The organism is Paraburkholderia sp. BGA-UO-ETr-F12, assembly GCF_059567945.1.
Window position 1 is genome coordinate 230686 of the sequence record NZ_JCAQOZ010000051.1, and the last position, 56386, is coordinate 287071.

Below are 56386 nucleotides of genomic sequence, written 5' to 3' on the forward strand. Positions count from 1 at the left end.
CGACGACCGCATTACTGGAAGCCAAAACCGGTACGAAGCGCCAGATCGCCAATCTGCTCTCGGAATGGGTGCCGCAACGGCTTGCCCACGTCTGGCTCGAAACCCACCAGATTCCTGCCGAAGCGCGTGTGGCGGACCTGCCGGACAAGACCCTGCGCCGCGTCGGTGAGGCCTTGTCGCGCTGGACGCTCACCCCGAATGGCACCGAAGGCTATCGCAAGGCCGAAGTCACGCGCGGCGGGATCGACACGCGCGACCTGTCGTCGGCAACGATGATGAGTGCCCGCACGCCGGGTTTGTACTTCATCGGCGAGGCGGTCGACGTGACCGGCTGGCTCGGCGGCTACAACTTCCAATGGGCGTGGGCCTCCGGCGTGGCGGCCGGCCAGGCGGCCGCGGAGTACGTTCTGGGGGCTTGACGGCGCATTAGCTTTGTGAGAAAGCTCTGCTATACTCCTGAACCTTTACAAAGTTCCGTTATTGAAAAATGACGACCATCCGCGTAAAAGACAACGAGCCCTTTGAAGTTGCCATGCGCCGCTTCAAGCGCACGATGGAAAAAAACGGGTTGCTAACGGAACTACGCGCCCGCGAGTTTTACGAAAAGCCTACGGCTGAGCGCAAGCGCAAGAAGGCGGCTGCGGTTAAGCGTCATTTCAAGCGTCTGCGGGGCCAGATGCTGCCAAAGAAGTTCTACTGATTCTGGCGTTGCCGCGGTTCCTGTCGAACGGAGCGGCGACATCCAACGGTGGCGGCACAGCAGGTGCCGTCGCGGAAAACACGGCCCTTCGGGCCAGCCGGCAGGGTCGCATCCACTACGCAAAATCGCGCCAACCCGCTTGAGGAAGCTGTCCCAAGCGGGCGTTTGTGTTGGATACGGCGTGTCGATGCGGGGCAGGTTGGGGCTAGCCGGCGGGTTTTTAAATTTTCAACGCATTCAGGTGAGTGATGAGTCTCAAGGACCAGATCAACGACGATATGAAAGCAGCCATGCGGGCGCGCGAGACCGAGCGTCTCGGCACGATCCGCTTGCTGCTCGCGGCGGTCAAGCAGCGCGAAGTCGACGAACGCGTCACCCTTGACGACGCGGCGATCACCGCCGTCATCGACAAGATGATCAAGCAGCGCAAAGACTCGATCAGCCAGTTCGAAGCCGCCGGCCGCACGGATCTCGCCGACAAGGAAAAGGCCGAGCTGGCCATCCTGTCCGCCTATATGCCGGCGCAGATGTCCGAAGCGGAGATCGTTGCCGAAGTTCAGGCCGCGGTCGCGCAAACCGGCGCTGCCGGCCCGCAGGACATGGGCAAGGTGATGGGCGTGCTCAAGCCGAAGCTGGCCGGCCGCGCCGACATGACCGCTGTCTCGGCGCAAGTCAAAGCCGCGCTCGCGAAGTAATTCCTGTATTTCCGGTCTGCACGCGCCGTTGTTCGACGGCACGCGCAGCCTTGAGCTTTTTAGGTAGCGTCATTCACTGTGATTCCACCGTCATTCCTGCAGGACCTGCTTAACCGCGTCGATATTGTCGACGTGGTCGGCCGGTACGTGCAGTTGAAAAAGGGCGGCGCGAACTTCATGGGGCTATGTCCGTTTCACAACGAGAAAAGCCCCTCGTTTACGGTTAGTCCGACTAAGCAGTTCTATCACTGCTTCGGTTGCGGCGCGCATGGTACGGCGATCGGTTTCCTGATGGAGCACGTCGGTTCCACCTTCCCGGAGGCGGTCAACGAACTCGCGCAATCGGTCGGCTTGACCGTGCCGAACGAACCGTCGCCGGGCTATGGCGGTGGGGGCGCTGGCGGTTCCGGCGGGTATGCGCCCGGCGCATCCAAGGCCGTCACCACGGCGCTGTCCGATGTCATGCAGACCGCCTGCGACTTCTACCGCAAGCAGTTGCGCAGCGCGCCGAACGCGATCCAGTATCTGAAGAAACGTGGCCTGACCGGCGAGATCGCCGCCCGCTTCGGCCTCGGCTATGCACCGGACGGCTGGCAGAACCTCGAACCCGCGTTCCCCAACTATCGGGACGATTCACTGGTCGAATCGGGTCTTGTAATCGTCAGCGAAAAGTCGGATGCACAAGGCCAGAACCGCCGGTATGACCGCTTTCGCGAGCGGATCATGTTCCCGATACGCAACGTGAAAGGGCAGGTAATCGGCTTTGGCGGGCGCGTGCTGGACGGCGGCGAGCCGAAGTATTTGAATTCGCCCGAAACGCCTCTATTTAACAAAGGCAGCGAGTTGTATGGGCTGTTCGAGGCACGTCTGGCGATTCGTGAACAGGGTTACGTGCTGGTGGTCGAAGGCTATATGGACGTGGTCGCGCTGGCCCAATTGGGGTTCCAGAACGCGGTAGCCACGCTCGGCACGGCCTGCACGCCGATTCATGTGCAGAAACTGATGCGCCAGACCGATACGGTCATTTTCAGTTTCGACGGCGATTCGGCCGGGCGCCGCGCTGCGCGCCGGGCGCTGGATGCCTGCCTGCCGCACGCGGCGGACAACCGGACTATCCGGTTCCTGTTTTTGCCGTCCGAGCACGATCCGGACAGCTATGTGCGCGAATTCGGCACCGCAGCGTTCGCCGAGCAGGTCGAGCGCGCCATGCCGCTGTCGCAGTTCATGCTGAACGAAGTGCTGACCGGCAAGGAGCTGGACCAGCCGGAAGGCCGCGCCCGCGCGCTGTTCGACGCGAAACCGTTGCTCCAGCAACTGCCGGCGAATGCGCTGCGCGCGCAGATTATGCATATGTTCGCCGACCGGCTGGACGTGCCGTTCGAGGAAGTGGCCGCCTTATGCGAGGTCGACGCCCGGATCGCGGCGGCCGCCCGATCGGCGCCGGCCCGCAAAGACCGGCGCAGTGTGACCGGGATCGAAGAAAAGACGCTGCGCAATCTGGTGATGTATCCGCGCACGGTCGCGGTACTCGACGAGGAGGCCGAGCAGGCGCTCCTGAGCGTCACGCGGCATGGCGAACTGTTCGAAGAGGTGACGACGCATGCCCGCGCACTGGGCGATTCGGCGGAGTTTCAGTTGCTGTCCGACCTATTGCGAAACGGCGCAAATGCCCCAACTTTCGAGGAAATCTTTCGCAAAATTCTAGACTATGATGAAAACGTCCGGGATTTGCTGCTGAAGGACCCGGAGGATGCGACCGTCATCGAGGAACGGCGCGAGCAGGAACGGATCGTCGGAGAGGAACTGAAAGCGGCGATTCTGAAGATGCGGTACGACGCTTACTGCGATCGCCTCGAGCAGCTTTCGCGGCAATCCCGGCACACGCCGGAGGAGTTTGCGGAGCTGACGGGGTTGAATCAGAAACGGGCTGAGATGAAGCGCCAGCTGGGGCTGTAAGCGAGGTGGCAGAAGGCCGGGTGGTATAATAAAAGGTTTCTAGCGGTTTGTTTTTTCTTCAATGGTTTTCCTGGCAAAGGCGAAAAGGCGATTGCGATGGCAAAGACACCAGGCGGAAAAAAAGCAACAGGCACGGGCTCGAACGAGTCGACCAGAAAGGTCACTGAGGCCAAGTTAGCTTCTTCCCCTAAAAAAACGTCTGCCGCAAGCGTCACACCTGCTGCCGGGAAGAAATCCTCGACCAGTTCCGCTGCGCGCGCGGAACCGGTCAGGGCGGCGAAAGCTGTACCACTACCGGCCGCAAAACGGCCGGGTGTCAGAAGCGCAAGGGAAGCGCCTGCCGCGCAGGACGATGCGGTAGAGCGCGAAATTCCAGTATCCACGGTTCAACCGGCTGTTGTCCAACAGCCGCGAGTCGAGACTACAGCCGGTACGACGAACTCCATGACGAAAAAGCTGAACGAAACACCCGTCGATGACGACGCAACCCAAAGCGAAGAAACTCCTGCGGCCGTTCCCGGCAAGGTGGAGAAGGTCAAGGCTCGCGATCGTCGCGCAAAGGAAAAAGCACTGCTGAAAGACGCGTTCGCGTCATCGCAGCCGGGCACCGTCGAGGAACTCGAAGAGCGCCGCTCCAAACTGCGCGCGCTGATCAAGCTCGGCAAGGAGCGCGGCTTCCTCACGTACGCGGAAATCAACGACCACCTGCCGGACAACTTCACCGAGACCGAGGCGATCGAAGGCATCATCAGCACGTTTAACGACATGGGCGTGGCCGTGTATGAGCAGGCGCCGGATGCTGAAACGCTGCTGTTGAACGACAACGCGCCCGCCGCTTCGTCAGACGACGAAGTGGAAGAGGAAGCGGAAGTCGCGCTCTCCACGGTCGACTCCGAATTCGGCCGTACAACGGACCCGGTCCGCATGTACATGCGCGAAATGGGTACGGTCGAGCTGCTCACGCGCGAAGGCGAAATCGAAATCGCCAAGCGGATCGAAGACGGTCTCAAGCACATGGTGATGGCGATCTCCGCGTGCCCGACCACCATCGCCGACATTCTGGCGATGGCTGAGCGCGTCGCGAACGAGGAAATCCGCATCGACGAACTGGTCGACGGCCTGATCGACGCCAACGCGGAAGATGCGGACGGCTTCTCGGTGCAGGAAGCGGAAGCGATCGAGAACGAAGACGAGGAAGAAGAGGAAGAAGAGTCGGACGACGAGGAAGAAGACGACGGCGCGGCGCAAGCCACCGCCAACGCGGCGCAAATGGAAGCGCTCAAGCGTGCGTCCCTCGAGAAGTTCGCTCTCATCAGCGAATGGTTCGACAAGATGCGTCGCGCGTTCGAGAAGGAAGGCTACAAGTCCAAGTCGTATCTGAAGGCTCAGGAAACGATCCAGAACGAACTGATGACGATCCGCTTTACCGCGCGCACCGTCGAGCGTCTGTGCGACACCTTGCGTGCGCAGGTAGATGAAGTGCGTCAGGTCGAGCGTCAGATTCTGCATACGGTGGTCGACAAGTGCGGCATGCCGCGTGCGGAATTCATCGCGCGTTTCCCGGGCAGCGAAACGGATCTTGAATGGGCTGACAAGATCGTCGGCGAAGGTCACGCGTATAGCGCGATCCTTACGCGTAACATTCCGGCCATTCGCGAACAGCAGCAACGTCTGCTCGATTTGCAGGCGCGTGTCGTGCTGCCGCTGAAGGACCTGAAGGAAACCAACCGTCAGATGGCGGCGGGTGAGCTTAAGGCGCGTCAGGCGAAGCGCGAAATGACCGAGGCGAACTTGCGTCTCGTGATCTCGATCGCGAAGAAGTACACGAACCGTGGTTTGCAGTTCCTCGACCTGATTCAGGAGGGCAACATTGGCCTGATGAAGGCGGTGGACAAGTTCGAATATCGTCGCGGCTACAAGTTCTCCACGTATGCAACGTGGTGGATCCGTCAGGCCATTACGCGTTCGATCGCTGACCAGGCGCGCACGATCCGGATTCCGGTTCACATGATCGAAACGATCAACAAGATGAATCGCATCTCGCGTCAGATCTTGCAGGAAACCGGTCTCGAGCCGGATCCGGCAACGCTGGCTGAAAAGATGGAAATGCCGGAAGACAAGATCCGCAAGATCATGAAGATCGCGAAGGAACCGATCTCCATGGAAACGCCGATCGGCGACGACGACGATTCGCATCTGGGCGACTTCATCGAAGATACGAACACGGTCGCACCGGCCGACGCCGCGTTGCATGCCAGCATGCGCGATGTCGTGAAAGATGTGCTCGACTCGCTGACGCCGCGTGAAGCCAAGGTGTTGCGCATGCGTTTCGGTATTGAGATGAGCACCGATCACACGCTCGAAGAAGTCGGTAAGCAGTTCGACGTGACGCGTGAACGGATCCGTCAGATCGAGGCGAAGGCCCTGCGCAAATTGCGTCACCCGAGCCGCTCGGACAAGCTGAAGTCGTTCCTCGAAGGGAATTGATCGAAGTTGGGGGGAGGTAGGAAATTCAGGGGCTTCCGGGTTGTTTCGCGAGAGCGAAGCGGTCACGGAAGCCCCTTTTTCGTGTAGTATGTCGGCCAATCGGAATGGGCCCGGCCTTCATGACCGGGTCTTTTTCTTTGGTTGCGTCTGGTAGTCGTCGGATACAGTAAAATCGTCGGTTCTCAGGGCCTCTAGCTCATGCTTGGTTAGAGCAGCGGACTTAGCAAAGGCTCACCTAAACCGGGCAGCACGGCATGGTGAGTCATGAATGGGTTGCCTTGGGGTAAGTTAGCTCTGCCCCTTGGTAGAACTGCTCAAATTCGGGGAACCCTCTGTTGCCTTGGCAGCGTGGAAATCCCGAGCGAAGCTCTCTTGTAGAGAACGTGTAGAGACTGAACGGGCAGGTCGTAAAGACAAGAGACAGTCCAGACCACAAACCCGAAAGGGGCGGTGAAAACCGTAGCTGGTAAGCATAATCCGTTGGTGCCGTGTTCGACTCACGGGAGGCCCACCAAATACCTGAAAGCCACTCTTCATGAGTGGCTTTTTCTTTTGGCGCGCTCAGCCTGCTTCGGCTTTCGCTGCTGCTGACGCGAAAGAAATTAATTAGGATTCCATCTTGCAGCTCATCCGCAGTCGGTCGCAGAACCGATTGCCGAGGTGCTGTGAGCGCGTTTGCGTTTTACGTAAGTGTCGGGTTTGCCCGGACTCGCTACGACTCACCCGGGTTGTGAAGGAGAGTTCCGGGGATTAGGGAAACTCCGTGTAAAAAATAGTCCCGGCGACGCCGTTAATTGAATACGGAAGGCTGTTCGATATATGCCGTCCGCTTTCAGCACGGGCCTCTGTCACGCGGCGGTCGGCGCCGCAACTCACCTCCGGGCAACGCCCGTGCTGAAGGCTTTACCTCGGCGCGCTTGCCGCCTCTTTGTCGCCCGCTTTGCAGCCCACTTCGTCAAGCCCGGGACGATCGCCTTTTTTGCAGCTCGCCTTAGGCTCGGCTTAATCACGGCTATTCGACGGCCGTTCCCAAGCGTATTCTGGGTTGCTAAATCGGCGACCGTATTAAATCAATTAAGTTCCCGCTTTTCTAAAATAAATTTATATCGAGCGGAATTGAACCTGTTGCAAATGCCTGATTTTCAGGCAATCAGCCATCTTTCGCTTTTGCAACGTTCCGACCCGATTACGTCGGGCATATTAAACGCTGTTGCATACACACAACTTTAATATTGATATGTTGCGAGCAAATTCTGTCCACAGCAGGCGCGGCGCGGCTCGTATTTTGCGATAAACGTATGAAAAATAAAGACTTAGTGGTCGCGTTGATCGGATTGTTGCCGATTCCGAAAAATCCTGTTGCGTAAATTGCGGACGTCCCTACTAGGGTCTCCCCCTACACTCACGCTTCGTTTAAAGGGTGCCCGGCTGATCCGAAACGGTTCGGCCAACAGGGCGGCAGCGACTGATGTATGCGCTGCTGAGGCTGGTCCCGCTCCCCGCGTAAATTTATCGAACTGGAGTCCCACGCATGAAAAAGAGTCTCATCGTTGTTGCGGTTGCCGCATCGTTCGCATCCGTCGCTCACGCACAAAGCAGCGTGACCCTGTATGGTCTGCTGGACGCAGGTCTGACGTACACCAGCAACGTCGCGCCCGCCAATGGCGTCGGCCACGGCAACGCAAAGTGGGCAGCAGGCAGCGGCGGCATCAACCAAAGCATGTTCGGTCTGCGTGGTTCGGAAGATCTGGGCGGCGGTCTGAAGGCAATCTTCACGTTGGAAAGCGGCTTCAACATCAACAACGGCAAGTTCGCTAACAACAACGGCATGTTCAACCGTCAAGCGTTTGTCGGTCTGTCGAGCGCGCAATTCGGTACGGTCACGCTGGGTCGTCAATACGACGCAGCACAAGACTACCTGGCACCGCTGACCGCAACGGGCAGCTGGGGCGGTACGTACTTCGCTCACCCGTTCAACAACGACAACCTGAGCACGAACGGCGGCTACGCAGTTAACAACTCGATCAAGTACTCGAGCGCTAACTACGCAGGCTTCACGTTCGGCGGCACGTACGGCTTCTCGAACCAGGCTGGCGCATTCGCAAACAACCGCGAATACAGCGTTGGCGCTGCATACCAGTGGCAAGGCCTGCGTTTGGGCGCTGCTTACGCACAGCAGAACAACCCGGGTGCAACGAACGCAGCAGGCACGGCAAGCAACGGCGGTGCTTCGGACGGTTCGATCCTGGGCCTGACCGGCAACTTCCGTCAGCGCGAATTCGGCGCAGCTGCTTCGTACTCGTTCGGCCCGGCAACGGTCGGTGCTGCATGGACGCAGTCGCGTATCGACAACGTCGCTGGCGCGCAACAATCGCTGCGCGCTAACAACTACGAAGTGAACGGCAAGTACAACCTGACCCCGGCTCTGGGCCTGGGCGTTGCTTACACGTTCACGGACGGCAAGGGCTACGGCGTTACTGCAGACGGCGGTTCGGCATCGGTGCGCTACCACCAGATCGGCCTGCAAGCTGACTACTCGCTGTCGCGTCGTACGGACGTCTACGCTCAAGCCGTGTACCAACACGCAATGGGCGACGGCGGTGTCGCTTCGATCTACAGCGGCGACAACACGCAACTGCCTTCGTCCTCGAAGAACCAGACGGCTGCTACGGTCGGTCTGCGTCACCGCTTCTAAGCTTCAGCAGAAGCTGGTTGTTGTAAAAAAGGTGCCGTTCGCGGCACCTTTTTTTATGGGCGCGCCATTTGCATGCATGGTCGGCGCCCGGCGCGATTGCCGGATGCCGTTGTGTGTCCTGCTGGATCTTGCCGCACCGTGCGGTACCCGGGAAACCGTGCGGACCTGGCGCGTATTCAACCAGCGCGACCAGCGTATTGCGCTTTCTGACAATTGCGCACACGAGCCTGACAATAATTGACTTTCTTGAGGGAGTGCTTGGGGTAGTCTGAAAAATGATCAATTAATAGACACCATTTTCGCGGCGGCGCTGGCATTTGCGCTGCGGGTGCGCGTTCTTACTGCATGGATACTCCCCCTTCAAACCTGCCGGCCCGCTCACCGGCCGTTCAGGATCTCACCGACGAGCAATGGCATCGCATCGTGCCGCTCCTGCCTGAAATGAAAGACCTCGGGCCTCGGCGTGGCCGTCCCAGCATCGACATCCGTTGCGTGGTGAATAGCGTGCTGTGGGTGTTGCGCACGGGCAAGCCGTGGCACGCGATGCCCGACCGATATGCGCCGTATCAGACCGCGCATCGCTACTATCTGCGCTGGAAGAATTCAGGTGTGCTGTCGAACATCGCGTTTGCGCTATTCGACGATGATGCGATGCTGGCGCGCCCGGTCACGCGCCGGAGCGACCCGCGCGCTGCGTAGCAGTGTCTACGCGGGTACCGTCTGCAAAATAGAAAAAGCCGTTATCCGCCTGGTGGGTAACGGCTTTTTTATCGGCAGCATTGACGAGCTATGCCGTGCGACTACATCGCAAGCCGCTCAATCACGCCTGCTGTTCGACCTTGAACACAGCAACCGCATTTCGCAGACGTTCGGTCTGCTCATCGAGCGAACCCGCCGCGGCCGCCGCTTGCTCGACTAGCGCGGCATTGCGCTGCGTGACGTCGTCCATCTGACGGATCGCGAGATTGACTTCACCGATACCCGAGCTTTGCGCTTTCGAGGCCGCCGAAATCTCATTCATGATCGCGGTGACGCGGCGCACGGCGTCGACGACTTCACCGATCGTGCTGCCGGCCTTGCCTGCCAGCGTCGAACCCTCTCCGACCTGCGCGACGGACTGATGGATCAGCACCTTGATCTCCTTGGCCGCGGTGGCGCTGCGCTGGGCGAGATTGCGCACTTCGCCCGCGACGACCGCGAAGCCACGGCCTTCTTCGCCGGCGCGCGCCGCTTCCACCGCGGCGTTTAGCGCCAGGATGTTGGTCTGGAACGCGATGCCTTCGATCACGCTGATGATCTCGCCGATCTTGCGCGAGCTATCGGTGATGCCGGCCATTTTCTCGACCACGTCGTTGACGACCTGGCCGCCGCGCGCGGCGATATTCGATGCATCCGTCGCGAGTTCCGACGCGGTTGCTGCATTGTCGGCGTTCTGCGTGACGGTCTTGGTGAGCTCGTCCATGCTTGCGGCGGTTTGCTGTAACGAAGCCGCCTGTTCTTCGGTGCGGCTCGACAGATCCAGATTGCCCGCGGCGATTTCCTTCGAGGCGACCGTGATCGTCTCGGCGGAGGTCTTGATCCGCGCGATGGTGGCAGCCAGTTGATTGCGCATCTCGCGCAGCGAGAACAGCAGGCTCGACGCATCGTCATGGCGCAGGTCGATGTGCGTGGCGAGATCGCCGCGTGCGATCTGCATGGCAAGCGCTGCCGCCATGGAAGGTTCTCCGCCGATCGAACGCGACACGTTGCGCACCACGCGCGACGCCACGAACGACACCACCACGCCGAGCAACACCAGCATGCCGGCCGACCGCGCGAGCGTGGCGTAGAACTGCGCCTGGATGTCGTCCATATAGGCGCCGGCGATAAAATCCCAGTTCCACGGGGTGAAACGCTTCACATAGCCGATCTTTTCGCTCGGCGCCGTTTCACCGGGTTTCGGCCACCAGTAGCGCAGATAGCCTGCGCCGCCCGGCGAGCCGCCTGCCTGCGCGATGTCGTGGTACAGCGCGTTGCCTTTGGCGTCGCGAAAGCCGCTCATATCCTTGCCATTCAGCTTTGGACTCATGGGATGAGCGACCATGACCGAATCGCTGCGCACGATCGTCACGTAACCCGAGGTGCCATAACGCTGTGCATTGATGCGGGCGATGGCCTGCTGTTTGGCTTCTTCGACCGGGAGCTTGCCCGCGTCGGCGAGCTTCGCGTAGTCAGCGACGATCGATACCGCCATGTCCGTGACGTCGGCCAGGTCCGCACGCCGTGCATCCATCTGGGCGTTGCGCGCATCGAGCGCGTTCACGACGGTAACGATCAGGAGCGCCGCCCAGCAAAGCAGTATCGGCACCCACAGTTTCTGTTTCAGTGTCAGACGGTTCATTGTCGGTTTTGACTATGCGTTGAACTCGGAATAGGGAGAGTCTGCAATCTGCGTTGCATAGTCGGCATAACGGCCATTGCTACGGATTCTTTATTGCGGGATCCGAAATTGCGCCATGGAACGCGAGCGTCCGCTCCGATGCGGCCGATGAAAAGCGGGGAAACACCGGGGAAAAGCGGGGAAAGTGAAGTTAAACCCGCGGAAAATGCGAGGAAATCAAGGGCCGGCGCTCGCGCGTGTCCGGACCTAGATCTGTTCCTGACCAAACGCCCCCAGGCGCTCAAGATCAAGCACGTCGATCTGGTTGTACGAGAGGCGCACAATCTGCAGCTTTTCGAGGTTTTGCAGTGCCTGGTTGATCCGTTGCCGCGATACGCCGGCCAGCAGGCCGAGCTCTTCCTGTGAAATGGCGAGCGTGCGCCCGGTGTCGGGATAGAGATCGGGATTGAACAGTTGTGCGAGCGACTGGGCGACACGTGCATCGACGTCGAGTAGACGGCTATTCTGGATCGTCGCGATGAATTCGCCCATGCGGTTGTTCAACTGCCGGATCACGAAGCCCGTAAACGGCAGGCTCGATTCCAGCAGCGCATGGAATGTCTCCGACGGCACGAACATCACGAGCGACGCCTGGATGGTGGCCACGTCGTACTTGCGCAATTCGCGCTTGATCACGCTGCCTTCGCCGAACCAGCCGCCGGGCGGCACGCCGGAGAGCGTGCAACTGCGTCCCGAGGCGTTGTAGATGGCGAGTTTGATGAGGCCGGAATAGACCCCGATCCAGTAGTCCGACGGCTCCTGACGGCGCGCGATCCAGGCGCCTCCCTCGAGGCGCTCCGCGTAGGCGCTGGCAAGAACCATGGCCTGATGCTCGGCGGCGAGCGCCCGGAACCAGGCGCAGGTGCCGAATAATTGCGGCAGGTCGGCGCGCGGGACCCGTTCAGGCCGATGCGAGGGCACGTCTGCGAGAGCGGGGAACGGGGCGTCATCCATGGGCGGCTAGCGGGGCGTAAGCGGGTGAAACCGGTTGGGTAGAGCCAGGGCGCGCCACTCTGTCATTTGAATGACAGACAGTTCACCATGACAGTTGTTAGGCTAGTCCGCGAATCCATCAAGCACAAAAATTGACGGCGCGGCCAGCGTCTCAGGAGACAAAGCGATGAAGCACATGTTTGAAGACGGCCTCCAGCGGCGCGAGGCCAATTATGTCCCGCTCACGCCCATCGATTTCATCGTGCGCGCAGCGGAAGTCTACGGTGAGCGGCTGGCGGTCGTCCATGGGGAGATTCGCCGAAAGTGGCGCGAAACTTACCAGCGTACGCGGCGCCTCGCCAGCGCGTTGCGGCAGGCCGGTATCGAACGCGGCGACACGGTTGCCGCTTTGCTGCCGAATATTCCTCCGATGATAGAAGCGCATTTCGGCGTGCCGATGGCCGGGGCCGTGCTCAATACGCTGAATACGCGGCTCGACGTGTCGTCGCTATTGTTCATGCTGCGCCATGGCGAGGCGAAGGCGCTGATCGTCGATACGGAGTACAGCGAATTCGCGCACCGCGCGGCGCTGGAGTTTCCGGAGTTGCGTGTGATCAGCGTGGCCGATGCGATGCCCGCCGACGCGGACAAGTTCATCCGCGCAACCGACTATGAAGCGTTCCTGCAAAGCGGCGACCCGGAGTTCGCATGGACCCTGCCCGCTGACGAATGGGACGCGATCGCGCTTAACTACACTTCGGGCACGACCGGCGACCCGAAGGGCGTGGTCTACCACCATCGCGGTGCTTATCTGAACGCGCTCAGCAATATCCTCGAATGGGATATGCCCAAGCATGCGGTTTATCTATGGACCTTGCCGCTCTTTCACTGCAACGGCTGGTGTTTTCCGTGGACTGTCGCCGCGCGTGCCGGTGTCAACGTCTGTCTACGCAAATTCGACGCAAAAACGGTGTTCGAACTGATTCGCCGCGAAGGCATCACGCATTATTGCGGCGCGCCGATCGTGCAAAGCGCGCTTGCGAATGCGCCCGCCGAATGGCGTGAAGGCATCGCGCATCGCGTATCGACGATGGTGGCCGGCGCGGCGCCCGCGCCGGCGGTGATCGCCAAGATGAAGGAAATCGGTTTCGATCTGACCCACGTGTACGGACTTACCGAGACCTACGGCCCGGCCGCGGTTTGTGCGAAACAGGAGGAATGGGAAACGCTCGACGACAACGCGCGTGCCGAAATGAACGCGCGTCAAGGCGTGCGCTACCACTTGCAGGCAGCCGTCACGGTGCTCGACCCGGATACACTCGCGCCCGTGCCCGACGACGGCGAAACGCTCGGTGAGATCATGTTCCGCGGCAACATCTGCATGAAGGGATATCTGAAGAACGAGCGCGCCACGGAGGCGGCCTTCCGCGGCGGCTGGTTTCACACCGGGGATCTCGGCGTGCGGATGCCTGACGGCTATATCCGCATCCGCGATCGCAGCAAGGACATCATCATTTCCGGCGGCGAGAACATCTCGAGCATCGAGGTCGAAGACACGCTGTACCGTCACCCTGCGGTCTCCGTTGCCGCCGTGGTGGCGATGGCCGATCCGAAGTGGGGCGAGGTACCCTGCGCCTTCGTCGAACTCAAGGAGGGTGCTCAGGTGAGCGCAGAAGAGATCATCGCGCACTGCCGGCTGTTTCTTGCGGGATACAAGTTGCCCAAAGCGGTGCGCTTCGGCGAATTGCCGAAGACGTCGACGGGAAAAATTCAGAAGTTCGAACTGCGTGCGCGGATCAAGGCGGAACAAACCGAATAGATCGCGCACGCTGGTCTGGTCTAGCGCGCCGAATGGCGCGCTAAGTATTGTGGAACGATGCAAGCGCGGGGTCCCGCGCGCATCGGGTTCGACAAGCGCTTAACCGCGCGTGTCGACCCAGCGGCGTGCCCAGCGTGCCGAGTGCTGCAGTGCCTGTTCTTCGTTCGGGAAGTAATCGAGCGAATAGAACTGGTAGCGCCCTTCGGTACGCGCGCTGTCAGCGCGTTCGAGCAACAGGTTGGATGAAAAGCTACCGTCGGGCAAACGATGCGCCGAGGGTTTGACGGCATAGCCGTTGTAATGATGAATATGTTTGTTTTGCATTTTATATTTTAATAATGTTCGAGTGCGCGCCTGCCGTGCGAGCCGTTGTACGGGTCACGCGGACGAGCCGATTCGAGCCATTGCGAGCCGAATCCAAACGCAGTCGGAAAGCTAAAAAGGGCGTTGAAGCCAGAGGGGAGAATGAGGTGCAACGAGGCGTTTGGCGCTTAGGCTAGCTGCTCGACACACATGCAGCTAAAAGCGATCGCGCCAACTGTGGGAGACAAATCTCCGCGAGGATGTCGCTGCAGCCCGATGTCCGTTGCCGGACACCGAGCCCTTCAAACTTACAGCGGCTTGATGTTAGCCGCTTGCAGACCCTTCGGGCCTTGCTTCGTTTCGAAGCTCACCTTCTGATTCTCAGCCAGCGTCTTGAAGCCGTCGCCGCTGATTTCGGAGAAGTGCGCGAACAGGTCGTCGCCGCCCTTGTCCGGGGTGATGAAGCCAAAGCCTTTGCTGTCGTTGAACCACTTAACGGTACCGGTATCCATGAGGAATCCTTGAGTAAAAATAGAAAAATTTGCTCTGTTGAGGAGCGCGTGAAGCATCAAGGAGGGAGAGGACAACGAATACCGCTGAGGAGCGAGACATTGATGAACAGCAATCGAACTTCTTGAACTTCGGACGTCACAGTAACCGCCGGGCATGCCCGGCGTCAACACTTATCTTGTAACTGTTTTGTTATGAACGTGGCTTGCCTGTGTACGGCTTGGGACGATGCGGCCCCGTTACCGGCTTGCCAGGTCGTACGGACACGGCAAGCCATTCGAGCAGCCTTTCCGTTTCAGATACCCACTTTGTGCGCTGTCAGGATCAGGCGTAATCCCAGTGCGGCGACTGCGCTCGCGGCGACGCGATCGATCCAGGCCTTCCACCGCAAATACATTTCGCGCGGCCGCTTGCTCGAGAAGCACAGCGCGACCACGGTGTACCAGCCGGCCTCAATGGCGAAGATCGCGGGGGGCAACGCGAAGTAGCACCACAGCGGCGGATGTTGCGGAAGCAGGGCCGCGAAGATACTGCCGTAATAGACCGCCGTTTTCGGATTGCTGAGTTGTGTGCTCAAACCAATCCAGAATGATTTGCGCGCATTGGTGTTGGCGCCTTGCGCGGTATCGAATGCGAGCGGTTTGGCGGCGCCGCGCCAGATCTTCGACGCAAGGTAGATCAGATAAAGGCCGCCGGCCACTTTCAAGCCGACATATAGCCACTCTACGGTCGCGAGCAAGGTGTACAGACCGAGCAACGCGATCGCGCTGAAGAAGACGCCGCCGATGCCCATGCCCACCGCTGTCGCGAGGCCGTCGCTGCGCGAGAGACCGATTGAATTGCGGGCAACGATGACAAAGCTCGGTCCAGGGCTCATGGCGCCGAGCAGCAGCGCGGCGAGGATGGTGGCGATGGCGGTCGAGGCGGGCATTTTTATGACTCTCCTGAGATGCGGCAATGTGAGGCCGTCGGATCAATGAAACATAGCATGGGAGAGTGGGATTTTGTTCTTTGGCCAGTGTGAATAGAACTCGTAGGAATTCGCACAGGCCTGTGCGAGGCGTAATAGGAAATCACAAAAAAACCGCTTGTTGCAGGCAAGCAATCAGATACTGCAAGCAGCGGAAATTGGATGCTAGAATCACTTCCCATACGCTAAAGCAGCCTTGGAACACCAAGGCCGACCGGGCGCGATTCGAGCCGCTTGCCAACGAGTTTCTCTAAATCCAGCATTTATTGGGCATGATTCCAGATGCGAATTGTCACGCATCGGGAGAGGCGTCTTGAGTTCGCTTTGCACCCAACCCATCTGATTTACGCATAGGCTTCGCGTTGTTTAGCGAAGTCTTTTGTTTTTCGAACGCGCGCACTATCAGCCGCGAAACCGGTACGTTATGAAAGAGCGAGAAGAACAACGGCTGTTCGACCTCGACGGGAATGCGCGTGAGCGCCTGATCGTGTGGATCCGCCGCCGCATGGACGAATACGGCATAACAATGGAAGCGCTTGCCGAAGCGATTGAGGCCGACAAAGCGGCAGTCCGCGCGGTGATGTATCGCGACGCCTTCGGTAATACTTGGGATGGTCATGGCGATAAACCGGACTGGCTCGCGCGCGCGATCTACGCCGGACAGAACATCGACCATTTCCGCTGCTGAGCGCAAAAAAAAGCCCGCGCGGGGCGGGCTGAACTACTCGGAGTTTCGCGATCCAGTCGCTAGACGGATCATCCTCAGTGTATGTGAAAGCTATATGAAAGTATAGAAAATTCACATCACAGGTCGAAAAACACCGTTTCCTTGTCACCCTGCATATGGATGTCGAACCGGTACACGTTGGCGGCATTCGGTTCGCGCCGTGCGATCAAGGTGCCGCGTCGGTCCGCCGGAACTGCTGTCAGCACGGCATCCCGTTCGTTAGCCTCGGCTTCGTCTTCGAAATAGATACGAGTGAAAGTGTGCAGCAGCATGCCGCGCATCGTCACGACCACGTTCAGATGCGGCGCTTCGTCCGGGCTTGCGCGGCCCGGTTTCACCGTTTCGACGACAAAGCGTTTCTGCGGATCGGTACCCGTGCCGACGCGGGCAAAACCACGGAAGCCCGTTTTCAGCGTTTCCTCGCGTGATTCCGGGTAGTGGCCTTGCGCGTCCACCTGTGAGATTTCCAGCATTGCATCGCCGATCACCTGGCCGTCGCCGTCGAACACCTGGCCGACTATCGTGATGTGCTCGCCGGCCGCTTCGCGGTCGGCCAGAACTGGCGTGAACAGGCTCTTGAAATCGAAATCGTATTGCTGCGGGCACAGACCGTAGGCGAAGTACGGTCCAACCGTTTGCGAAGGCGTTTGCTTGAGAGTCGTCATGGCTTAGCGCTCCATCGGAGTTTCGTTGCGGCCACGCAGCACGATGTCGAAGTCGTAACCGAGCGCATAGGCCTCTTGCGTCGTATCGAGCGAGAAGTTTGCAATCAGGCGCTCGCGGGCGTGCTCAGGCGTGCCCTGGAAAATCGGGTCGAAAGCCAGCAGCGGGTCGCCGGGGAAATACATCTGCGTGACGAGGCGTGAGCCGAAATAGTCGCCGAACAGCGAGAAGTGAATATGGTTGGGACGCCACGCGTTCGGGTGATTGCCCCAGGGGTAAGCGCCCGGTTTGATCGTCAGAAAGCGGTAGCGGCCTTCCTTGTCGGTAATGCAGCGGCCGGCGCCGAGGAAGTTCGGATCGAGCGGCGCGTCGTGCTGATCGTTCTTGTGCACATAACGGCCGGCCGCATTGGCCTGCCAGATTTCAACCAGCGTATTGCGCACCGGCCGGCCGCCTTCGTCGAGCACGCGGCCCGTCACGATGATGCGCTCGCCAAGCGGTTCGCCATTACGCACCGCGTTGCGCGTCAGGTCGTGATCGAGCGCGCCGAGGTCTTCGGTGCCGTAGACCGGCACGCGCTGGTCGCGCAGCTTTTCTTTGAGCGGAATCAGCGGACGCGTCGGGCCGCGTTTGACCGAGGAACCGTAGCCGGGATAAACGTAGGCGGGGTGGGACGCGAAGTCGCGCTTGGTGAGAAAGGACTCGTCCATCAGTGTCTCCTTCGGGGAATTGTGGGATACAGCGTATGGAGCGACTTTATCCAACCTGTGCGGTTATGCAAAATGACGTTTTCGCCCTTTTCGTATAACCTCTCGTTATGCAACGCAGCCTCGCGGATAGCCGCGTCAAATTCCGTCATCTCCAGTGCTTTCTGGCCGTCGCGCAGTTCGGCGGCGTGCAGCGGGCCGCTGCGAGCCTGTCCATTACGCAGCCCGCAGTCTCCAAGACGGTGGCCGAACTCGAGACGATTCTCGGCGTAAAGCTGTTCGAGCGCGGCCGCCACGGCGCCGTGCCGACGCGCGAGGGGCAGCTTTTCATGCCGCATGCGAGCGCGTGTGTCAGTGCGTTGCGGCAGGGCGTCGATTTATTGGCACGAGCGGAAGGCGCGGCCGCTGCCACGGTGGAAATCGGCATTTTGCCGACCGTGGCGGCCGCGCTGATACCACCGGCGTTGAAGCGATTCGCCGCGCTTTGGCCCCGTGTGATCGTGCGTCTCGCCACCGGCGCCAACCCCGAGTTACTCGAACGCCTGAAGGCCGGCACGATCGAATTCGCCATCGGGCGCCTGGCGGACCCGGAAAGAATGGTCGGGCTCAGTTTCGAGCAGCTTTTCAGCGAGCCGTTGATTGCCGTGGTGCGCGCCGGGCATCCGTTGGCGCTCGTGGCAGGTTTGCCGGCCACGTCGCTGGAGGATTTTCCAGTGGTGCTGCCGCCGTTCGGCACCTTGATCCGGCAATCTGCTGAGAGCCTTTTGAGCGCGTGGGGCGTGCCGCCGTTGTCGGGGTTTGTCGATGTGCTGTCGGTGTCCACCGGGCGCGCTTTGACGCTTGAGAACGACGCGGTGTGGTTCGTGCCGCTGAGCGCGGTCGAATATGAACTAGGGCACGGGATGCTGGTGCGTTTGCCTCTGCCGTTCGCGGGCACCGGCGAGCCGGTGGGGTTGATCCGGCGCTCGGATACGCAGCCTTCGCCGGTGGGCCGGGCGCTTATCGATGCCGTGCGTGACGTCGCGCAGCAGCGTATGGCGGCCGCCGCCGTCGGCGAACCTGGAGCCAAACGCGCGTCGAGGTCCAAGTCCAAGTCCGGGTCCGGGCGTGGCCGCGGCGAGACGCCAAAGGTCTGACGCACACCGCGCAGGAGCCGCGAGAAACGCAGGAGATGCACGTTGGCATCACGCTGCGGCCCGATTCGTCGCGTGTGAACCATTTAGTACAAAATGAAGGTTGCGAACCTCCTGCTACCCGGTGTACAAACACGGTGCAAAAGCCGCCGTGCGCTGTATTGCTGCGGTACACCGCGCAAGCGGTGTCACACTGTGCATAGACGACAGCTTGCACCAGAGCACAGAAACACCACAAATACCCGGAACGCTGTACGAAAAACCGTACAAGGAGATTGCCATGCCCAGCGACTTGCCCACTCCAGACGCCGCGCTACGCGCCGTGTCGGCGCCTGAGCACAATCCGCTCGGCACCGCCGGCCTCGAATTCGTGGAGTTCGCTTCGCGCGAGCCGAAAGCACTCGGCGAGACCTTCACGAAACTCGGCTTCAAGGCGATTGCGCGCCATATCAGCAAGGACGTCACGCTGTATCGCCAGGGCGAGATGCATTTCCTGATCAACGCCGAGCCGGATTCATTTGCCGAGCGTTACGCCGAGGAGTACGGCGCAGGCATCTGCGCAATCGGCATTCGCGTGGCCAATGCGCAGCGCGCCTTCGACCGCGCGATCGAACTCGGCGCATGGGCGTTCGAAGGTGAACGGATCGGCACGGGCGAGCTGTTGATCCCGGCGATCCAGGGCATCGGCGATTCACACATCTATTTCGTCGACCGTTGGCGCGGCCGTGGCGGCCAGCGCGGTGGCCTGGGCGATATCTCGATCTTCGATATCGACTTCCGTCCGATCGAGATCGATACCGCAGAAGCCGATCTGAATCACGCGGGCACCGGCCTCGTCGCGGTCGATCATCTGACGCAAACGGTCGGCGAGGGCCGGATGCAGGAGTGGCTCGATTTTTATCGCGACCTGCTCAATTTCCGCGAGATTCACGAGCTGCACGCGAATTGGCATGTGGCGGCGGAGTCGCGCGTCATGGTCTCACCGTGCGGCGCGATCCGCGTGCCCTTGTATGAAGAAGGCACCCGCCGCACGAATCTGATGCACGAATATCTGCCGGATCATCCGGGCGAAGGCGTGCAGCACATCGCGCTCGCCACTGACGATATCTTTGCGTGCGTCGAGCAACTGCTCGCGAACGGTGTCGAATTCGTCGAGCCGCCGCCGCGCTATTACGAGCAACTCGATGCGCGTCTGCCAGGCCATGGGCTCGATGTCGAGCGGCTTAGGCGTACGCATGTTCTGGTGGATGGCGAGATCGGCGCCGACGACGTGCCGTTGCTGTTCTTTCAGACTTTTGTACGGCGCGGTGCTGGAGAGATTTTCTTTGAGATCGTGCAGCGGCAAGGGCACCACGGTTTTGGCGAGGGCAATTTGAGCGCATTGGCGCAGGCGCGCGAGCAAGCCGGGGCGTAGCATTCGCCCCCGCCGCATAGCGCTGAATCAACCGGTATCGGGATTGCCTGCCAGTTCAGGATTCCCCGCGCTGTATGCGGCCGCTTCCCGCAGCAGCCATTCGCGAAAGTTCGTGAGCGGCTTGCCGTGGCTCAACTCGGTTGGATAGACGAGGTAATACGCCGAGTCGGCGACCGCGGGCGCGTCGAGTGGGATCACGAGTCCCAACTGCCCGAGTTGTGTATCGACGAAAAAGCGTGGCACGAGCGCGATGCCGAGACCGGCCGCGGCGGCACTGATCAGCATGGTGTGAAGTTCGTAGCGCACCCCTTGCATCGTCCGGTTATCGTCGACGCCGAGACCGGCGAACCACGATGCCCAGCCGTCCGGCCGGGTGGTGGAATGCAGCAGCGGGTAGTCCAGCAGATCGGCCGCCGTTTCAACCGGCCGCGTCAGCAAACTCGCCGCACAGACCGGCACAACTTCTTCACTGAACAGAAATTCCGCCGACGTGCCGGGCCATGTCGGTTTGCCGTAGTGAATCGCCGCTTCGAAATGCGTCTCGGCGAACGGGAAGGTGCCGGTGCGCACGCCCATATTGACCCGCACATCCGGATGCTGCGCGTTGAACGCCGCCAGTCGCGGAATCAGCCATTGCGAGGCGAAAGTGGGCAGCACCGCCAGTTCCAGATACCCGCCGCCGCTGCCATGCGCAATGATCGACAGCGTGTCCCGGTCCAGTTGTTCCAGTGAGCGCCGCACCTGCGCGCTATAGACCTTGCCCGCCTTGGTCAGGACCACGCGCTGTTTGACGCGCACGAACAGCCGCACGCCGAGATTGCTCTCCAGCGTATTGATCTGCCGGGACACCGCGCTTTCGGTCAGGAAGAGTTCGCGTGCCGCATGCGTGAAGCTCTCATGCCGCGCGGCGGCTTCGAAAGCGAGCAGCGCGCCCATGTTGGGGATCTTGAACTTTCGCATGTTGATTCCAAAAACGCATCAAGTAGCGATTTTATCTCGCTTTACCGCAGCGCCGCGGATTTGAATAATCTCGCATCCAACGATGCCGCGTTTGCGTCCTGAAGCCGTGCCGACCGAGCGTTTTCAGGCACGCGAAAGCGTTTCACCGCACCTTGCCCGGAACCGATATGCGAAACATCAAGAATGCGAATGTCGAACAACTGCTGCTGAAACTGCTCGGCGCCGAGAAAACCGCGAGGCTGTTCGCCACGTTGAATCATCCGCGGATTCTCAATGAATGGGAGGACGGCACTGTCACACGCGCCGAGATGGCGCAGGCGATGAACATGGCGCTGTTTGAGGACCTGCTGGGGCGCTCGGCGAATGGCCGCCAGTACACTGAGGAAACGATTGCCGCCGGCGGCAGCGTCTACTTCGACCACGGCGCATTGCGCACCGTACGCTGGGCCGGAAGTGGCGCGTTGCCGCCTGGCGAGGCGGCTTTCGCACGCATCCTGCGGCCGCTTGGTTTCAGCATCAATGGCCGCTACCCGCTCGACCGTCTCGGTATGACGGGCCGTGCCTGGGCGCATGACGACGCGCCCGATGAAATCGCGCAGTTCTTCGTCAGCGAATTGCATCCCGAGCGATTTTCGACGGCATTCCAGCAGGCCGTGACGAACGTGATCGGCACTTCGCGCGATCCGTTGACGCCGCAAGCGGCCGGCCAGTTGTGGGAGCTCGAACGCGAAGGCGTGCTGCCGCTGGAGGCGGCCCATGCGCTGCTGCCGGTGATCGTCGGCGCGTTCGCCCGTCAGCATGAGATGCCACGCGAAGCCGATTACGCAGTATTGTTGAACGAGTCGGCGGAAATGGCGTGGATCGCGACCGAAGGCAACGCTTTCAATCACGCTACCGATCGCGTCGCGGACGTGTTCAAGCTGTCCGATGAGGAGAAGGCGAAGGGGCGGCCGATGAAGCCGGAAGTCGAGCGTTCGCGCTCGGGCCGCGTGTTTCAGACCGCGTACCGCGCGGATGTCGTGCGGCGCGAATTCCGTGCGGCCGACGGCAGCATCGTGACGCGCGAGGTGCCGGGCTCGTTCTACGAGTTCATCACGCGCAAACGGACTTTCGACCAGGACGCGCGCCGCTGGGAAACGGACCTGCGTTTCGACGCGGGCAACGCGCAGGGCATCTTCAAGATGACCGCGAGCCGGGCTACGTGATGCGCAGTTTGGATCATGGCGCGGGCGTTGGACACGAGACGTGAGGGACGCGGTGGGAACGTCATTGGATGAAGAGCAGGGCGCGGGCGTGAATGTTTCGTTGCGTGCCGCGGCTGACAGCGCGTTGAAAGCGCCGCGCGTTGCAACGCCGTTTCAGGGCACTGCCAGTGTGATGCAGGCGCTCGAAGCCGACCTGCGTCGCAATGTGCGCGGCGAAGTGCGCTTCGATCAGGGCTCGAAAGCGCTGTATGCGTCGGATGCGTCGAACTATCGGCAAGTTCCGCTCGCCGTGGTCGTACCGTCGGATGTCAACGATCTGCTGGAAACGCTGGCTGCCTGCCGTCGCCATGACGTGCCTTTCCTGCCGCGCGGCGGCGGCACGTCGCAGAACGGCCAATGCGTAAACGTCGCGGTGGTGGCCGACGCAAGCAAGTATGTGAACCGCGTCGTGTCGGTCGATCCGGTCGCGGGGATCGCACTCGTCGAACCGGGCGTGGTGTGCGATACCTTGCGCGACGCCGCGGAACAGCATGGCCTGACGTTCGCACCCGATCCAGCAACGCACAGCCGCTGCACGCTAGGCGGCATGATCGCCAACAACTCGTGCGGCGCGCATTCGGTGATGGCCGGCAAGACGGTCGAGAACGTCGAGGCGCTGGAAATCGCGACTTTCGACGGCGCGCGCTTCTGGGTCGGCCCGACGCCGGACGACGAACTCGACCGCATCATTGAGGCGGGCGGTCGCCAAGGTGAAATTTACGCTGCGCTCAAGCAACTGCGCGACACCTACGCCGATCAGATCCGCGCAAAATTCCCGCAGATCAAGCGGCGCGTGTCGGGCTTCAATCTCGATCAACTGCTGCCGGAAAACGGCTTTAACGTCGCGCGTGCGCTAGTCGGCACCGAGGGCACGTGCGCCGTGACCTTGCAGGCGAAAGTGCGGCTCGTGAAGAGTCCGGCGAAACGCGTGATTGTCGTGGTCGGCTTCACCGATATCTATACCGCCGCGGATGCCGTGCCGCATTTCATGCGCTGCGGGCCAATCGCGATCGAGGGGCTCGACCGCGCGATCATCCGCGGCCTGCAGGCGCGGGGTTTGAAGAAGGACGAGATTGCGTTGCTGCCGGACGGCGATGCATGGGTCGTACTCGAATTTGGCGCCGATACGCAAGACGATGCGGTACGCCAGGCGCAAACCGCCGCGGCGTACTTTTCGTCGGGCGAAGCGGGACCGAATGTGTCGGCGATGCTCGTCGAGGATCGCGCGTTGCAGGCAAAGGTGTGGTCGATTCGCGAGACCGGGGCGTCGGCGGTGGCCTTGTCGGTGGACGCCGGCACGCCCGATCCGGTGGTCGGCTGGGAAGATGCGGCGGTCGATCCGTTGCGTCTCGGCGACTATCTGCGCGCGTTTCAGGCACTGGTGGATCGTTACGGCTACGAGACGAGTCTGTACGGCCATTTCGGCGACGGCTGCGTGCACGCACGCATTACCTTCGATCTGCGCAGCGTGGAAGGTGTCGCGACGTGGCGCAAGTTTCTGCGCGAAGCGGCGCAACTGGTAGTCGAATTCGGTGGCTCACTATCGGGCGAGCACGGCGACGGTCAGGCCAAGGCCGAGTTTCTGCCGATCATGTACGGCCCTGAACTGATGCAGGCCATGGAGCAGTTCAAGGCGATCTGGGATCCGGCCAATCGATTGAATCCGGGCAAGGTCGTGCATGCATATCGCGTCGACGAAAATCTGCGCATGGGTCCCGCGTACAAACCGGTGACTTTGCAAACAAAGCTTACGTTCGCCAGTCAGCAAGGCGACGGCTTTCAGCGCGAGATCGAACGATGCATCGGCATGGGCAAGTGCCGTTCGCTCGAAGGTGGCACGATGTGCCCGAGCTATCGAGCAACACGCGAAGAGCAATTCTCGACACGTGGCCGCGCGCATCTTTTCTGGGAAATGCTGCAAGGCGATGTGATCGCCGACGGCTGGCAAAGCCGCGAAGTGAAGGCGGCGCTCGATACCTGCCTCGCGTGCAAGGGCTGCAAATCCGATTGCCCGACGCACACGGATATGGCTTCGTACAAAGCGGAGTTTCTTTCGCATTACTACGAGACGAATCGTCGGCCGCGCGAGGCGTGGTTCATGGGGCGAATCGGCGAATGGGCGCCGTGGGCGGCAAGGTTTCCGAGGCTGACGAACTTCATGACTTCAGCGCCGGGCCTGGCTGCGCTCGGGAAATGGGCTGCCGGGGTCGCGCAAGCGCGGAAATTGCCGAAGTTTGCCGTGCGGAGTTACCGGCAGATTGCGCGGCGATCGCTCCAGACCGTGGGCGACGTTCGTGCTGATCGTGGGGTCAAGAAAGTCATTCTGTGGGTCGATACCTTCAATGACCACTTCACGCCCGAGATCGCGCAGGCCGCTGCCGATGTGCTGACGCAAATGGGCTGGCACGTCGTGCTGCCGAAGAAGCGTTTGTGTTGTGGGCGTCCGCTCTATGACTTCGGTTTGCTCGACCGTGCGCGTGAGTTGCTGACCACGATTCTCGACGACCTCGGCGACGATATTGCCGCGGGCGTGCCGTTGGTCGGCCTTGAGCCCGGTTGTTTATCGGTGTTCAAAGACGAGTTGCTAAAGCAGCTTCCCGGTCATGCATTAGCGAAACAACTGTCGGCGCAAACTTTCCTGTTCTCCGATTTCGTCGCGCGTCAGCCGTTCGAATGGCCGACGCTTGCCGCGGATGTCATCGTGCACGGGCATTGCCATCAGAAGGCGCTGTTCGGTATGCAAGGCGATGCCGCGCTGCTGGACAAGCTCGGCGTGAAATGGAAGTTGCTCGACACCGGATGCTGCGGAATGGCAGGCTCGTTCGGCTTTAACGACAAGCATCACGCGCTATCTGAGAAGATCGGCGAAGACCGGCTGTTTCCTGCCGTGCGTGCCGCGACCGCTGCGAATGCGGAAACGATCGTGCTGACCAACGGCTTCAGTTGCCGAGAGCAGATCGAGCAGGGGACGGGCCAACATGCAATGCATATCGCGCAACTGGCGCAGCGGGCTTTGGCGGCGCGTTGTTGAAGTGCGATAACGCGTGCCAAATGCCTTCGTTATTTTTTCGCCGGTTCTGCCGTAGCCGTGGCCGAAGTCTGCGGAATATCGGCACTGGTTGCCATCCACAACACTTCGGCGTCTTCTTCGCTGGTGGAGACCGCGGCGTGGCCCGTGCGGCTGTCGAAATAAAGGCTGTCTCCGGCGTTCAGATGCGTCGGCGCGTACAGCTCGGAATAGAGGCACACGCTGCCGCTGATCACGTACAGAAATTCTTCGCCTTCGTGACGGCCCCAGTCATCGAACGCGTCCAGCGTGTGTGCCGAAATGCGGATACGGAACGGCAACATCGCTTTGTGCGCCAGATCCGTGGCGAGTAATTCCATCTGATAGCCGCGGTACGCGTGGCGCTGACCTTCGTTCTTGCGGGTCAATGCACGGCGGCCGCTGGCGCTGACCTTGGGTGTTGAGCCAAACAGTTCGCCAATCTCGATCTTCAGACCGAGCACGATTTTCTGCAGGACGTCGAAAGTCGGAGACATCAGGCCGTTTTCGACTTTGGAGAGCGTGGAGCGGGAGACGCCGCACAGGCGGCTCGCGGTTTCCAGCGTCAAGTCCTGGGCCTGGCGGGCGGCGCGGACGCGGCGGCCGAGGTCGGTCGTGGAGGGGTCGGCGGGTTTGGTGAGGTGGGTGTCCATGGGGGGTGGCTCAAATGCGCGCCCTGGTGAGGCGTCAGATGTTTCCGATCATAACATTTGAGTCGATGGCGCAAGCCGAACGCGCTTTCGGCAATGAGTGTTCACGAATCTTTCTCATCGGAAACGAGGGACAGGATAGCCGTGTGGAGCATGATTGCCGCTCTGGACTCGTTGTGCCGCCGGGCGAGATCGCGCTTCCACGTATTGACCCGGCGTTTCGCCCAGCGATCGAAGCGATCCACCGGAATCGTTACAATCGTTCGGATGAATCGCTCCTCTCAACCGAATCGCACGCCGGACACGCTGACCTCTTATTTCTGGAGTGGCGACACTATCCGCAGCCGGCGTGTGAGCGACATCGTGCGAACCGGCATAGTCGAGGTGCCTGCGCTGCCCACACGTCTGCTGGCCGATTGGGACAGGGAGATAGCGTCGCGCATGGTCCTCGAACCTGGCGACGTCGAGGTCATGCCACTGGCGCGCGCGCGGATGCGCTGGCCGGACTACACGCGCTGCGTGCAGTCCATGTCCGACTGGACGGGCGCGCTTGGACTGCCCGGGGTGCTGGCCGCCAGCGATATCGCCCTGATGGCCTGCCGCGGCGCGAGGTACCACCATGACGGTGAGCAATATGGCGGCGCTGTCTTCTGCAATCTTTTCCTGAGCGAGGATAAGGGGCTGGACGTGCATTTCCCCTCTCTGGACTTGCGCATTCCGCTGACTCGCGGCACGGCGGTGATATTCGATACATGCCAGCCTCATGGCGTTATTCAGCGCCACAGTGGTGGCTTCAACGCGGCTGACTTCAGGCCTGATCAGGATTACGTCCAGATGTTTCTGACGTGGGAACTGCCCATAGAAGATGCCCATGTCGGGCAAGTGCTCGATGTTGCCTTCGACGTCGACCCTTCGACCGCATCGCAACTGGATGCCGAGCAAGTCCGGTTGAACGGCGAACCGGTCATGGTGTGCCCGGAATCCGGCCGTTGGCGGCGCACGGATTAATCGCCACGACCACCACGGTGCGGCGTCGCTCGAAACAGGGGCGCCGTTCGATGCAGGACGCTGACCGGCGCCATCGGCCGCCTGTATGATGGCGGGCTGGCGCCGACCCGAAAGCCCGCGCAGACGAATCGATTCGCGCAGATTGCCTGTCGTGCTGTCGTCCGCATGCTGCCATGCGGCGCCAACGCATCCATTCACGAAGATCCAGAGGAAGACCGCCATGACGGCCGCAACGCAATTCGATCAGGTTTCAGTTATCAAACGAGCCAACGTCTACTTCGAGGGCAAGTGTGTCTCGCACACGGTTCTCTTTGCCGACGGCACGCGCAAGACGTTGGGTGTCATCCTGCCCGGCGCGCTCAACTTTGGCACCGACGCACCGGAACTGATGGAAGTGCAGGCCGGCCAGTGCCGCATCCGCCTCGAAGGCAGCGACGAGTGGAAGACGTATGGTGCGGGCGAGTCATTCTCGGTGCCCGGCAAGAGCCGCTTCGATATCGACGTGATCGAAACGCTCGACTACGTCTGCAGCTATCTCCCCGCCTGATCTCGGGAGCCGGGCCGCGGCTACAGCCAGTGCCAGATGCCCGCGGCCCAACCGGTGAGCGGCCGATGCGCCCAGGTGGCGACGAGCCAGACGAAGAGGCCGCCCAGCAGCGCGTGCGAGCCGAATCCACCCAACTGCGCACGGCCGGCGGCGATCGCCGCGAATGGCAGGTAGCTCGTCTTCGATTCCCATACCGGCCAGAGATCGGGCTGGAGCCGTTCCTTCTTCCGGTCCTGCAAAGCAGCGCCAACCAGTGCGAGGAAGACGACAGCCGCCGCGAGGATGAGGCTCTTGGCCACTGGGAACACCGCCGCGTGGCACAGCCCCCAAAGCGCGAACGACCACATCATCGGATGGCGCGTTATCGCGAACACGCCGCGCGGCGTTTCCGGGAACGGACCGGGCTGGCCGCCGGTGGGGATGGCCGGGTTGCGGATCAGCGAGCCCATCAGCAGGATCGACGCGATCAGCATCACTACGGTTGCCACCCCCCAGAGCACATCTCCTGCGAGCCATAACGGCGCGGTGAGGGGCGCGTGCACGTAGGCCACGATCAGCCAGCCGAACGTGGCGAATGCCACCAGCGAATAGACGCCGAGGAACCCCTTTTCGCCGATTGCGCGGACGAGAAGCCCGCGCAGAGGATGAGACAGAAGAAAGTGGCTTCCCACGAAGGCGATTGCCGCCGCTGCAACTGCGCTGGTGCTTCCCATTGGCCTGGCTCCTCAAGTCAAATCGTCGACTGACCGCATTGCCCTCATCCGCGAAGAGGCGTGGCCGGACGGAGTCGCCGCTGCCGGCATGACGTGCACTTCAGCACTGAAGAGGCCTTCCTCTGGACAGGTCGTCAGGACAATTCAGACCGCCATCGCGGGGCGGGTTATGGCCCCGCTTCCCTGTCCAGTACCGAAGATTACTCCTGACGCGGGCGAACCGGTCGATTACGCGGGAACCCGCGCAGGAGCGGGCACTCCAGCGTGCCTTTGGCGCGCAGATCCACGACATCCGGATTCATGGACCCGATTTGCAGCAGGGTGAGCAATCGCACTCTGCGGTACATTTATCACTATGTCCGATGTGGACGCTGCGACTGCACCGCGGTTGCAAAGCGTCTTCGGGGCAGTCGGCAGTGCTTGCCGTGCGGTGAAGCCTGCCTGCATGGTAAATCGGCCCTCCTGTCGGTCTCGTGAGCAAGGAGCAAGAGCTTGGACGATCGCGTTCATAAGGCAGCCAGACCGGCGACGAGAACCGAGCGCACCACGCTTGCGGTAAGAGCGGTATTGGAAGGCCGCCGCGGCGGTGCGCTGATGCTTCTGCCGTTTGCCGGGCCGGCCGTGGTGGTCTCGGTTGCCTATATGGATCCGGGCAACTTTGCGACGAATATTCAAGCCGGCGCCAGATACGGCTACGCGTTGCTCTGGGTCGTGCTGTTGGCCAACCTTGTGGCAATGCAGTTTCAGGCGCTCTCGGCGAAGCTCGGCATCGTCACCGGGCGAAACCTTGCGGAGCTGTGCCGCGAACGGTTTCCGAAACCTGTCGTGCTGGGCATGTGGGGCGTCAGCGAGATTGCCGCGATGGCAACCGATCTGGCTGAATTTCTCGGCGGCGCAATCGGACTGTCGCTGCTGTTTCACATGCCGTTGCTTGGCGGCATGGTGGTCACGGCGATAGTGACCTACGGGCTGCTGTTGTTTGAGAGCGCCGGTTTTCGTCCGCTTGAACTGGCGATCGGAGCACTCGTCGGCATCATCGGCTTGTCCTACCTCGCCGAGCTGTTCATTACGCCGGTTGCGTGGCCGAGTGTCCTCGCCCATACCTTTTCCCCCCGGTTGCCCGACGCGAGCGCGCTGACGATCGCAGTGGGAATCTTCGGCGCGACCGTGATGCCGCACGCGCTTTTCCTGCATTCCGGACTTACGCAAGGGCGAGCACCCGCGAGAACGGAGAGCGAGCGGGCAAAACTGCTGAAATTTTCGAATATCGAAGTCGTCATCGCGCTGACCATTGCGGGTCTTATCAATATGGCGATGGTTATCATGGCCGCCGGTGCATTTCACAGCGGGCACCCGGACGTGGCGGAAATCGAAACGGCCTATCACACACTGGCGCCGCTATTAGGGATTGGCGCGGCAGGAATTTTCCTGCTGTCGCTGATTGCTTCGGGTATTTCGAGTTCCGTCGTTGGTACCATGGCGGGCCAGATGATCATGCAAGGGTTCGTGGGCTTTCGCATTCCGTTATGGCTGCGCCGCGCCGTTACCATGGTGCCGACTTTCGTCGTGGTGTCGCTCGGGGTCAATGCGACTCAGGCGCTCGTTCTCAGCCAGGTTGTATTGAGCCTCGCGTTGCCGCTGCCGATGGCTGTGCTGGTATGGTTCACCTGTAGCAAGGAGGTGATGGGCCCATATAGAAATCGCGCGCTCGTTGCCGTGATCGCTACGCTGGCGGCATTCATCGTCTTATCGTTCAATGTCGTGCTGATCCTGCAAACGTTCGGCGTTGAGATTCCTGGCTTGCCGCGCTGACGCCATTCATAGCCACTCCTACACGTTATTGCCGTATGCCTCGACAGCCGAATCCTTCACCGCTCAAACCGCGCAGGGCGCCCAGTCAGCCCCGCTCCGAGCGCATGGTTGCCACGTTGCTCGAAGCGGCCGCACAGGTGCTTGAAACGAAGGGACTCGAAGGTTTCAATACGAACGCGGTCGCGGAGCGTGCCGGTGTCAGCGTCGGTTCGCTGTATCAGTACTTCCCCGGCAAGGACGCGTTGACGATCGCGTTGATGCAGCGAGAAAAGGAGCGCTTCTATCAGGATGCGCTGAGCGCGCTCGATCACGCGAACGGACCCGCCGCGCTCAATCATCTGATTGGCTGCTCGGTGCGGCAGCAGTTCGCGAGACCCACGCTCGCACGATTACTCGACGTCGAAGAGAGCCGACCGCAATTGCGCGAGGCGCTAACCGGCACCGGCACGATGCACGCATTGCTGGCGCAGATTCTTACGAGTGACGGTTTGCCGCCGCAGGACGACACGGTGCTCGCCGCGCACGATCTGATGGCGATCGTCCGTGGTCTCGTGGACGAGGCCGGTGAGCGGGGGGAGACGGATATGACCGGACTGACTCGCCGCGTGACGGCAGCCGTGCTGGGCTATCTGACGATGATGTCGAACGCCGGTGCCGGATGGAATAGCGATTCGCCCGCCACGGAAACGCCGCAATCCGCGAGCAAACGCGAGCACGCTGTACGCGAGGCGCCGACGCCTAGGCTGAAACGCCCGTAGCACGGGCTTGAGCGGCGATCGGCGCGAGCGCGGCGATGCGAGTATTGAACGCGAGCTTTTACTCGTAACATTCTCCGTATGGAACGCAACGAGCGATCCAGATCAACGGAGATTGACATGACGAGTATCACCACCACCATGAAGCTCAATCACGCGAGCTTCCCCTCTTCCGATGTGAGCGCCACCGCCAGCTTCTTCGAGGCTCATCTGGGCTGTACGGTTGCGATGCGAGGCGCGAGCTGGTTGCTGAAACGTCCGGGATTCGACATCGTGATCGAGGACGCCGCCGACCATCCGGTCGAATGGCCGCATAACTTTCACATTGGCTTCGAACTGCCGACCGTCGACGATGTTCGCGCGCTTCATGGGCAGATGGCTGCCGCGAACGTCGTGATGAAAACCGACGTGTTCGCGCATGAGCGCGGTTCGCGATTCTTCTGCGAAGTGCCGGGCGGCGTGCTTGTCGAAATCAATACCCGTTCAGATGCCGACGAGAAGTATCGTGGCACCTTCGACCGGTAACCTGGTCGCTTTAGGGTGAACGTATTCGCTGCCAGGCGATAACGAGCAGGACGGTGGCCCGTAACAACGGGCCACCGCGCTCATGCGCGTTTGAGATGCGCGCAATGAAAACTTGCTGCCGGTACCGAAAGCAATCGGTTTCTATCCGCTTGCTTAGTGTCCGTTCAGCAGGACATTTGCAATGACGCCGGTCGCGACGGCGGCGAGTACATAGTCCCCGTTCACGCCGACCCACTGATAGCCGCGCGGCGGCGCTTGCAGGCCGTGCTCGTGCCAGTTGTCGACGACGTAATTACGGTCGCGGTACTCCGCCGGAAGCCGCTCACCCTTGTGCCAATCGTTGTGAGGAACCGGACCGCCCGGGCCTCCCACAGACGCTTCGTGAGGCGCGGGTCCGTGACCGTGGCCATGCTGGCCGCCATGACCCGGATTCTGCCGCTCGTGCTGCGGCGGGCCGCCGTGATTGTCGTCGTGTTGTTGCGCGAAGACAGCGGTGGACGCGCCGAGCAACGAAACGATCAAAAGGGGTGCGGCGATTATCAACTTCATGGTTTTTCCCTGAGTGAATGACGCAATAGCAGTCTGGTGCTCGAAGCTATGCTTGCCACGAAGCGCCTGCTACGTGTTGATTGCCTCGCTACGCGACGTGGTTCGCTTATTAACGCTTACATCGTCTGCGTTGGCAAATAATGTCATAAGAACGTCAGTTCGCCAAAGTCGCGCGTGCTTGCTTCGACGAGTCGGGTCACGTGACCTGGCGATATCACAGGACAGCGCTTTGACCGTTATATTGGGGCTAAGGCCAGCAGGCCGGTTTTCTTACTGTTCGACTTGTCCCGCTGCAATGTCTTCGAGCGACCTTCCGCGCGTGGGCACGCCCATGAGCACCACGGCTATCGCACCCGTCAGCAGCACCAGCGTCGTCGCACCGAACACGCCGGCAAATCCCAGTAGCGGATAGACATAACCGACGAGGATAGGCGCGGCGATTGCGCCCAGCCGGCCAATCGACGAAGCGAGCCCGGTGCCCGTGGCGCGCACGTCGGTAGGAAACACCTCGGGCGTGTAAGCGTAAACGCCCGCATAGGTGCCGTTCATGAAGAACGAAAGCAGGATGCCCGACACCATGATGCCCGCGTCCGTGCGCGTCAACGCGAGCCCAAGTGCCGATACGCCGCCCAATATCATGTATGACGCGATCGTTGCCTGGCGGCCGATCTTCTCGTTGAGCCACGCACCCGAAAAGTACCCCGGGATCTGTGCAATGTAAATCACGAGCGAGTACGAAAAGCTGCGCGTGATCGTCATTCCGTTCTGAACCAGCAAGCCGGGAATCCACGTGAAAAAGGCGTAATAGCTGAACGTGATGGATAACCACATCAGCCACGTCATTGCCGTGATGCGCGCGAGTTTTTTTGTCCACAGCGCCTTCACGTTCGCGACGATCGAGGCGCGTCCCGCCGCGAGCGGAACGCTTGCGTCACGCACGGCGGGCAGCGGTTCCAACCGTATGCCTGCCTGGGTCACCTCCGCTTCCATCCGCGACACGATCGCGTCGGCTTCCGCGTGCCGGTCGCGCGCCTCGAGCCAGCGTGGCGACTCGGGCAACGCGCGGCGCCACCAGAGCAGCATCACGATGGGCAGCGCGGTGATGACCATGACCGCGCGCCATGCATTCGGTGCGAGCGGAATCACCAGGTAGCCAAGCAGCGCGGCTGCCACAAAGCCGAAGGAGAAGAACCCGGCAAGACTGCCAGTGAAACTGCCGCGATACCGCCGCGCTACGAACTCCGAAAGAAACGGCGCGACGATCGCGCTTTCCGCGCCCGTGCCCAAACCGGCGACGATGCGCGTCGCAAGAAAAAATCCCCAATCATTTGCGAGCGCGCTGGCAAGAGACGCCACACAGTAAATCACCAGCGCGTACATCATAACTTTGCGCCGGCCGATGATGTCGCCGAGCATGCCCGCGAACATCGCGCCGACGAAATAGCCGATGAACGTGCCGCTTCCCAGCACCCCCGTCTGCACACTCGTCAGCCCCCATTGCGTGCGCAGCACCGGCAGCAGGAAGGCAAGCACGGCGGCGTCCATCGCATCGAAGGTATAGCCGAGCCCGCCCATCAACAGCAGACGGCGGTGAAAACCTGAAAACGGCAGGCGTTCGATGCGGGCGGCGATCGTCGACATGAGCAGGCTCCGATAAGAACTGTGACGTGACAGACGCGGGCTTACGCGGTCAATGCCCTTCGAGTTCGTTGACGAAGAGCCGGCCGTCCTTCATCACGAGCGGAATATGCTCGCCTTGACCCAACAGGCAATCGACAGACTTCAGAGGATTGCCATCGACCACCAGCACATCGGCGTGAGCACCCGGCACGATTCTGCCGAGCTTGTCCTGCATGCCGAGCACTTCCGCGCTGACGATCGTCGCACTCGCGATCACCTCGGCCGGTGACAGGACTTCGGCCAGAATCCGGAACTCGTCGCTTTGCAGACGCTGGGCTTCGCCGAGCAGGTCCGTGCCGAAACCCATTTTGACGCCGGCCCGTTTCATGATCTCGATTGAGTGCAAACCGGCGCCATGCACGTCCGCGATCTTGGCGATGCTTTCCGGTGGCAACCCATATTTTTCACCTTCGCTTGCAAGCGCGTCGTAAGTAACGAGGGTTGGCACGACATAGGCACCGTGTTCGGCGACGAGGCGTGCCGTTTCATCGTCGATCAGGTTGCCGTGTTCGATCGTGCGCACGCCGCAGCGCACCGCACGTGCGATCGCCGCCGGCGTGTAGGCATGCGCGAGTACGTAGGTGCCGCGCCCCTGAGCCTCGGCCACGATCGCGCGGATCTCGTCCTCGGAGTACCCGAATGCGCCGACCGGGTCGGTTGGCGATGCCACGCCGCCCGAAGCCATGATCTTGATCTGATCGGCGCCCATCTGCAGTTCTTCACGCACGGCCCGGCGCACTTCATCGACGCCGTCCGCCACGCGGCCCAGTGCGCCTACGCGCACGCAGCATCCGCAGGGTGAGTCGGGCGGCATGTAGTCGGAGCGGGCGCGCGGATCGGCATGACCGCCGGTCTGGCTCAGGGCCCGGCCGGATACGAACAGGCGTGGCCCCTCGACGAGCCCCGACTCGACGGCCTGCTTGAACGGATATCCGGCGCCGCCGGCGTCGCGCACGGTGGTGAAGCCGCGGCGCAGCATCGCGCGCATGATCGGGACGGCGCGCAGCGTAACCAGCACGTTGGGTAGCGTCGCGACACGCGGCAGGTTGAACTCGATCGCGACTACGTGCACATGCAAATCGATCAGACCCGGCATGATCGTTTTGCCTTTGACGTCAATGACGTGCGCGTTGCTGCTCTTTATCGGCTTGTCGGATACCTCGCGGATGAAGCCATCTTCGATGAGGATCTCGAAGCCTTCCAGCAGGTCAGGATGATCAGGATCGAGCAGCGCGCCGTTACGGAAAAGGAAGGTGGTCAACTATGCTCTCCTTCAGGTTTCGATCGCAGCGCCCGGTATTCGGGCCAATGCCCCGAGTATGCAGGTATGACGCCTGGAAGCGCTGCCAGGATATTCATCAGGATCGGTCAGGTACAGATCATGTCTGTGCGCTGACCAACACGTGGTGCGAAGCGGTCATCTTTCATCGGACGGCCAGTCATGCTGCACCGCGACAGCTTTACTAAGGTACCGTAAATATGCAGTAAAAAGCGCTTCCCACATGTTGATCTATTGGACACCTCAGCATTATGATGGGTGCCTTGGCGCGCGACATGCCACCGAACACACGGTGACATCCCGCAGCAGCCATCCCCGAATTGATCCTGCTCGCGAGGCGAGGCCAACGGATCAGGTTCCCAGCGAAGCAACAGGCTCAGCCAGGAGACGGAGATGCTCAGTCCACATGAATTCGCGACCCTCATGCTACTCAAGGATGCGCCGGATCTGCTGAGTCTGGACAGCGCCGATCTGGAAGCGCTTCTGGATCGCCAACTCGTTACCGTGGAGGATCTGGCTTCCGGGCAGCGACGTCCCCTCATCACTCACGACGGACAGATGTTTCTGAAGGCTTTCGCCCGTCTCCCGAACGACGAATGACACGTAGCGCTTGATCAGTCTGACAGTCAGGGAGTCTTTCGTGGCCGAATCGTGGACTGGAATCGTGGTGGGTCTATGTGGGCTAAGCGCCGCTGTGCTGTTGGTGGCCGTTCACTACTGGCGCGAAATGACGCGACGGCGGAAACTCGAACGAATGGACCATCGCGATTGCTGGGAAGTGATGCGCGACAGACGCTGAACATACGTTTCCTGATTCGTCGATAGTCACGACGTGAAGTGATTCGCGGAGATTTAACGAGCACTCCTGATCTGCAAAAACGCAGCTCGCATGACCCCACTCGCAACATACCCCACTGGAAGACAACGCACCGGTGAGCGACGCATTGCATCTCCAGCCAGCTCGAGTCCGTAATATTCAGCAAGATTGCGCTGAACTATTTGCCAACGGAATTTCGCCAACCGGTCGTTTAACGTCTGACCGTACGAAATGATTTTAAGCGGTTCGTGGTGCCGCTTCCGGCAACTCTTTTTGTTCGGACTGCAACGGTTCTCGTTTGCCACTGGAGATGAGTTTGAAAATTACTCGCAAAGCGTTTCTCGCGCTTGCCATGGCTGATCTGGTGGCGCCCAATCCTGTTGAGGCGAGCAATTGACGGCAAGCGCCGACACGGGACCGACGCCGGAGCGTGCCGGATAACCGCTTACGCTTCGCTTTCTTTGGCAAGGTCCACGAAAATCTTGTTGGTGCCCGCCGCATACATGCGCTTGCCCTTGTGCGGGTAGTCGCAAACATCCTGCTCCAGCCGTTGACCCGCGACGATAAGCACGAGCGGGGCGTGACCGGTATTCAATAATGTATGTGCGGCGCCGCCGCGTGCAAAACCCATGAAGTCACCGGGTCCGACTTCGTGGCTCTCGTCGTCAATAATCGCTTCGCCCGTGCCTGAGAGGATGTAGACACATTCCTCGGCGTAAAGGTGACGATGATATTCGGTGGACTCGTGTCCTGGCTGCACCGTGATGAGGTGAAAACCGAACTGGGTGAGTCCGGTCAGGTCGCCCAACGACCTCTTAAGACGAACCGCACGACGGAGCGGCAGAGACTTCGGCGATCCGCTCCACGAACGCGCGACTCCTGGCCGGCTCACTTTCGCGCAAGCGGCCACGCTTCCGATTGCTGCCACAACTGCATGGAACGCGATAGTGACGGGGCGGCTTCGTCCGGGATCAACGGTGGTGTTGGCTGGCTCGGGCTTGAGCCCGCCGCCGAAGGCTACCGGTTTTTTGGAAAGTGCGGCGCATTCCGGCAAAGTGGTGATCGACATGGATGCCTAAAGATCGATCACCAGCTCGTCGGATTTCGCTCGCGACACGCAGATCATGAGCGATCTGTTAGCCATCTGTTCATCCTCGCTCAATATGTAATCGCGGTGCTCGACCTCGCCCGACAGGACCTCGACCTCACAACTGCGACACAGTCCTTGCCGGCAGGAAAAGGGTGGGCAGACGCCCTGACGCTCGAGGCTTTCGAGAATCGACTCGTTGGCTGAAACCACGCAACGTAGCCCCTGTTTTGCGAGCACGACTGTGAAAGCGCGCCCGCTGTTGTTGGCAATGCGCGGCGGCGATGCGGCGAATCGTTCGAAATGCAGGCTCTCGCGCGGTATGCCGCATTGCCGGCCGTGATGCAGTACGGCATCCATGAGCCCGTCAGGGCCGCAGCAATAGACGTGCTCCCCAGTTTTCACATCGCTTATCAATGCCTGAATGTCCGGTATCCGGCCGGCGATCTCGTCGTTGGCGTGCACGTGAACGTGGTCGCCGAACGCGCGCAATTCGTCGAGGTAGGCGGCGCACGTTCGTGAACGCACACAATAGTGCAGGTGCCAGGGTACTGAATGACGTACGCACCAGCGGATCATGCTGAGAATCGGCGTAATGCCTATTCCACCGGCAATGAAACGATGCGATGCGGCAGCAGGCGACAGACCAAATAAGCTGCGGGGCTCGCTGATCGTCAGCGAGTCGCCCTCGCGAAGCGACGTGTGCAGATAACTCGACCCGCCGCGCGATGTTGTGGACAGACTCACGCCAAGACGATAGCGGTCTGTTTCCACCGCATCGTTGCAGAGCGAATACTGTCGTGCGAGACCGTCGGGCAGATGAACATCGATATGCGCGCCGGGCTCGAACGGGACAAGCATCGCGCCGTCTGCAGCCTGCAACTCGATGCCTAGTATCCCCTCTGCCTCGCGCTTCAGTTGCGTGACTTTCACCTGAATCATCTCAGGCTCCCGGCAGCGCTTCCGGCGTCTTCTGTTTCTCTTCCTCCAGCCGTTGATTGACGGCCCAGCGAAACTGGGACAGTGCGGCGTCGATGCCGAATGGCATCATTCTGAAGCCAGGGTCCAGCGCCAGATTCTTCTGCTGCGCGGTGATGATGTCGCGGTCTTCGTCGAATGCATCGACTACTGCCTGATGGATCGCTCGCGTGACGTCGGGCTGGTCAATCGCAAAGTTGTGCGGATGGCCGAAAAAGTAGTGCGTGGAGTTTTCCGTCTCGGGCGTGAGTGCCTGGCAGCCGCGGAATTCGGCTGCGTCGACCCGCGCACCATCCTGCGCGCCCGTACCCACCGGCGCCATGCCGGAATCCATCCGCAGAATCGCGGGGATCGTGAAGTCGTAAACGTTCCAGCGGTCGACCTTGCCGGGCCAGTTCTTGACGGCGGCGGCGAACGGAGGCGCATCCGTATTCAAGGTCCAGCGCGTGATGCGCACGCCGCCATCGATCCGCTCGACTTTGGGTTGCACCTTGGCATAGTCTTCGGGGCCGCCCAGTGTGGTGGGATGCACGAACGGCAGATGCGAGAAGTCCAGCAGGTTGTCGCAGATCAGCAGGTAGTTCACGTCGTAGTGAATGTAGCCGGGCAAGCTGCGCCACTGCGGATCGTCGATCCAGTGAGTGTCGGGGATCGTCTCCGGGTCAGCCAGCGAAGGGTCGCCGGTCCAGATCCAGATCCAGCGGTGCCGCTCGGCAACCGGGAAAGTTCGAACCTTCGCCTGCGGCGGAATGCGCTGTTGGGCCGGCGCTTCAACACACGTTCCGGTGCTGTCGAACTTAAGGCCGTGGTACATGCAGCGGACGCAATCGCCTTCGCGGCGGCCAACCGACAGCGGCGCGCCGCGATGACAGCAACGATCCTCGAGCGCAACAACGCTGCCGCCTTCCTCGCGATACAGCAGAACCGGGATGCCGGTAATGACACGAGCGAACAGCGCTTCTCCGTCGACCTCGTGCGACCAGGCGGCTACGTACCACGTATTCCTGATAAACATCCTTGTCTCCATCATGTGGGTGCGGCCTATCGTTGGCACGCTTGACCTCAAGATAGATTCGGCACCATCATGCGTCAAGCCAATGGGACTAATGCGAGGAATGCACGCCGTGCATATACGTGATCTCGATCTGAATCTGCTGGTGGTGTTCGACGCGCTGCTTCGCGAACGAAGCGTGACGCGAGCGGCATCCGAAGTGGGGTTGTCGCAGGGCGCAATGAGTCATGCGTTGAACCGGCTGCGGGCGTTTTTTGAAGACCCTCTGTTCGTCAAGACGCCATCGGGTATGGAGCCGACGCCGAAGGCCACCATGCTGGGCGTTTCGATCGTTGCAGTCATGACGACCTTGCGCCAGGACGTCGTCTCGCAGGCGCGCTTCGATCCTTCGACAGCGCGGCGCACCTTTGTTCTTTGCATGACGGACATGGGCGAACTGGTTTTTCTGCCACCGCTTATCCGGCGACTGCGCGAGGAGGCGCCGAACTGCACGCTACGATCCATGCAAGTTCCGATCGAGCAGATCGAAGGACTGCTGGCATCCGGAGAGGTGGATCTCGCGTTGGGGTCGATCCGTGCCGCGCCTGACGATCTGTATCAGCAACAGCTCTTTTTGCACTCTTTCGTGACGATGGTGAGCGTGCGCAACAAGCTGATCGGCGAGTCGATTACGCGTGAACAGTTCGAAACGTTGCCGCAGATTGTCGTGTCCCTGACCGGGCGCGCGGGCGCCGCTTATGACAGTGCGTTCGATGAGTACGGCATCCATCGAAATGTTTATCTGACTACGCCGCACTTCCTGGTCGTGCCGCTGTTGATCGACGAGCATCCCGAATTGATCGCCACGGTGCCACTGGAGCTTGGCAATGTCTTCGCGAAGCTCGGGACGGTCAAGATTGTCCCGCCGCCGGTGCAGCTTCCACCGTTTGCGCTGCGCCAACTCTGGCATCCCCGGTTTCACGACGAGCCGGCGAACATCTGGCTTCGCCAGCTCATCAAGCGCACCTTTGAACACTATCCCGACTTTCCGGAAAGCAGCCTTTAGACACCGAAGCGCGCAGTCTTGCGTTTATTTAACCGATCACATGCCGCGCGCATCGTTCAGTTCGATGCGCTGCTGCCGGGATCATGCGCTGGGGGCCCGCTCGCCGCCCGCGGAACCGGCCGGCGACGAGTGCGGTCGCGGCTGAAATAGGGCCGTGCAAACAGGTAGAGCCCCGTGAACAGCAGGAGCGCCAGCGGCAGCAGCGGCGTGTAGGTGATCCAGGGCGGCGGCAGGCCTTTTCTTAGGGCCATGGCGACGAAGTTGGCGATCACCGTCAGCGTGAAGATGATGGATATCCACCGGTGAAATTGGCGAATCCAGTCGTTGGCGTTCATGTTGCGCTCTTCGGGGCCTGGATCATCTTCCAGCCGTTGCCGGCAGGGTCGCGGAAACCGGCATCGACGCTGCCAAAGCGATCTATCGGCTCCTGGGTGAATTCCACGCCGCGGGCTTGCAACTGGGCATAGCTGGCGCGGCAGTCGGCCACGGAAAGGACGAGAGGCGGCATGGCGCCCTTGGCGACCATCGCGCGCAGGGTTTGCGCGGTGGCCTCGTCGTGGATGGGCGGGCCGGGCGTGAACAGGCCGAGCTGGAACGAAGGCTGCTCGGGATGCTGGACCGTAAGCCAGCGGTAAGGGCCGTTGCGCACGTCCGTATGGACGCGGAATCCGAGTTTGTCGACGTAGAACGCGAGCGCTTCGTCCTGGTTATCGACGTACAAGCCCACCACATTGATACCTTGGGTCATGGTTCCTCCTTGGTTGATGGAGGGAATGTATCTTTGGCCACGCGCCGGCGCTTCTCCAAAACTGCGATGGTGAGGTCGGGGCGCTGCGCGGCTTTCAGGACGCAAGCGGGCACGCGATCGAGTCGAGGCAGGTTGGCTTGCGCCTCAAGCCGCATGGCGCTGGGGCTTTGGCCGGTGATGTCGTGGAAGGTGCGCCCGAACGTGCCTAGGCTCTCCCAGCCGGTGGAGAAGGCAATTTCCGTGATGCTGAGTCCGGTGTCGCGCAGCAGGGTGGTGGCTTGCTCGATGCGCCGGCTCAGCAGGTAGCGGTGGGGCGGGACACCGAAGGCCCGCTTGAAGGAGCGCGCGAAATGGGCTTCGGAGACGCCACTGACTTCGGCCAGCCGTTTGACGGGCCAGGCCTCGTGCGAGGCGGCATCCATGCGGTCTTTGGCGCGCAGCAGGCGGCGCAGCAGGGCCGGGTCCTGCAATGCGTCGGCGCTGTCTGGCGCGGAGGGCGGGGCAGGCGGCTGGGCGTTATGGTTTTCGCGAGCAGGCATGGGTTCCGAGGGGCTGTGGCCGTATGCGCGTAGTTTAGGCGCGGCACGGGTGCCCGCATAGCGGCGCGCGAGTCGTCGGGTTGACCCGCTGGCGGTGGTACACAGCCTGCGCTGAGGTTTGCGTTTCCGCCGGACTCAGCATAGCGTCGGCATAACAAAGGGGTGAATGTTATCGTTCGTTACGTCATTACATTTTGGTAGTGATCCTTACTTTTGAATGTTGAGCAGTCCCGGATCGAACGGTGTCTTCGCACTGGAATCACGAGGCTAAGACAGTTCCCTCTTGAGGTTGAGTGAGTAATACCTGACCTGACCATAGGCAGCCGCGGAACAAGTTGGTCGATCGCTTTGTTATAAAAAGCGCAACTGCGTGTAAATTCGGATCTAGTGGTTTTCGACTCGCCACCGCGTTTTCGATTCGGTCGTCATTGGAGTCGGTCCGACAGTCGTACAGGAGCCGGTATGAGCACAAAGCATAATAAAAAGGGACATCTTGAAGCTGCGGCTTCACATCACGAGCAGGCTTCTCGATATCACCGCGCGGCGTCGCGGTATTTCGAGGCCGGTCAAGACTACGCCCACGCTGCGCACCAGGCAATGATGGCCCATGGCCACACGTTGCACGCAATCGATCAGGCACACGAGGCGGGGACGCACAGCGCCAATACGCCGCCGATCGCGGCTGCATCGAGCGGCTCCGGCTCGGACAGCGCGAACGCGGCAAAACATCACGCAACGGCAGCGGAGCTTCATGACCAGGCCGCGCAACATATGCGCCACGCCGTCAAGCTCTTCGATCAGGACCGCAGCGCCGTCGCTCACGACGCGCAGCTAGCGCTTTCTTTTGCACTGCGTGCTTTGTCCCATGGCAACGAGGCCGCCAAACTGTTTGTCAGGCTCGTTGCCGCCGATGCTTCGTGAATGATGCTGTATGAATTCGACCCGTTGGCATCGCGTCCAGCCGCACGTTATGCAACGACCCGTTTGTCGTGCGGATCTACGGTCGTGGGCCGGCCGTAGATCCGCGCAACGCACACGCGGCAAACCCGCTGTGCCTTCAGGACTATGCTTTCGGGTGCAGCAGGTCCGCCGCAATGGACTTGGCATGCGCGACGGCTGCGTGTGCGTCAGGGAATACACCGAGCTGTTCCCAGCGCTCTTCGACGGCATAAGTTCCTTTCATGCCGAGCGCCCTTTGTACGCGCAATTGCGCCGCGTACTTGCCGTCCTCCAATGGTTGGGCCGTTGCAACCACTTTGTGCGGGAGATCGGAGCGCTCCGGCTGAATCAACTCGACAGCGCCACCCTGCGCGCCGACGTTTTTCAGCTCGTTCCTCGCTTTGCAGTCCGGGCAGTAGAAGCACCACCCCTCGTTCTCCTGAACGGACCTGACTTGTCCGCGGGCCAGCACGGCGCGACATTCAACGTTTTCACAGATGAACGGCATAGCAGTCTCCGGAGTTGTTTGACGGAAATCCTAGCACGCCCGCCGACGGTCAACCATCGGCATTGTTGCCGTGCCTGCTCCGCGTTGCTAAAAGCCGGAAACCATCGTTATCCTGTTCGTCGAAAAACCGTCAGGCACGGGTCGGCGCGATCGCGGTACGCGGGCGCAGCGTTGCCATGATCAGGTAGATGCCGCCGCCAATCGCCACGCCGAAGAACCACCCGTAGGTATTCCACCAGACCGGCAGCAGGCTGGTGAAATTAGGCAGAAAGGTCGAAAACACGCTGCCGACCGCCGCCGCGACCAGCGCATTGACGTTCCAGCCGCCTTCGTAGCGATACTCGCCGTACTCCTGGTAAAGCGCCGCGACGTTGATGTTGCCTTTGGCCACCAGGTAGTAGTCCACCAGAATGATTCCCAGCAGCGGGCCCATCGTCGCGCCGATGGCATTGACGAAGTGCGCGGCGTTTCCTTCCCAGGGCGCGAACGGATAGAGCACCAGCGCGATGAGCGCGGCGATGTAGCCCCCCTTCTTGAAGCCGATCTGCTTGGGGAACGTGTTGGAGATGTCGAACGCGGCCGAAACGAAATTGGCCACCACGTTAATACCCAGCGTGGCGACCGCGAAGGTCAGCGCCGCGATGAGCGCCAGCACCCAACTGTCGAACTTGGCGGAGATCTGTTCTGGGTGGAGCAGCACTTCGCCGTACACCCTGAAGGCGGCGATCGTGGTGATACCCGCAACCAGCGAGAACGCGATCAGGTTGACCGGCAGGCCCCACAGATTGCCTTTCTTGACCGCGTCGCGATTTTTCGCGTAGCGCGAGAAATCGCAGAAGTTGAGGTAGAGCGCTGCGAAATAGGTGATCCAGGTTGCACCTACGGCCATCAGCGCCCAGAACGAACCGGGCTCGCCGCTGACGCCGGCGTCGCTGGTCTTTTCGAGCAGCGCGTTCATTGGAATGCCATGGGAGAACGAGAAACCGCCGGCCTTGACGCACAGGCCGATCGCGAGAATCAGCATTGCGACCCACACTGCGGGACCGGCCCAGTCCTGGAATTTGCGCACCGTCTCCATGCCTTTCTGGATGATGAGCAACTGCAGCGCCCAGATGATCACGTAGCAGATCACCTCCAGCGGCGAGTGGCCGAGCCACTGGGCACTCTTGTGGAATGCCATCAGGCTGTCGCTGCGGATCAGCAGCGCGACCATCGCCCCCGACGCGGCGGCGGTCTGCGCGCCGTACCAGAAGCAGGCCACCACCGCGCGCACGAGTGCCGCGAGGTTGGCGCCCCACACGCCAAAGGAGGCGCGCGCCAGTACCGGATAGGGCACGCCGGTCTTCTCGCCGGCATAACCGATCAGGTTCATCAGCGCGAAGATCACCAGCGAGCTGAGCCCGATTGCCAGCAAGAAGTTGGTAAAGCTGCCGCATAGCAGGAACAGGCTGGCCGCGAGGTAGTAGCCCCAGAGACTGTGCACGTCCGAGGTCCAGACGTTGAAGATGCTGAAGGCGCCCCAGTTGCGTTGCTTCGCGGGCGCCAGATCTTCGTTGTAGAGGCCGGGGGAGGGATCGCCGATTTCCATCTGTTATCTCCTTTGAGTTTGTGGAACCGAGGAAACACCGCTGGGCATTCCTGGTGGAGATGTCCCCGCTTCTGAAATCACTGCGGAGTTAATACTGCCCGAGCAAAAAAAACCCGCCAAGGCCTATGCAGTCGAATTATTTGCGGCGCAATGATTCTGTTTCGCAGACCGTTTCGGCCTTGTCAGCCAATCTTGCAGCGCAGCATCCAGTCCGCAATCGGGTACGTCAATCGGGTGCGTCAATACTCATCACGTACCCGGGGTTTGCCCTGATCCACCGAGCGGCTCTTCACATGATCGATGAAGGCACGCAGCTTCGGCATCATTTGCCGGCGGCTGGGATAGTAGAGAAACACGCCCGGTATCAGCGGCGCGAACGACTCCAGCACCTGCACCAGGCTTCCCGCTTTCAATCCTTCAGCGACCATCGGCGCGGGTAGTTGCGCGAGGCCCATGCCTTCGACTGCCGCGCCGAGCATGGTGGGAAAATCGTGGGCGATGAAGGGACCGGATACGGCGATCTCGATCGCGCGGCCGTTGTCGTCGAATGACCAGAGCGCTAGCGCGCCGCTGGATCGCCGCCATCGCAAGCATGCGTGTTGGCGAAGATCGTCCGTGTGGTTGGGTCGGCTGTGCTGCGCGAAGTAAGCCGGGCTGCCGACCACGCTAAGACGCAGCGGCGGTGTCAACGGTACGGCGACCATGTCCGCGTCGACCAACTGACCGAACCTGATACCGGCGTCGAATCCTTCGGCTGCAAGATCGACCAGTTCCTTGCTCGTGGCGATCTCTACTTCAACCTCGGGATAGGCCTGGCAGAAAGATGCGATCAGGGGTTCGAGCAGGATCGGCACGACCGCGCGCGGCACTGACAGACGCAGCAATCCGGCGGGGCGTTGACCGAGTCCGCGCGCAACCGCACTGGCGGCGACAAGTTCGTCGAAGGCAGGCTTTGCGTGCGAAAGATACCGTTCGCCCGCTTCAGTCAGGCCGACACTGCGCGTGGTGCGAATGAAGAGCGCTGCGCCGATACGCGCTTCAAGTACACGCACTGCCTGGCTGACGGCCGACGGTGTCACGCCGAGTTCCGCGGCTGCCCGGCGAAAACTGCGATGCTGGGCAACGCTCAGAAACACCTCCACGCCGTCGAGCGCGCCCTGCCTGACTGTGAAGTTCTGCTTCATAGCCCGTCAACATTGTGATGAATAGTCGCTCGCGAAAGGCCATGGTACACCTACGCCTGCAGATGACGCGCCGGCTGATCCCCATCTCCCGGCCTCAATGCACCGAACCACATCTGACAGGAGGCAACATGCCAACGGAGCTTCTCTTTCAATTGCATCTCGTTCTGGGGTACGTCGCCTGGCTGCTTTGTTTTCGCGTATATGTCTGGCCGAAGCTCAAGTCGATGGACCCGTTCGATGCGCAACGCGCGATCGCCACTTTGCACAGCTTCCGCTTCTTCGGGCTGGTGTTCATTCTGCCGGGCGTCGTCAGTCCCGACCTGCCCGCCAGCTTTGCCGTGTTCGCCGCATACGGCGATTTCGCCACGGGCGTTCTGGCCATGCTGGCGCTACTCACGACACGAGTGCGCTCGCTTTTCTGGCTGTTCGTCGTAGCGTTCAATCTCATGGGAGTGACCGACCTCATTGTCGACTACTACAACGCTATCCAGGCAGACCTTCCGGCACATGCGGGTGAGTTCGGCGCTACGTACGCGATTCCAATCATCTATGTGCCACTGCTGATGATTACGCATCTTTCAGCGTTTTATCTGCTGCTGCGCCCGCAGCCCAAGGTGGTCCACGGCTATTGATCCGCGAGAGCAGGCGTATTGCGCATCGTCGAGCGCAGGTGTCGCGGTGTTTTACCCGACCGATTTTTTCAATGAACGCTGAAAAATAAGCTGGTAAAACACTGCTTCAGGATTCCTGTAGCCGATGTGTACCGCAATGGCCGATACAAGCTGTGAGCCGTGCGGTTGACATTACGTCAAGCGTCAATCGAAAGGAAGGCATGAAAATGACACGCGTCCGGGTTCAGAGCTTTACCATCTCGCTTGACGGATATGGAGCGGGTCCGAATCAGGACATCAACAATCCGCTCGGCGCGGGCGGGACAGATTTGCACCAGTGGCTAGTCCCGACACGAACGTTCCAACGGACCGTGCTTGGCGCCGACGGCGGCACAACGGGAATCGACGACGACTTCGCGGCGCGGGGCTTCAAGAATGTTGGCGCCTGGATTCTCGGAAGAAACATGTTCGGACCGATTCGCGGTTCCTGGCCCGACATGAACTGGAAAGGCTGGTGGGGCGACAACCCGCCCTATCACGTTCCAACTTTCATCCTGACTCATCACGCACGCGCGCCGATCCAGATGGAAGGCGGAACTACATTTCACTTCGTCACGGGCGGTATTCACGAGGCACTTGAGCGGGCGCGCGAAGCAGCCAACGGAATGGATGTGCGCATTGGCGGCGGCGCTAGCACTATCCAGCAATATCTTCGTGCGGGCCTGATCGATGAATTGCACTTCGCTATCTCACCGGTCCTGCTGGGCGCAGGAGAGCGACTGTTCGAGGGGGTTGACGCGCGCGCTCTGGGATACGAATGCGTTGAGTTCGTTGCGACAGAGAAAGCCACGCATGTCGTACTCCGGCGCCAAGGGCACAACGACGCCTGACAACTGCGTGCAGCGGACGGCGCTGCCGCGCCGCCGCATCCGTCAGGGCAACCTAGCGCTTAAATTCCACCGAAACGAAAATCTTCTTACACGGCTCAACAACTTCCCAAGTCCCTTTGAACCCCGCGGGAATCAGGAATCGGTCCCCGGCGCGCACGGTCTTCGCCGTGCCGTCCGCATCCCGAATCACGGACACGCCCTCAAGAATTTCGCAGTATTCACTCTCGGTGAAGTTCACCGTCCATTGACCGCAAGCACCTTCCCAAACACCCGCCGCAAGCTGCCCGCACGGACTGGCAAAATGCGTGTGAACCGCTTGCGCGGGATTGCCGGCGAGCACTGCTTCCGCCTTCGGCATGTACTCAACGCTTTCCTTGGCGGGCTGTGAAAAATCTACGATGTTCAGAATGCTCATAATGTCTCTAATGCAAACAGAGTTAAAAGATCGAAGCGTCAAAAAGGACGTGACGCACACACCCACTGCATGCGCCACGCTCAAAAGGCGTCACCTGAGCTCGCCCAGGATCGCTACAGCACAAGAACAGCAACCAAGCTTCAACTTCCCGACTTCAATTGCGCCCACAGCCGGTTTTCAAGCCGCATGATCGGCGCAGGCTGCGGCCGCATCAACGTCATCTTGTTCAGCACGGCCTCAGGCGGATACACGTTCGCGTCCTGCTCGATCGCCGGCGTCACAAACTGTCTTGCCGCCCGATTCGCAGTCGGATAGAAAACCTCGTTGGTAATCGCGGCACTCACTTTCGGGTCTTCGATGTAGTTCATCCACTTCATTGCCGCTTCCGGATGCGGAGCATCTTTCGGAATAACCATCACGTCCATCCACAGCAGACCTGCGTCCTTGATGTTCGAGAACCGTACCTCATACGAACGCTTTGCTTCCGACGAGCGCCGCCGCGCAATGCCCACGTCACCGGAATAGCCGAACGCGACACAGATATCGTTGTTAGCCAGATCGTTGATATAGCCGGACGAATTGAACTGCGTGATATACGGCCGCACTTTCTTCAGCACTTCGTACGCGGCCTGGTAGTCGCCTGGATTGGTGCTGTTCGGGTCCTTATGCATGTACTGAAGCACGGCCGGGAAAACGTCTGCTGCCGCGTCGAGGAAAGACACCCCGCAGCTTTTGAGCTTCGAAAGATTCGCCGGGTCGAACAACAGCGACCAGTTATCAACCGGCGCGTCGGCACCGAGTGCTTTTTTCACGGCCTGAACGTTATAGCCGATGCCGTCGGTGCCCCACGCCCACGGCACCCCGTATTGATTGCCGGGATCGGCATCCGCGATCAGCTTCATCAAACCGGGGTCGAGGTTCGCGAGATTCGGCATCTTCGATTTGTCGATCTTCTGATACACGCCTGCTTCGATCTGGCGTGCCATATAACTCGATGTAGGCACAACGATGTCATACCCGGAACTGCCTGCCAGCAGTTTCGCCTGCAACGTGTCGTCGCTGTCGTAACTGTCGTATTTCACGGTGATGCCGGATTCTTTTTCGAAGCCGGAGATCGTGTCTTTGGCGATGTAGTCCGACCAGTTGTAGACATTGATCGTCGTGTCCGCTGCGCGTGCAGCGTTCATGGGGGATAAAGCGGCCATCGAGCACAGCATCGTGCCGGTGAGCGAGACAAGCTTGGCATGACGGATCTTCATTCGACTATCTCCTTGATTGCGATCTTCAGTTTTCGCTGCAGCGCAGGCGCGGATGCGCGAGCGTGACAACCCGCACGTCCGTCTACGCCGCACGAATGCGGGCGAGAACGGGACGTGGCGCCGCCTGCCGCGGCGCAAGCGCACAGCAGAGCTAAGTGGGACGTAGACGGACGAGCGCTATGAACCGGCCAACGCTAGCAAGGCAACTTGCAAAGCGCGGACGGACAAACGCATTGCAGGCGTTCAACCGCTAAATAGACGGCTTGATCGCATGCAACACTTGCTCGCGAAAAGAGAAGGGGACTAAGGCAGAAGCGACGCGATTTCGTCAGTTCGCACCCCGATGGCTGCGGGGGCGGCAATGACGTTGTGCCGACGCACGGAGCGCCGCGACAACACGGTATCGATGGACAGGGGGCGGGATGGCGAAGCGCAGTTGCTCCCCTGATGAGCGATCGAGCAGCCGGACAGGAAGGTTCTTTCCCGACCAGGCTGGTATCTCACCAATGGACCACGGACTTTCACGATGGAACCCGAAGCGACGTTGAATAGAAGTCCTCGCTGATGCAGATCGACCCGTTCTGCGAGAACCACCAGACTGCCGCTCTAGGATATATGAGCCATTATTTTCGTCAAAGGATTTTCTGACACTGCGCCGTCACAGTGATGCGCAGTGGAATGCGTTCATGCGAGCGCATGCTTGAACAGGCAAGGCTCGCGTCGCACGACATGGCGGCAGATAACGTTGGCGTTTTATTGACCGTCCATTGGCGCGGGCTGAGCCGCCGGCGCAGCAGGTGCGGTCGTGCCGGTTTGCGACGATCCGTTTGCCGAAGAACCATAGCCGGTCGTGTCATGTTGTGCGGCTACACGTGCTTCGGCTGCCTGAATGTCCCCGGGGTAGGTTGAATCACCCGAGGCGGCCGGATTGTAGCCGGCCTGTTCAATCTGGATCAATTGCGCTTTGACTTCCGCACGGGTCAGCGGCTGTTCCGTCTGTGCGAACGAAGCCACCGGGGCGGCGATAACAACGACCAGTGCGATTGCCTTGATCAGCGATTTCATGATGCTTCCCTCCGAGAATTGTTTTATCCGGCGCCGCAACGCGGGTTGGGCGGCCTGTGAACGATTCTAGGAAGCGGGGGTTCCAGGGCAAACCCCTAAACGGGTAATTCAGTCTTGCTGCAAATGATAAGTCGGGGTTATGTAATGCTCTTCCTAAGATATGGGGAATTACTTCAGAGTCCAGAACGTACGCCCACTCGATATGCGGTGGTCTGGCGATAGGTGTTGCCGGGCCGCACGATAACCTGCTCCTGTTCAGTCATATTGACTTCGTTCGGAAAGCCGCCGGCTTCGAGACACAGCCCGGCGTGCGGCTGGTAGGCGATGCCGCCGCGTCCTATGTCGCCGTTTAACGAATTGCCGGTATAGAACTGTAAACCGCGCTGATCGGTTGAAACGGTCAGCTCGCGTCCGCTGCCGGGGTCGTATGCGCAGGCTACCTGGCGCACTTGCGGCTCGCGCCCGGCCGTGGCGGCGTCAGATGTGCGGTGCAGGACGTAGCAGTGGTCGAACCCGCCGGCTCTGGCAAGCTGCGCATGCGGCCAATCGAGCCGTGCGCCGATCGGCGCACTCTGCCGGAAGTCAAACGCATTGCCCGCGACTTCTGCCAGGTCGCAAGGGATCATCGATGTATCCACTTCGAGGAACCGCTCGGCGTCGATCGACAGCACGTGGCCGCGTATATCGGCCCCGCGCCGGCCCGTCAGGTTGAAGTAGGGATGACTCGTCAGATTGAGTGGCGTCGCCGCGTCCGTCATGGCTTCGTAGGCGATCGTCAAGGTGCCGTCGTCGTCGAGTGTGTAACGCACCTGCACCGTCACGTTGCCCGGAAAGCCGGCGTCGCCTTCGGGCGATTCAAGCCGCATGAGCAGCGCGCCGTTATCTTCGCTCACGTCCCATAGTGCGCGATGAAAACCCTGTGTACCGCCATGCAGCAGATTCGCGCCTTCATTGCGATCGAGCGTGTACTCGATACCGTCGAGCGTGAAGCGCGCATCGGCAATGCGATTTGCCCAGCGGCCGATCAATCCGCCCATGTAGGTCGTGGCCGCAAGGTACTCAGCGGGCGTGTCGTGGCCTAGCAGAATGTCGCCGAGCCGGCCGGCGCGGTCCGGTGCATGCCATGAGACCAGGGTCGCGCCCAGGTCGCTGATCGCGACTTTCATGCCGTGCGCATTGCGCAGCGTGAAGAGCCGCACGGGATCGCCGCCGGGCAGCGCGCCCCATGGCTCGGAAGAAAGAGGTGCAATGCTGATCATGTGGTCGGTGGAGATAAAGGATGAAAGGCATGCTCAGCCAGGCGCTGCGGTCGAATTCGCACGTTCCTGATATTCGCGCGGCGTACAGCCGAGTTCGCGGCGAAACACCGCGTACATGTATTGCAGCGACGTGAACCCGCAACGGATCGCCACCTCCGCGCTCGAGGCATCGCGCGCGGCAAGCAGCGCTTTGGCGACATCGAGCTTGTGGCGCAGGATTTCCTGATGCACGGTGCACTGCCGCTCGCGCCGGAAGTACTCTTCGAGCGACGATCGCGACACGCCCACGTAATCGGCAACCTGTTCGGTGCGAATGCCCTGGCATGCGTACTGGCGGATGAAGTGCCGCGCGCGCATCACATAGGGACTCGCGAGCGGCTGGTGCCTGGTCGACTCGAGCACGTTGATGCCGACCGGCGGTACGAGAATGCGGCGCCCCGGGAAACGCGCGCCGTGCAGCATCTGATGCAGCAAGTGAGCGGCGGTGCGGCCCATTTCCTCGGTGCCCTGAATCACGGAGGAAAGCGGAATGCGGGTCAAGGTACGCGTGAGCGGATCGTTGTCGATGCCGATGATCGCCACCTGTTCCGGCACGGGAATGCCCGCGATCAAACAGGCCTGCAGCAGATGCCGCGCGCGGGCGTCGGTGACGGCGACGATGCCGACCGGTTTCGGCAACTGATTCAGCCACGCAGTGAGCTGCTCGGTGGCCTGATTCCATGACGGCGCGCTGGTGGACAGGCCGCGATAAATTTCGGTGCCTATCTGCGCGGCGCTGTGGCCGTCCGCGCTGCGCAGGTGAGCGAACGCCAACTCGCGTTGCTGCGCCCAGCGATTTTCCTGCGCTTGCGGAAGGCTGTACAACGCGAAATGTTCGAGGCCCGCGCCGATCAGATGCGTGTAGGCGAGCGAAACGAGCTTGGCGTTATCGGTTGCGATATAGGGTAAGTCCGGAGGGTAGTGCGCCGGATCTTCAAACGATGAACCGACCGCGACCACCGGCAATGGACAGTCACGCAGCGCTTCGCCCACTGCGGGATCGTCGAAATCCGCGATGATGCCGTCGCCGTCGAATTGCTCGATACCTGTTAGCCGGCAGCGGAAATCTTCTTCGAGAAAGAGATCCCAGGCTACGCGCGTCGACAGCAGGTAATTGCCGATGCCGGTGATGATCTCGCGGTCGTAGACCTTGTTCGCGTTGAACAGCAGCGCGATCCGATGGGTCGTCTGTGGTGTTTGCGGACGGGTCATGGCATGGGCGGCGGGCGGATCGGCAGGACTCGCGGCGCCTTCGTCTCCTGTTGGGTGCGCACGGCGTGCGCGCTGAGGGCGGCACTGTTTTTAAGCGTCTGGTTATTCTAGGCCGCGAAGCGCGCGCGGGTGTGAAACAAACGCGTGGGCACTAAGAAACATTAAGCGTGCTGTGCAATTTCGCAATTGCCGATGCATCTGGCAAGCGGCAGCATGGCGTCACCTTGTCAACCGGCGCGGCGATGCCGTACGGGTTGCAGTGCAGCATAAAACAGGAGACGCTGATGTCGTATTTCGAACATATTCCCGCGATTCGCTACGAGGGTCCGCAATCGGATAACCCGCTTGCGTATCGCCATTACGACAAGAGTAAGCGCGTACTCGGCAAGACGCTCGAGGAACATCTGCGTATCGCCGTGTGCTACTGGCATACGTTCGTGTGGCCGGGCGTCGATATCTTCGGGCAAGGAACGTTTCGGCGTCCATGGCAGCAAGCCGGCGACGCGATGGAGCGGGCGCAGCAAAAAGCGGATTCCGCATTTGAGTTTTTCTCGAAGCTCGGCACGCCGTATTACACGTTTCACGACACCGACGTCGCGCCGGAAGGCGATAGCCTGAAAACCTATAGCGAGAACTTCACGCGTATCGCCGACTATCTCGCCCGCAAGCAGCAGGATACCGGCATCAAATTGCTGTGGGGCACGGCGAATCTGTTCTCGCATCCGCGTTATGCGGGCGGGGCCGCGACCAATCCCGATCCGGAGATTTTCGCGTTTGCCGCCACGCAGGTTCGTCACGCGCTCGACGCGACGCAACGACTGGGTGGTGAAAACTATGTGCTGTGGGGTGGCCGCGAGGGCTACGACACGCTGCTCAATACCGACCTTGTTCGCGAGCGCGATCAGCTTGCCCGTTTCCTGCATATGGTGGTCGAGCATAAACACAAGATCGGCTTCAAAGGCGCTTTGCTGATCGAGCCGAAGCCGCAGGAGCCGACCAAGCATCAGTACGACTACGACGTGGCCACCGTACATGGTTTCCTGCTGCAACACGGGTTGGAGAAAGAGATTCGCGTGAACATCGAGGCCAATCATGCGACCCTTGCCGGCCACTCGTTTCATCACGAGATCGCCACCGCTTATGCGCTGGGGATTTTCGGCAGCGTCGACGCGAATCGCGGCGATCCGCAGAACGGCTGGGATACGGACCAGTTTCCGAATAGCGTCGAAGAACTGACGCTGGCCTTCTATGAAATTCTGAAGCACGGCGGCTTCACGAGCGGCGGTATGAATTTCGACGCAAAAGTACGACGGCAGAGCGTCGACCCGGAAGATCTGTTCTTCGGTCACATTGGCGCAATCGATAATCTGGCGCTCGCCGTCGAGCGGGCGGCAACGCTGCTCGAGAACGACCGGCTCGAACAGTTCAAGCGCCAACGCTATGCGGGCTGGGATTCGGAATTCGGCCGCAAAATTCTCAACGGCGAGTATTCGCTCTCCACGCTGGCCACGGACGCATTGACGCGCGGCCTGAATCCGCAGCACACGAGCGGCCGGCAGGAGCAGTTGGAAAACGTCGTGAATCAGGCGATTTATAAGGACCGTTGAATGACAGTCACGAAGTAACGCTTTCAGAAATCACGTAGTACGACATAAAGATCGCGCGGCCACGCTGACCGCGCGAGTAGAGAAGCTTTGGTTTGTCGCTTGTCCGGTTCTGCGGCTCGCAGCGCAGACCGTCCAATCCGGTATTCAGGCTATCAGAACAAGGAGTGAGACATGAAATTCGCAACGCGCCGTACCCTACTGAGTTCGCTTGTGTTTGGAGCCGTGCTCGCCAGCCTGTCGCTTGCCGCGCCGCTCGCGCACGCAAGCAAGGACCACCCCGAAATTGGTTTCTGTATCGACGATCTGCGTGTCGAGCGCTGGTCGCGCGATCGGGACTACTTCGTTGCAGCTGCAGAAAAGCTGGGCGCCAAGGTGTCGGTGCAGTCCGCCGATGCGAGCGAAGAGCGGCAGATCTCGCAGATCGAGAATCTGATCTCGCGCGGCGTCGACGTGATCGTGATCGTACCGTTCAATTCGAAGACGCTCGGCAATGTTGTCGCAGAGGCCAGAAAGGCCGGCATCAAGGTCGTTTCGTATGACCGCCTGATTCTCGACGCGGATGTGGACGCCTATATCTCGTTCGACAACGAGAAGGTCGGCGAGCTGCAAGCCCAAGGTGTTTATAACGCGCAACCGAAGGGCAATTACTTCCTGCTCGGCGGCGCGCCGACCGACAACAACGCGAAGATGCTGCGTGAGGGTCAGCTCAAAGTGTTGAAACCCGCGATAGACAAGGGCGATATCAAGGTCGTCGGTCAGCAGTGGGTGCCGGAGTGGAGCGCGTCGACAGCGCTGCGTATTGTTGAAGATGCGCTCACGGCGAACAACAACAAGATCGACGCGATCGTCGCCTCGAACGACGGTACCGCGGGCGGCGCGATCCAGGCGCTCGCGGCGCAGCACATGGCTGGCAAGGTGCCGGTGTCGGGGCAGGATGCCGATCTTGCGGCCGTTAAGCGCGTGATTGCCGGCACTCAGACCATGACCGTGTACAAGCCGCTGAAACTGATCGCGAGTGAAGCGGCGAAACTCTCAGTCGCGCTGGCGAAGGGCGAGAAGCCCGCCTTCAATGCCCAGTACGACAACGGTAAGAAGAAGGTCGACACGGTGCTTTTGCAACCTACATTGCTCACCAAGAGCAACGTCGATGTGGTCGTCAAGGACGGCTTCTACACCCAGGCCCAGCTCGCGAGCCAATGAGCGTAACGTGCGCGTAGTTCAAGCCGACGTGCCTGGCATGCGCCAGGCACGTCGGCACGAGCGCGCGCCCTGTAGCGAGGCATAGCGAATGAGTGAACCATTACTGACGATGCGCGGCATCGTCAAAGCATTTTCCGGTGTGAAGGCACTCGATGGCATCGACCTGACGGTGGCGCCAGGCGAGTGCGTGGGCTTGTGCGGAGAGAACGGCGCAGGAAAATCGACGCTGATGAAAGTGCTCTCAGGCGTCTATCCCCACGGCACGTGGGATGGCGAAATAATCTGGGAAGGCGAGCCGCTGAAAGCCGCAAGCATAAGGGACACGGAACGTGCGGGCATCATCATCATCCACCAGGAATTGATGCTGGTGCCGGAGCTTTCGGTCGCGGAGAATATCTTTCTCGGCAACGAGATCACGCTGCCGGGCGGCAGAATGAACTACGCCGCCATGTATCAGCGTGCCGATGAGCTGCTGCGCGAACTCGGCATCAGTGGAATCAATTCCGCACAACCGGTGATGAACTACGGCGGTGGTCATCAGCAGCTGATCGAAATCGCGAAGGCATTGAACAAGCGCGCGAAGCTGTTGATTCTCGATGAACCGTCGTCGTCGCTGACGGCTACGGAAATACACATCTTGCTGGATATCGTGCGTGATCTGAAACGGCGCGGTGTCGCCTGCGTGTATATCTCGCACAAGCTCGACGAAGTCGCGGCCGTGTGCGACACGATCAGCGTGATTCGCGACGGGCGCCATGTCGCAACCGAACCGATGCATGCGTTGACTACCGACCGCATCATCTCGCTGATGGTGGGCCGTGAGATCAAGAATCTGTTCCCGCGTGAACCGCATCCCATCGGCGATGTGATCTTCGAAGCCCGCCATGTGACCTGTTTCGACGTCACCAATCCGCGCCGCAAGCGTGTGAACGATGTGTCCTTCGCGCTACGACGCGGTGAGATCCTCGGCGTTGCCGGTCTGGTTGGCGCAGGGCGCACGGAGTTGATGGAGGCGATCTTCGGTGCGTATCCGGGGGTGAGCGAAGCGAGCGTGGTGATGGACGGCAAGCCATTGAAAATTCGCGCGCCGGTCGATGCGATTCGCGCCGGCATCGGCATGGTGCCGGAAGATCGCAAGCGTCATGGCATCGTGCCGGGACTGAGCGTCGGCCACAACATCACGCTTGCGGTGTTGCAACGCTTCGCGAAGGGCGGTCGGATCGATTCCGCCGCCGAACTCGATACGATTCATACGGAGATGAAGCGGCTTTCAGTGCGCGCGGCGCATCCCATGCTTTCGATTGCGAGTCTATCGGGCGGCAATCAGCAGAAGGCCGTGCTGACGCGCATGCTGCTCACGGATCCGAAAGTGCTGATCCTCGACGAACCGACCCGCGGCGTCGACGTCGGCGCGAAATACGAAATCTACAAACTGATCTTTCAACTGGCACAGCGAGGCATGGCGATCGTGATGGTGTCGTCCGA

General features: G+C 60.7%; 53 protein-coding genes and 1 pseudogene (2 of these 54 running past the window's edge). 27 read left to right on the plus strand and 27 right to left on the minus strand.

Translation table 11 applies throughout. The features are described 5' to 3' along the window. The 8 genes from AC57B6_RS23070 to AC57B6_RS23105 form a co-directional block, all read left to right on the plus strand. On the plus strand, positions 1-419 hold the 3' end of the coding sequence (locus AC57B6_RS23070; RefSeq protein WP_496422167.1) for a BaiN/RdsA family NAD(P)/FAD-dependent oxidoreductase. The gene continues 799 nt to the left of window position 1, outside the view; only the last 419 of its 1218 coding nucleotides appear in the window; the start codon falls outside the window, past its left edge; the stop codon is at positions 417-419. 68 nt (positions 420-487) lie between these two features. Next, complete coding sequence (rpsU, locus tag AC57B6_RS23075) at positions 488-700, plus strand: 30S ribosomal protein S21 (protein ID WP_028196180.1); 213 nt, start codon at positions 488-490, stop codon at positions 698-700. 248 nt (positions 701-948) lie between these two features. Then, positions 949-1395: a GatB/YqeY domain-containing protein gene (locus tag AC57B6_RS23080; protein WP_028196181.1), complete on the plus strand. Its 447-nt coding sequence runs from the start codon at positions 949-951 to the stop codon at positions 1393-1395. A gap of 78 nt (positions 1396-1473) precedes the next feature. Further along, a complete protein-coding gene (dnaG, locus tag AC57B6_RS23085) occupies positions 1474-3351 on the plus strand; it encodes a DNA primase (RefSeq protein WP_028196182.1) in 1878 nt (625 codons plus the stop codon). A 96-nt stretch (positions 3352-3447) separates the two neighbouring features. Further along, on the plus strand, positions 3448-5838 hold the full coding sequence (gene rpoD / locus AC57B6_RS23090) for an RNA polymerase sigma factor RpoD (RefSeq protein ID WP_081833035.1): 2391 nt from the start codon (positions 3448-3450) through the stop codon (positions 5836-5838). Positions 5839-6657: 819 nt separating this feature from the next. After that, positions 6658-7068: a hypothetical protein gene (locus AC57B6_RS23095; protein WP_216751792.1), complete on the plus strand. Its 411-nt coding sequence runs from the start codon at positions 6658-6660 to the stop codon at positions 7066-7068. A 301-nt stretch (positions 7069-7369) separates the two neighbouring features. Then, positions 7370-8533 carry a porin gene (locus AC57B6_RS23100; RefSeq protein WP_025495862.1) on the plus strand — a complete coding sequence of 388 codons (1164 nt, stop codon included), beginning with the start codon at positions 7370-7372 and terminating at the stop codon, positions 8531-8533. Positions 8534-8878: 345 nt separating this feature from the next. Further along, the gene (locus AC57B6_RS23105; RefSeq protein WP_025495861.1) at positions 8879-9232 is read left to right on the plus strand and encodes a transposase; all 354 of its coding nucleotides are present in this window, start codon (positions 8879-8881) and stop codon (positions 9230-9232) included. Between the two features lie 121 nt (positions 9233-9353). Here AC57B6_RS23105 and AC57B6_RS23110 read toward each other — a convergent pair whose 3' ends face one another. Next, the gene (locus tag AC57B6_RS23110) at positions 9354-10913 is read right to left on the minus strand and encodes a methyl-accepting chemotaxis protein (RefSeq protein WP_028196183.1); all 1560 of its coding nucleotides are present in this window, start codon (positions 10911-10913) and stop codon (positions 9354-9356) included. 246 nt (positions 10914-11159) lie between these two features. Beyond that, positions 11160-11906 (minus strand): Crp/Fnr family transcriptional regulator, encoded by a 747-nt coding sequence (locus AC57B6_RS23115; RefSeq protein ID WP_028196184.1) that lies wholly within the window; start codon positions 11904-11906, stop codon positions 11160-11162. Positions 11907-12072: 166 nt separating this feature from the next. On the opposite strand from AC57B6_RS23115, the gene AC57B6_RS23120 reads away from it, so the two are divergent. Then, positions 12073-13704 carry an acyl-CoA synthetase gene (locus AC57B6_RS23120; RefSeq protein WP_496422168.1) on the plus strand — a complete coding sequence of 544 codons (1632 nt, stop codon included), beginning with the start codon at positions 12073-12075 and terminating at the stop codon, positions 13702-13704. Between the two features lie 99 nt (positions 13705-13803). Here AC57B6_RS23120 and AC57B6_RS23125 read toward each other — a convergent pair whose 3' ends face one another. The 3 genes from AC57B6_RS23125 to AC57B6_RS23135 all read right to left on the minus strand — a co-directional run bounded on the left by AC57B6_RS23125 (position 13804) and on the right by AC57B6_RS23135 (position 15448). Continuing rightward, entirely contained in the window at positions 13804-14028 is a 225-nt protein-coding gene (locus AC57B6_RS23125) for a hypothetical protein (RefSeq protein WP_025495857.1), read from the minus strand. 287 nt (positions 14029-14315) lie between these two features. Continuing rightward, positions 14316-14519 carry a cold-shock protein gene (locus tag AC57B6_RS23130; RefSeq protein WP_012428559.1) on the minus strand — a complete coding sequence of 68 codons (204 nt, stop codon included), beginning with the start codon at positions 14517-14519 and terminating at the stop codon, positions 14316-14318. Between the two features lie 293 nt (positions 14520-14812). Next, positions 14813-15448 (minus strand): LysE family translocator, encoded by a 636-nt coding sequence (locus AC57B6_RS23135; protein ID WP_496422169.1) that lies wholly within the window; start codon positions 15446-15448, stop codon positions 14813-14815. A 463-nt stretch (positions 15449-15911) separates the two neighbouring features. On the opposite strand from AC57B6_RS23135, the gene AC57B6_RS23140 reads away from it, so the two are divergent. Next, complete coding sequence (locus AC57B6_RS23140; RefSeq protein WP_025495855.1) at positions 15912-16175, plus strand: H-NS family nucleoid-associated regulatory protein; 264 nt, start codon at positions 15912-15914, stop codon at positions 16173-16175. 116 nt (positions 16176-16291) lie between these two features. Here the strand turns inward: AC57B6_RS23140 and pcaG are convergent, their stop codons facing one another. Together pcaG and pcaH are read right to left on the minus strand one after the other, a co-directional pair. Further along, positions 16292-16879 (minus strand): protocatechuate 3,4-dioxygenase subunit alpha, encoded by a 588-nt coding sequence (pcaG, locus tag AC57B6_RS23145; RefSeq protein WP_030102162.1) that lies wholly within the window; start codon positions 16877-16879, stop codon positions 16292-16294. Positions 16880-16882: 3 nt separating this feature from the next. After that, on the minus strand, positions 16883-17587 hold the full coding sequence (gene pcaH, locus AC57B6_RS23150; RefSeq protein ID WP_028196187.1) for a protocatechuate 3,4-dioxygenase subunit beta: 705 nt from the start codon (positions 17585-17587) through the stop codon (positions 16883-16885). Positions 17588-17694: 107 nt separating this feature from the next. Here pcaH and pcaQ point away from each other — a divergent pair, with 107 nt between their 5' ends. Both pcaQ and AC57B6_RS23160 read left to right on the plus strand, forming a co-directional pair. Continuing rightward, positions 17695-18720 carry a pca operon transcription factor PcaQ gene (gene pcaQ / locus AC57B6_RS23155; protein ID WP_496422170.1) on the plus strand — a complete coding sequence of 342 codons (1026 nt, stop codon included), beginning with the start codon at positions 17695-17697 and terminating at the stop codon, positions 18718-18720. 277 nt (positions 18721-18997) lie between these two features. After that, complete coding sequence (locus AC57B6_RS23160; protein WP_025495851.1) at positions 18998-20131, plus strand: 4-hydroxyphenylpyruvate dioxygenase family protein; 1134 nt, start codon at positions 18998-19000, stop codon at positions 20129-20131. Positions 20132-20158: 27 nt separating this feature from the next. Here AC57B6_RS23160 and AC57B6_RS23165 read toward each other — a convergent pair whose 3' ends face one another. Then, complete coding sequence (locus AC57B6_RS23165) at positions 20159-21091, minus strand: LysR substrate-binding domain-containing protein (RefSeq protein ID WP_496422171.1); 933 nt, start codon at positions 21089-21091, stop codon at positions 20159-20161. Positions 21092-21258: 167 nt separating this feature from the next. Here AC57B6_RS23165 and AC57B6_RS23170 point away from each other — a divergent pair, with 167 nt between their 5' ends. Both AC57B6_RS23170 and AC57B6_RS23175 read left to right on the plus strand, forming a co-directional pair. Then, the gene (locus AC57B6_RS23170) at positions 21259-22296 is read left to right on the plus strand and encodes a DUF1338 domain-containing protein (RefSeq protein ID WP_496422172.1); all 1038 of its coding nucleotides are present in this window, start codon (positions 21259-21261) and stop codon (positions 22294-22296) included. Between the two features lie 52 nt (positions 22297-22348). Beyond that, on the plus strand, positions 22349-25366 hold the full coding sequence (locus AC57B6_RS23175) for an FAD-binding and (Fe-S)-binding domain-containing protein (RefSeq protein WP_496422173.1): 3018 nt from the start codon (positions 22349-22351) through the stop codon (positions 25364-25366). Between the two features lie 29 nt (positions 25367-25395). Here AC57B6_RS23175 and AC57B6_RS23180 read toward each other — a convergent pair whose 3' ends face one another. Further along, on the minus strand, positions 25396-26034 hold the full coding sequence (locus AC57B6_RS23180; RefSeq protein ID WP_025495847.1) for a helix-turn-helix domain-containing protein: 639 nt from the start codon (positions 26032-26034) through the stop codon (positions 25396-25398). A 264-nt stretch (positions 26035-26298) separates the two neighbouring features. Here AC57B6_RS23180 and AC57B6_RS23185 point away from each other — a divergent pair, with 264 nt between their 5' ends. After that, entirely contained in the window at positions 26299-27039 is a 741-nt protein-coding gene (locus AC57B6_RS23185) for a hypothetical protein (RefSeq protein WP_046573130.1), read from the plus strand. A 220-nt stretch (positions 27040-27259) separates the two neighbouring features. Continuing rightward, a complete protein-coding gene (gene ppnP, locus AC57B6_RS23190; protein WP_046573129.1) occupies positions 27260-27586 on the plus strand; it encodes a pyrimidine/purine nucleoside phosphorylase in 327 nt (108 codons plus the stop codon). Positions 27587-27606: 20 nt separating this feature from the next. Here ppnP and AC57B6_RS23195 read toward each other — a convergent pair whose 3' ends face one another. Then, on the minus strand, positions 27607-28299 hold the full coding sequence (locus AC57B6_RS23195) for an NnrU family protein (RefSeq protein WP_025495844.1): 693 nt from the start codon (positions 28297-28299) through the stop codon (positions 27607-27609). A gap of 492 nt (positions 28300-28791) precedes the next feature. Here AC57B6_RS23195 and AC57B6_RS23200 point away from each other — a divergent pair, with 492 nt between their 5' ends. From AC57B6_RS23200 to AC57B6_RS23210, 3 genes are all read left to right on the plus strand, one after another. Further along, positions 28792-30111 carry an Nramp family divalent metal transporter gene (locus AC57B6_RS23200; RefSeq protein ID WP_030102154.1) on the plus strand — a complete coding sequence of 440 codons (1320 nt, stop codon included), beginning with the start codon at positions 28792-28794 and terminating at the stop codon, positions 30109-30111. Positions 30112-30215: 104 nt separating this feature from the next. After that, positions 30216-30869 carry a TetR/AcrR family transcriptional regulator gene (locus tag AC57B6_RS23205; protein ID WP_063607683.1) on the plus strand — a complete coding sequence of 218 codons (654 nt, stop codon included), beginning with the start codon at positions 30216-30218 and terminating at the stop codon, positions 30867-30869. Positions 30870-30986: 117 nt separating this feature from the next. Further along, positions 30987-31391 (plus strand): VOC family protein, encoded by a 405-nt coding sequence (locus AC57B6_RS23210; protein ID WP_025495841.1) that lies wholly within the window; start codon positions 30987-30989, stop codon positions 31389-31391. A gap of 153 nt (positions 31392-31544) precedes the next feature. Here the strand turns inward: AC57B6_RS23210 and AC57B6_RS23215 are convergent, their stop codons facing one another. From AC57B6_RS23215 to AC57B6_RS23225, 3 genes are all read right to left on the minus strand, one after another. Then, on the minus strand, positions 31545-31940 hold the full coding sequence (locus tag AC57B6_RS23215) for an RcnB family protein (RefSeq protein WP_025495840.1): 396 nt from the start codon (positions 31938-31940) through the stop codon (positions 31545-31547). Positions 31941-32210: 270 nt separating this feature from the next. Then, complete coding sequence (locus tag AC57B6_RS23220) at positions 32211-33581, minus strand: MFS transporter (RefSeq protein ID WP_252889677.1); 1371 nt, start codon at positions 33579-33581, stop codon at positions 32211-32213. Between the two features lie 49 nt (positions 33582-33630). After that, positions 33631-34881, minus strand: a complete 1251-nt coding sequence (locus AC57B6_RS23225) for a metal-dependent hydrolase family protein (RefSeq protein ID WP_144192956.1) — start codon at positions 34879-34881, stop codon at positions 33631-33633. A 411-nt stretch (positions 34882-35292) separates the two neighbouring features. Between AC57B6_RS23225 and AC57B6_RS23230 the strand changes: the two genes are divergently transcribed. Then, positions 35293-35499, plus strand: a complete 207-nt coding sequence (locus tag AC57B6_RS23230) for a hypothetical protein (RefSeq protein ID WP_025495837.1) — start codon at positions 35293-35295, stop codon at positions 35497-35499. A 662-nt stretch (positions 35500-36161) separates the two neighbouring features. Here AC57B6_RS23230 and AC57B6_RS23235 read toward each other — a convergent pair. From AC57B6_RS23235 to AC57B6_RS23245, 3 genes and pseudogenes are all read right to left on the minus strand, one after another. Further along, positions 36162-36545 (minus strand): annotated as a pseudogene (locus tag AC57B6_RS23235) (cupin domain-containing protein); the annotation flags it as partial. A 246-nt stretch (positions 36546-36791) separates the two neighbouring features. After that, complete coding sequence (locus tag AC57B6_RS23240; RefSeq protein ID WP_496422174.1) at positions 36792-37577, minus strand: PDR/VanB family oxidoreductase; 786 nt, start codon at positions 37575-37577, stop codon at positions 36792-36794. A gap of 169 nt (positions 37578-37746) precedes the next feature. Next, positions 37747-38796 carry an aromatic ring-hydroxylating dioxygenase subunit alpha gene (locus AC57B6_RS23245; protein WP_216751799.1) on the minus strand — a complete coding sequence of 350 codons (1050 nt, stop codon included), beginning with the start codon at positions 38794-38796 and terminating at the stop codon, positions 37747-37749. Positions 38797-38896: 100 nt separating this feature from the next. Between AC57B6_RS23245 and AC57B6_RS23250 the strand changes: the two genes are divergently transcribed. Beyond that, complete coding sequence (locus AC57B6_RS23250; protein ID WP_216751800.1) at positions 38897-39838, plus strand: LysR family transcriptional regulator; 942 nt, start codon at positions 38897-38899, stop codon at positions 39836-39838. Between the two features lie 56 nt (positions 39839-39894). Here the strand turns inward: AC57B6_RS23250 and AC57B6_RS23255 are convergent, their stop codons facing one another. The 3 genes from AC57B6_RS23255 to AC57B6_RS23265 are packed head-to-tail and all read right to left on the minus strand — an operon-like array spanning position 39895 to position 41125. Next, a complete protein-coding gene (locus AC57B6_RS23255) occupies positions 39895-40173 on the minus strand; it encodes a hypothetical protein (protein WP_496422175.1) in 279 nt (92 codons plus the stop codon). Next, positions 40170-40586: a VOC family protein gene (locus AC57B6_RS23260; protein WP_025495832.1), complete on the minus strand. Its 417-nt coding sequence runs from the start codon at positions 40584-40586 to the stop codon at positions 40170-40172. The genes AC57B6_RS23255 and AC57B6_RS23260 overlap by 4 nt, the downstream gene beginning before the upstream one ends. Then, entirely contained in the window at positions 40583-41125 is a 543-nt protein-coding gene (locus AC57B6_RS23265; protein WP_496422176.1) for a helix-turn-helix domain-containing protein, read from the minus strand. The genes AC57B6_RS23260 and AC57B6_RS23265 overlap by 4 nt, the downstream gene beginning before the upstream one ends. A 462-nt stretch (positions 41126-41587) precedes the next feature. On the opposite strand from AC57B6_RS23265, the gene AC57B6_RS23270 reads away from it, so the two are divergent. Beyond that, positions 41588-42046, plus strand: coding sequence for a hypothetical protein (locus AC57B6_RS23270; RefSeq protein WP_030102145.1), 459 nt, complete (start codon positions 41588-41590; stop codon positions 42044-42046). 142 nt (positions 42047-42188) lie between these two features. Here AC57B6_RS23270 and AC57B6_RS23275 read toward each other — a convergent pair whose 3' ends face one another. From AC57B6_RS23275 to AC57B6_RS23285, 3 genes are all read right to left on the minus strand, one after another. After that, the gene (locus AC57B6_RS23275) at positions 42189-42572 is read right to left on the minus strand and encodes a hypothetical protein (RefSeq protein ID WP_496422177.1); all 384 of its coding nucleotides are present in this window, start codon (positions 42570-42572) and stop codon (positions 42189-42191) included. A gap of 130 nt (positions 42573-42702) precedes the next feature. Beyond that, complete coding sequence (locus AC57B6_RS23280) at positions 42703-44160, minus strand: NCS1 family nucleobase:cation symporter-1 (RefSeq protein ID WP_496422178.1); 1458 nt, start codon at positions 44158-44160, stop codon at positions 42703-42705. Between the two features lie 239 nt (positions 44161-44399). Further along, positions 44400-45344 (minus strand): LysR family transcriptional regulator, encoded by a 945-nt coding sequence (locus tag AC57B6_RS23285; RefSeq protein WP_496422179.1) that lies wholly within the window; start codon positions 45342-45344, stop codon positions 44400-44402. Positions 45345-45472: 128 nt separating this feature from the next. Between AC57B6_RS23285 and AC57B6_RS23290 the strand changes: the two genes are divergently transcribed. Together AC57B6_RS23290 and AC57B6_RS23295 are read left to right on the plus strand one after the other, a co-directional pair. Beyond that, positions 45473-45976 (plus strand): DUF8737 domain-containing protein, encoded by a 504-nt coding sequence (locus AC57B6_RS23290; protein WP_025495826.1) that lies wholly within the window; start codon positions 45473-45475, stop codon positions 45974-45976. Positions 45977-46182: 206 nt separating this feature from the next. Further along, a complete protein-coding gene (locus tag AC57B6_RS23295; protein WP_496422200.1) occupies positions 46183-46845 on the plus strand; it encodes a dihydrofolate reductase family protein in 663 nt (220 codons plus the stop codon). A gap of 52 nt (positions 46846-46897) precedes the next feature. Here the strand turns inward: AC57B6_RS23295 and AC57B6_RS23300 are convergent, their stop codons facing one another. From AC57B6_RS23300 to AC57B6_RS23320, 5 genes are all read right to left on the minus strand, one after another. Continuing rightward, entirely contained in the window at positions 46898-47260 is a 363-nt protein-coding gene (locus tag AC57B6_RS23300) for a cupin domain-containing protein (RefSeq protein WP_030102142.1), read from the minus strand. A 140-nt stretch (positions 47261-47400) separates the two neighbouring features. Continuing rightward, positions 47401-48519 carry a polyamine ABC transporter substrate-binding protein gene (locus tag AC57B6_RS23305; protein ID WP_025495823.1) on the minus strand — a complete coding sequence of 373 codons (1119 nt, stop codon included), beginning with the start codon at positions 48517-48519 and terminating at the stop codon, positions 47401-47403. 753 nt (positions 48520-49272) lie between these two features. Further along, positions 49273-49584, minus strand: coding sequence for a DUF4148 domain-containing protein (locus AC57B6_RS23310; RefSeq protein WP_025495822.1), 312 nt, complete (start codon positions 49582-49584; stop codon positions 49273-49275). A gap of 173 nt (positions 49585-49757) precedes the next feature. Then, entirely contained in the window at positions 49758-50843 is a 1086-nt protein-coding gene (locus tag AC57B6_RS23315) for an aldose epimerase family protein (RefSeq protein ID WP_144192963.1), read from the minus strand. A gap of 33 nt (positions 50844-50876) precedes the next feature. After that, positions 50877-52094, minus strand: coding sequence for a XylR family transcriptional regulator (locus AC57B6_RS23320; RefSeq protein ID WP_025495820.1), 1218 nt, complete (start codon positions 52092-52094; stop codon positions 50877-50879). 284 nt (positions 52095-52378) lie between these two features. Between AC57B6_RS23320 and xylA the strand changes: the two genes are divergently transcribed. From xylA to xylG, 3 genes are all read left to right on the plus strand, one after another. Continuing rightward, positions 52379-53701: a xylose isomerase gene (xylA, locus tag AC57B6_RS23325; protein ID WP_252889688.1), complete on the plus strand. Its 1323-nt coding sequence runs from the start codon at positions 52379-52381 to the stop codon at positions 53699-53701. Between the two features lie 171 nt (positions 53702-53872). Next, positions 53873-54901 (plus strand): D-xylose ABC transporter substrate-binding protein, encoded by a 1029-nt coding sequence (xylF, locus tag AC57B6_RS23330; RefSeq protein ID WP_496422180.1) that lies wholly within the window; start codon positions 53873-53875, stop codon positions 54899-54901. Between the two features lie 88 nt (positions 54902-54989). Beyond that, positions 54990-56386, plus strand: the 5' portion of a protein-coding gene (gene xylG, locus AC57B6_RS23335) for a D-xylose ABC transporter ATP-binding protein (protein ID WP_454808204.1). The gene runs 163 nt beyond the window's last position; 1397 of the gene's 1560 nt are visible here — the first part of the coding sequence; its start codon is at positions 54990-54992; its stop codon lies beyond the right edge, outside the window.

What these genes read in the sequence shown, in the direction of transcription:
- rpsU (WP_028196180.1), top strand. Translation starts at nt 488, where the DNA reads ATGACGACCATCCGCGTAAAAGACAACGAGCCCTTTGAAGTTGCCATG.
- AC57B6_RS23080 (WP_028196181.1), top strand. Translation starts at nt 949, where the DNA reads ATGAGTCTCAAGGACCAGATCAACGACGATATGAAAGCAGCCATGCGG.
- rpoD (WP_081833035.1), top strand. Translation starts at nt 3,448, where the DNA reads ATGGCAAAGACACCAGGCGGAAAAAAAGCAACAGGCACGGGCTCGAAC.
- AC57B6_RS23095 (WP_216751792.1), top strand. Translation starts at nt 6,658, where the DNA reads ATGCCGTCCGCTTTCAGCACGGGCCTCTGTCACGCGGCGGTCGGCGCC.
- AC57B6_RS23100 (WP_025495862.1), top strand. Translation starts at nt 7,370, where the DNA reads ATGAAAAAGAGTCTCATCGTTGTTGCGGTTGCCGCATCGTTCGCATCC.
- AC57B6_RS23105 (WP_025495861.1), top strand. Translation starts at nt 8,879, where the DNA reads ATGGATACTCCCCCTTCAAACCTGCCGGCCCGCTCACCGGCCGTTCAG.
- AC57B6_RS23110 (WP_028196183.1), bottom strand. Translation starts at nt 10,913, where the DNA reads ATGAACCGTCTGACACTGAAACAGAAACTGTGGGTGCCGATACTGCTT.
- AC57B6_RS23115 (WP_028196184.1), bottom strand. Translation starts at nt 11,906, where the DNA reads ATGGATGACGCCCCGTTCCCCGCTCTCGCAGACGTGCCCTCGCATCGG.
- AC57B6_RS23120 (WP_496422168.1), top strand. Translation starts at nt 12,073, where the DNA reads ATGAAGCACATGTTTGAAGACGGCCTCCAGCGGCGCGAGGCCAATTAT.
- AC57B6_RS23125 (WP_025495857.1), bottom strand. Translation starts at nt 14,028, where the DNA reads ATGCAAAACAAACATATTCATCATTACAACGGCTATGCCGTCAAACCC.
- AC57B6_RS23130 (WP_012428559.1), bottom strand. Translation starts at nt 14,519, where the DNA reads ATGGATACCGGTACCGTTAAGTGGTTCAACGACAGCAAAGGCTTTGGC.
- AC57B6_RS23135 (WP_496422169.1), bottom strand. Translation starts at nt 15,448, where the DNA reads ATGCCCGCCTCGACCGCCATCGCCACCATCCTCGCCGCGCTGCTGCTC.
- AC57B6_RS23140 (WP_025495855.1), top strand. Translation starts at nt 15,912, where the DNA reads ATGAAAGAGCGAGAAGAACAACGGCTGTTCGACCTCGACGGGAATGCG.
- pcaG (WP_030102162.1), bottom strand. Translation starts at nt 16,879, where the DNA reads ATGACGACTCTCAAGCAAACGCCTTCGCAAACGGTTGGACCGTACTTC.
- pcaH (WP_028196187.1), bottom strand. Translation starts at nt 17,587, where the DNA reads ATGGACGAGTCCTTTCTCACCAAGCGCGACTTCGCGTCCCACCCCGCC.
- pcaQ (WP_496422170.1), top strand. Translation starts at nt 17,695, where the DNA reads ATGCAACGCAGCCTCGCGGATAGCCGCGTCAAATTCCGTCATCTCCAG.
- AC57B6_RS23160 (WP_025495851.1), top strand. Translation starts at nt 18,998, where the DNA reads ATGCCCAGCGACTTGCCCACTCCAGACGCCGCGCTACGCGCCGTGTCG.
- AC57B6_RS23165 (WP_496422171.1), bottom strand. Translation starts at nt 21,091, where the DNA reads ATGCGAAAGTTCAAGATCCCCAACATGGGCGCGCTGCTCGCTTTCGAA.
- AC57B6_RS23170 (WP_496422172.1), top strand. Translation starts at nt 21,259, where the DNA reads ATGCGAAACATCAAGAATGCGAATGTCGAACAACTGCTGCTGAAACTG.
- AC57B6_RS23180 (WP_025495847.1), bottom strand. Translation starts at nt 26,034, where the DNA reads ATGGACACCCACCTCACCAAACCCGCCGACCCCTCCACGACCGACCTC.
- AC57B6_RS23185 (WP_046573130.1), top strand. Translation starts at nt 26,299, where the DNA reads ATGAATCGCTCCTCTCAACCGAATCGCACGCCGGACACGCTGACCTCT.
- ppnP (WP_046573129.1), top strand. Translation starts at nt 27,260, where the DNA reads ATGACGGCCGCAACGCAATTCGATCAGGTTTCAGTTATCAAACGAGCC.
- AC57B6_RS23195 (WP_025495844.1), bottom strand. Translation starts at nt 28,299, where the DNA reads ATGGGAAGCACCAGCGCAGTTGCAGCGGCGGCAATCGCCTTCGTGGGA.
- AC57B6_RS23205 (WP_063607683.1), top strand. Translation starts at nt 30,216, where the DNA reads ATGGTTGCCACGTTGCTCGAAGCGGCCGCACAGGTGCTTGAAACGAAG.
- AC57B6_RS23210 (WP_025495841.1), top strand. Translation starts at nt 30,987, where the DNA reads ATGACGAGTATCACCACCACCATGAAGCTCAATCACGCGAGCTTCCCC.
- AC57B6_RS23215 (WP_025495840.1), bottom strand. Translation starts at nt 31,940, where the DNA reads ATGAAGTTGATAATCGCCGCACCCCTTTTGATCGTTTCGTTGCTCGGC.
- AC57B6_RS23220 (WP_252889677.1), bottom strand. Translation starts at nt 33,581, where the DNA reads ATGTCGACGATCGCCGCCCGCATCGAACGCCTGCCGTTTTCAGGTTTT.
- AC57B6_RS23230 (WP_025495837.1), top strand. Translation starts at nt 35,293, where the DNA reads ATGCTCAGTCCACATGAATTCGCGACCCTCATGCTACTCAAGGATGCG.
- AC57B6_RS23245 (WP_216751799.1), bottom strand. Translation starts at nt 38,796, where the DNA reads ATGTTTATCAGGAATACGTGGTACGTAGCCGCCTGGTCGCACGAGGTC.
- AC57B6_RS23250 (WP_216751800.1), top strand. Translation starts at nt 38,897, where the DNA reads ATGCACGCCGTGCATATACGTGATCTCGATCTGAATCTGCTGGTGGTG.
- AC57B6_RS23255 (WP_496422175.1), bottom strand. Translation starts at nt 40,173, where the DNA reads ATGAACGCCAACGACTGGATTCGCCAATTTCACCGGTGGATATCCATC.
- AC57B6_RS23260 (WP_025495832.1), bottom strand. Translation starts at nt 40,586, where the DNA reads ATGACCCAAGGTATCAATGTGGTGGGCTTGTACGTCGATAACCAGGAC.
- AC57B6_RS23265 (WP_496422176.1), bottom strand. Translation starts at nt 41,125, where the DNA reads ATGCCTGCTCGCGAAAACCATAACGCCCAGCCGCCTGCCCCGCCCTCC.
- AC57B6_RS23270 (WP_030102145.1), top strand. Translation starts at nt 41,588, where the DNA reads ATGAGCACAAAGCATAATAAAAAGGGACATCTTGAAGCTGCGGCTTCA.
- AC57B6_RS23275 (WP_496422177.1), bottom strand. Translation starts at nt 42,572, where the DNA reads ATGCCGTTCATCTGTGAAAACGTTGAATGTCGCGCCGTGCTGGCCCGC.
- AC57B6_RS23280 (WP_496422178.1), bottom strand. Translation starts at nt 44,160, where the DNA reads ATGGAAATCGGCGATCCCTCCCCCGGCCTCTACAACGAAGATCTGGCG.
- AC57B6_RS23285 (WP_496422179.1), bottom strand. Translation starts at nt 45,344, where the DNA reads ATGAAGCAGAACTTCACAGTCAGGCAGGGCGCGCTCGACGGCGTGGAG.
- AC57B6_RS23290 (WP_025495826.1), top strand. Translation starts at nt 45,473, where the DNA reads ATGCCAACGGAGCTTCTCTTTCAATTGCATCTCGTTCTGGGGTACGTC.
- AC57B6_RS23295 (WP_496422200.1), top strand. Translation starts at nt 46,183, where the DNA reads ATGACACGCGTCCGGGTTCAGAGCTTTACCATCTCGCTTGACGGATAT.
- AC57B6_RS23300 (WP_030102142.1), bottom strand. Translation starts at nt 47,260, where the DNA reads ATGAGCATTCTGAACATCGTAGATTTTTCACAGCCCGCCAAGGAAAGC.
- AC57B6_RS23305 (WP_025495823.1), bottom strand. Translation starts at nt 48,519, where the DNA reads ATGAAGATCCGTCATGCCAAGCTTGTCTCGCTCACCGGCACGATGCTG.
- AC57B6_RS23310 (WP_025495822.1), bottom strand. Translation starts at nt 49,584, where the DNA reads ATGAAATCGCTGATCAAGGCAATCGCACTGGTCGTTGTTATCGCCGCC.
- AC57B6_RS23315 (WP_144192963.1), bottom strand. Translation starts at nt 50,843, where the DNA reads ATGATCAGCATTGCACCTCTTTCTTCCGAGCCATGGGGCGCGCTGCCC.
- AC57B6_RS23320 (WP_025495820.1), bottom strand. Translation starts at nt 52,094, where the DNA reads ATGACCCGTCCGCAAACACCACAGACGACCCATCGGATCGCGCTGCTG.
- xylA (WP_252889688.1), top strand. Translation starts at nt 52,379, where the DNA reads ATGTCGTATTTCGAACATATTCCCGCGATTCGCTACGAGGGTCCGCAA.
- xylF (WP_496422180.1), top strand. Translation starts at nt 53,873, where the DNA reads ATGAAATTCGCAACGCGCCGTACCCTACTGAGTTCGCTTGTGTTTGGA.